The following is a 56,237-nucleotide window of genomic DNA, read 5'->3' on the forward strand; positions in this document are numbered from 1 at the left end:
CCGTCGCGATCGCCGCCGCCCTCGCGGTGACGCTCGCGGTCGGCGTCGGCGGCGGTGACGACACGGCGGGTGGCCCCGGGAACGGAGCCGTCGCCGAGGTCTCCGCCGAGAACGACACCACCAAGGCGGCGACCGTCCTCGACCGCCCGTTCACCAAGCCCGACCTCGTCCTCACGGACACCAAGGGCCAGAAGTTCGACCTCCGCGCGCAGACCAAGGGCAAGCCGACGCTGATCTACTTCGGCTACACCCACTGCCCCGACGTCTGCCCGATGACGATGAGCAACATCGCCGTCGCGAAGAAGGAGCTCCCCAAGGCCGACCAGGACAAGCTCCAGGTCGTCTTCGTCACCACCGACCCCGAGCGGGACACCCCGGCCGAGCTGGCCAAGTGGCTGCCCGCGGCCGGAGACCCGTCCTTCACCGGCCTCACCGGCGACTTCTCCGCGATCCAGGCCGGCGCCCGCCAGATGGGCATCGGCATCGACCCGCCGAAGAAGGAGAACGGCAAGGTCGTCTCCATGCACGGGGCACAGGTGATCGCCTTCTCGCCCACGACCGACCAGGGCTACGTCCTGTACGGCGAGGACACGACCGTCGAGGACTACGCCAAGGATCTGCCGAAGCTCATCAAGGGGGAGAACCCGTGAACCGCCGCACCACCGTCCTTTCCGCCACCGTCGCCCTGACGGCCGCCCTGGCGCTGTCCGGATGCTCGTCCGACAGCTCCTCCGGCGGGGCTTCCGGGGCCGACGGGAAGCCCGAACTGACGGTCAGCGGCGCGTTCATGCCGCAGCCGGTGATGGACATGGCCGGCGGCTTCCTGACGATCAAGAACGCCGGCGGCACCGCGGACAAGCTCACCTCCGTCACGAGCCCGATCTCGGACGACGTCCAGATCCACGAGACGAAGAACCAGAAGATGCAGCAGGTGACGTCCTTCGACATCCCCGCGAACGGTGAACTCGACCTCGAACGTGGCGGCAACCACATCATGTTCATGGGGTTGAAGACCAAGCCGAAGCAGGGCGACAAGGTCAGCATCGAGCTGCACTTCGAGAAGGCCGACCCCATCAAGGTCGACCTTCCCGTCGAGGCCGCCACCCACAACCCGAAGCAGCACTGAGCTACTTGAGGGACTGACACACACATGCCCACCACCACCGCCCCGCGCCTCGGAACCGCCCTGGCCCGGCTGCTGCTCGTCGCGGCCGCGCTCCTCGGCGTGCTGCTCGCCGGCGCCGCCCCCGCGTCCGCGCACGCCGCGCTGACCAGCAGCGACCCCCAGGACGGGGCGGTGGTCGCCACCGCCCCCAAGGACGTCAACCTCACCTTCTCCGAGCAGGTCGCCATGAGCGGCGACTCGATCCGAGTCCTCGACCCCGCCGGGAACCGGGTCGACACCGGCGAGATCCGCGACCTGTGCAGCGCCAACATCATCCGGTACGGGGTCGGCCTCCGCTCCGGGCTGCCCGAGGGCACCTACACCGTGGCCTGGCAGGCCGTCTCCGCCGACAGCCACCCCGTCGCCGGCGCTTTCACCTTCTCCGTCGGCGCCCCCTCCGAGACCTCCGTCGCCCTCCCCGACCAGTCCGTCGGCGGCGGGCTCGTCGGCACGCTCTACGGCATCGCCCGCTACCTCTCGTACGCCGCCTTCGCCGTCCTCGTCGGCGGCAGCGCGTTCGTGCTCGCCTGCTGGCCGCGCGGCGCGAGCGCCCGGCCCGTCCAGCGGCTCGTCGTCCGGGGCTGGCTCACGCTCACCGCGGCCACCCTGGTGATGCTGCTGCTGCGCAACCCGTACACCGGCTCCGGTGAACTCGCCGACGCCTTCGACCTGGGCGGGCTGAAGTCCGTCCTGGAGACGAAGACCGGCGCGGCGCTCATCTCCCGACTGATGCTGCTCGGTGCGGCCGCCCTCTTCGTGGCCGTGCTCTTCGGCGCGTACACCAAGCGGACGGACCCGAAGGAGAAGAAGGACCTCACCTTCGGGCTCGCGATCGGCGGCACCGTGGTCGCCGCCGGCATCGCGGGCACCTGGGCCCTCGCCGAGCACGCCTCCACCGGCATCCAGCCGGGGATCGCCATGCCCGTCGACCTGCTGCACCTGCTGGCGGTGGCCGCGTGGCTGGGCGGCCTCACGACCCTGCTCGTCGCGCTGTACCGGGCACCCGGCATCGAGCGGTCCGCGGTCGAACGGTTCTCGAAGATCGCCTTCGGCTCCGTGGTCGTCCTCGCGGCGACCGGGCTCTACCAGTCCTGGCGCCAGGTCGGCAGCTGGTCCGCCCTCACGGGCACGGCCTACGGCCGGCTCCTGCTGGTCAAGATCGGCCTCGTGGCCGTCCTGCTCGGCATCGCCTGGATATCCCGCCGCTGGACCCAGCGGATCGGCGCCCCGACGGAGACGGCCGAGCCGACGGAGACCGCGGAGACGGCGGAGACGGCCACGGCAGGTGCGACGGGTACGACGGAGGAACCGGACGAAGACCAAGCCGACGCCCCCTCCGCCTCCGACGCCCCCTCCGCCACCGGCCCCCTCCCCGCCTCCGACTCCGACTCCGACTCCGACGAACCCTCCGACTCCAGCGCCCCCGACGTCGATCCCGTCCGGGCCGCCCAGCTCGCCCGGCAGCGGGCCGCCGTCGCCATCGCGCGCACGAAGCGGACCCGCGACGCCGACCCGGAGCGGACCGGACTGCGCCGCTCCGTCATGACCGAAGCCGTCGTCGCGGTGGTCCTGCTCGCCGTGACGACCGTCCTGACCTCGACCGAGCCCGGCCGTACGGAGGAAGAGGCCGGACGGTCGCAGTCCGCCGCCGGATCCACCGCCGTGCCCGAGCGGCCGGTGGACATCCGCCTGCCCTTCGACACCGGGGGCGTCAACGGCAAGGGGACGGTACGTCTCAGCCTCGACCCGGGCCGGACCGGCGCCAACGCGTTGCACGTGTTCGTCGACGGCCCGGACGCCCGTCCGCTGGACGTTCCGGAGCTCAAGGTCGCCTTCACTCTGAAGGCGAAGGACATCGGCCCGCTGCCGGTCGTCCCCGACCGCATCCAGGCCGGTCACTGGAGCGCCAGCGGGGTGCAGATCCCGATGGCCGGCGAGTGGCAGATCCAAGTCACGGTGCGTACCTCCGACATCGACCAGACGACTATCGACAAGAACGTGAAGATCGGCTGACCTTCGTGAGCAACGACGACAACCTTGAGATCTCCCGGCGGCGGCTCCTCGGCACGGTCGGCGCGGCCGGCGCGGCCGGTCTCGCCCTCGGTGCCGCCGGCGGCGCCGGGGCGTACGCGGCCGCCACCGGCTCCGGCTCCGGCTCCTCGGCCACCGGTGCGGCCGCGCTGACGACGGTCGGCGCGACGGAGGCGATGTTTCACGGGAAACATCAGGCGGGGATCACCCACCCGCTTCAGTCGCGCGGCCATCTCATCGCCTTCGACCTCGCGCCGAGCGCGGGCCGCAAGGAAGCCGCCGCCCTGCTGCGCCGCTGGTCGACGACGGCCGAGGCCCTGATGGCGGGCAAGCCCTCGGCCGACGACACCGGCGTCGCCCTCGACGCGGGCCCCTCCTCTCTCACGGTCACCTTCGGTTTCGGCTACTCCTTCTTCGGCCGTACGGGACTCACCGCCCGCCGCCCCTCGCAGCTCGACCCCCTGCCCGCCTTCTCCGCCGACGCCCTCGACCCGAAGCGGTCGGAGGGCGATCTCTGGGTCCAGATCGGCTCCGACGACGCCCTCGTCGCCTTCCATGCCCTGCGCGCCCTGCAGAAGGACGCCGGCGCGGCCGCCAAGGTCCGCTGGCAGATGAACGGCTTCAACCGCTCGGCGGGCGCCACCGCCAAGCCGATGACCGCCCGCAACCTGATGGGCCAGGTCGACGGCACCGGCAACCCCAAGCCGTCCGAGCCCGACTTCGAGCGGCGCATCTTCGTCCCCCAGGGGGCCTCGGGGGCGCAGGACTGGATGGCCGGAGGCTCGTACGCCGTGGTGCGCCGGATCCGCATGCTGCTCGACGACTGGGAGCAGCTCCCGCTCGACCAGCAGGAGAAGGTCATCGGTCGGCGCAAGTCCGACGGCGCGCCCCTGACCGGCGGGACCGAGACCACCGAGCTCGACCTGAACAGGACGGGCTCCGACGGCACGCTCGTCATCCCGGACAACGCCCACTCCCGGATCTCCGCCCCCGAACAGAACGGCGGGGCCGCCATGCTGCGCCGCCCCTTCTCCTTCCACGACGGCATCGGTCCGGACGGCACGCCCGACGCCGGGCTGCTCTTCATCTGCTGGCAGGCCGATCCGCTCAGGGGCTTCGTGCCCGTGCAGCGCAAGCTCGACCGGGGTGACGCGCTCTCCCCCTTCGTCCGGCACGAGGCGAGCGGCCTGTTCGCCGTGCCGGGTGGGGCGGCGGAGGGCGAATACGTGGGCCAGAGGCTTCTGGAGTCCTGAGAGCCCGGCGCCTATTAGGGTGACCGTATGTCAGCCACCCGGTATACGTATCTCGGCCCCGAAGGCACGTTCACGGAGGCCGCGCTGCGTACGCTGCCCGAGGCCGCGACCCGGGAGCTCATCCCCATGGTCTCCGTCCCGGCCGCCCTGGATGCCGTGCGCAACGGGGAGGCGGCCGCCGCGCTCGTACCGATCGAGAACTCGGTGGAAGGCGGGGTCACCGCGACCCTGGACGAGCTGGCGTCGGGCGAACCGCTGATGATCTACCGCGAGGTGCTCCTGCCGATCGCCTTCGCGCTGCTCGTCCGGCCGGGCACGACTCTCGGCGAGGTCAAGACGGTCACCGGTCATCCGGTGGCGCAGCCGCAGGTGCGTAACTGGCTGCGGGCCCACCTGCCCGACGCGCTGTGGGAGTCGGCGGCCTCGAACGCGGACGGCGCGCGGCTGGTCCAGGAGGGCCGGTTCGACGCGGCCTTCGCGGGCGAGTTCGCGGCGACGACCTACGGTCTTGAGGCCCTGGTCACCGAGATCCACGACGCGGAGAACGCCGAGACCCGGTTCGTCCTGGTGGGCCGGCCGGCCCGGCCCGCGGCGCCGACCGGGGCGGACAAGACGTCGGTGGTGCTGTGGCTGGGTGATGACCATCCGGGTGCCCTCCTTGAGCTGCTCCAGGAATTCGCGGTGCGCGGGGTGAACCTGATGCTGATCCAGTCGCGGCCGACGGGGGCCGGCATCGGCAACTACTGCTTCGCCGTGGACGCCGAGGGCCATATCTCGGACCGGCGCGTGGGTGAGGCGCTGATGGGGTTGAAGCGGATCTGCCCGAAGGTGCGGTTCCTCGGGTCGTACCCGCGGGCGGGTGTCGTGGTGAAGGACGTGGCCCCGCTGCGGCGCGGGACGTCCGACGCGGAATTCATGGCGGCCTCCGATTGGCTGGCGAGGGCCCAGGACGGTCGGGCCTGACCCGATCGTGCCCCGCCGCCCCCTCCGCCGGGGGCCGTCGTCCACAGGCACGAACTATTAGTCCTACCTGCATATTTTCGACTCCCGCCCAGAGTTATCCACAGGCCCCCCATCCGCCCTGGGGACAAGTCGATACGGCGCTCCACCCAGGTCGACAAATCGCCTCAGTCGGCTCCACGGGACACCCGTTCACCCACAGGGCGCAGATCAGCCCGCGTCAGCCTCGCTCCATTGATCAACTCTTTAGGGCGAGGAATTCCCACTCGGACGAGTGTGCGCCGCAGGTTTGATCATGATTACGCCCAGGAATTCGTTCACGATCCACAGAAGTTCCGCACAGCCTGTGGAAAACTTTTCGAAGCTCGCCCCCTCTGTGGAGAAGTCTCGTGAACTCCACGGAAGTCCCTTGATCCACGGGGCGGTTCGGTCAAGGACCGCACACCGATCCGCCCCATTTCGGGGGCCCCTGCACCGTTTATTGACGAATAGGGCGAGCATTTCCCGATACCGGCAATTCGGGCAAAGCGACACGCACGGCTATATCGGGTGGGGTGGCGCGAGCCCGCACCGGTAGCCTGGTGGGGTGATTGACCTTCGCCTGCTCCGTGAGGACCCCGACCGTGTTCGCGCCTCCCAGCGCGCCCGTGGAGAGGACGTCGAACTCGTCGACGCCCTGCTCTCCGCCGATGAGCGGCGCAGGTCGTCCGGCGTCCGCTTCGACGAGCTCCGTTCCGAGCAGAAGGCGCTCGGCAAGCTGATCCCCAAGGCCTCCGCCGAGGAGCGCGCCGAGCTCCTGCAGCGCGCCGAGCAGCTCAAGACCGACGTCAAGGCCGCCGAGGCCGAGCAGAACGAGGCCGACGAGACCGCGCGCGCCCTCCTCCTCCGGCTCGGCAACCTCGTCCACACGGACGTGCCGGTCGGCGGCGAGGAGGACTTCGTCGTCCTGGAGACGCACGGCACCATCCGCGACTTCGCGGCCGAGGGCTTCGAGCCCAAGGACCACCTGGAGCTGGGCGAGGCGCTCGGCGCCATCGACGTCGAGCGCGGCGCGAAGGTCTCCGGCTCGCGCTTCTACTACCTCACGGGCGTCGGCGCCCTGCTGGAGCTGGCCCTCGTCAACGCGGCGATCGCGCAGGCGACCGAGGCCGGCTTCATCCCCATGCTGACCCCGGCGCTGGTCCGCCCGCGCGCCATGGAGGGCACCGGTTTCCTCGGCCAGGCCGCGGAGAACGTGTACCACCTGGAGAAGGACGACTACTACCTCGTCGGCACGTCCGAGGTCCCCCTCGCCGCGTACCACATGGACGAGATCATCGACGCCGACAAGCTCCCGCTGCGCTACGCCGGCTTCTCGCCGTGCTTCCGCCGCGAGGCCGGCACGTACGGCAAGGACACCCGGGGCATCTTCCGGGTCCACCAGTTCGACAAGGTCGAGATGTTCTCGTACGTCGCTCCCGAGGACGCCGAGAACGAGCACAAGCGGCTCCTGGACTGGGAGAAGCAGTGGCTGACCAGCCTCGAACTGCCCTTCCAGGTCATCGACGTCGCCACCGGCGACCTCGGCTCCTCCGCCTCGCGCAAGTTCGACTGCGAGGCGTGGATCCCGACGCAGGGCAAGTACCGCGAGCTGACCTCCGCGTCGAACTGCGACGGCTTCCAGGCCCGCCGTCTCTCCGTCCGCATGCGCGACGAGCGGAACGGCAAGAAGGTCGTCCAGCCCCTCTCGACGCTGAATGGCACCCTGTGCGCCGTACCGCGCACGATCGTGGCGATCCTGGAGAACCACCAGCTCGCGGACGGCTCGGTGCGGGTGCCGGAGGTACTCCGGCCGTACCTGGGCGGCCGCGAGGTCCTGGAGCCGATCGCCAAGTGAGCCCCTTCCCGTACAAGCTCGTCGCGACGGACCTCGACGGCACGCTGCTGCGCGCCGACGAGTCGGTCTCGGACCGTACGCGTGACGCCCTCGCCGCCGTCGTGACGGCGGGGGCCGCGCACATCGTGGTCACCGGCCGGTCCGTCCCCTGGACCCGGCACATCCTCGACGACCTCGGTTACGACGGGCTCGCGGTGTGCGGTCAGGGCGCGCAGGTCTACCACGCGGGCGAGCACCGGCTGCTGACCTCGGTGACGCTCGACCGGCAGCTGGCAGGCCTCGCGCTGTCGAAGATCGAGGCCGAGGTGGGTCCGCTGGCGCTCGCCGCGAGCCGCGACGGCCTGGACGGCGAGGTGCTGATCAGCCCCGGCTACCGGGTGCAGGAGGGGCCGCTGCCGTACGTCCCGTTCGAGGATCCGGCGGAGCTGTGGGCGGCGCCGCTGAACAAGGTCTACATCCAGCACCCCACCCTCTCCGACGACGAGCTGGCGGGTGCCGCCCGGCAGACGATCGGCAGCCTGGTCGACGTCGTCATGGCCGGCCCGGGGATCGTGGAGATCCTCCCGCTCGGCCTGAGCAAGGCCACCGGCCTGTCGCTCGCCGCGCGCCGGCTGGGTGTGAAGGCGGCCGACACCATCGCCTTCGGCGACATGCCGAACGACATCCCCATGTTCGGCTGGGCGGCGCGGGGCGTGGCGATGGAGAACGCGCACGCCGACCTGAAGGCGGTCGCGGACGAGGTCACGACCTCGAACGAGGCCGACGGCATCGCCGTGGTGCTGGAACGCCTGCTGGCGGCGTAGGACGTACCTGTCACGGGAGTTGCCGTACGGAGGCTCCCGTGACGGAGCTGCCGTAAGGGAGCCGCGGTGACGTCAGGCCCTACGGGAGCTGCGTGCGCGACTGTCGCACGGGAGTGTCGCCCGCGAGCTGCCGTACGGGAGTCGCAGTGCGGCGGAGGATGCGCGGATCGAACGCGCGCGGGGGTGACCCCGACCATGGCTCAGCAAGCCAGTGCCTTACCGCTCGGCCAATCCTCCGGGTGGGCGACCCGCGCGGAGAACCCGCGCGCTCGAAGCGGCCGCCCCGGCGGCGCTAGGGGGCGCCGCCCTGCAGGGAGCTCGACGGACTCGAACTCCGGCTCGAACTGGTGTCGGTCATCATCGCGCTCCTCCCCGGCCTCGCGGCGGGCGTCTCCCGCGCAACCAGTGTGCGCGTGGCGGGGGTTGCCCGGCCACCGATTTACCGGGCGGCCCGACGCCCCGCGTCAGCGGCCAGAACGCCAGCCCGATGGCCAGTGAGATCGCGTGCCCCAGGTCCGTGTACGTGTGGTTCGTGCACAGCGGTACGGCGAAGAAGGCCACCGTCCCCGCCAGATAGAGCCACCGCCACGGCCACCGGATCCGGTACGTCAGGATCCCGACGGAGGCCGCGAGCCCGTAGCTGACCCCGATGTCGACGACATGGGCCATGCTGCGCGACACGTCGTGGTCCTGGATCGCCTCCAGGACGACCTTCTGGCTGATGAGCGTCGCCGCGATGTGCGCCGTGGCGACCGTGACGAGCCATCGCAGCGTGCCGAGCCACCGCTCGACCTGCGCGTGGAAGAGCTCGAACAGCACCGCGTACAGGGCGAAGTCCGCCGGGTCCTCGATCCAGAACGCGCTGCCCAGCAGCGCGCGGACCGGGTGGTGCGAGAGCTGGTAGAGGTTGCTGCTGTTGCGGTGGAGCAGGTAGTGGTCGAGGCCGTCGGAGGACAGCGCGATGACCACGCTGGTGAACGCGATGACGAGCAGCCACACATGCGTACCGGGTGACGAACGCACCCACGACCTGATCGGTCGGGACGGTTCGCCACCCGGCGCGGCGGCAAGGAGGGGTTCGCTCGGCACGTTCCCGTGCCTATCACCCCGAGCTGGGAGAAACCTCAGAAATTGATCATGTGTCCGGCAAGACCGTGGATGGCTTCCTTGACGGCCTCGCCCAGGGTCGGGTGCGCGTGGACGTTCCGCGCCACCTCGTGCACCGTCAGATCCCACTGCTGCGCCAGCGTCAGCTCGGGCAGCAGCTCGGTGACGTCGGGGCCGATCAGGTGCGCGCCGATGATCTCGCCGTACTGCGCGTCGGCGATGATCTTCACGAAGCCGGTCGCGTCGCCGAGGCCGTGCGCCTTGCCGTTGGCGGTGAACGGGAACTTGGCGACCTTGACGTCGTACCCCTTCTCCCGCGCCTGCGCCTCGGTCCAGCCGAAGCTGGCGATCTGCGGCTGGCAGTAGGTGGCGCGCGGGATCATCGGGTAGTCGAGCTCCATGGTCTCGGCGTCCCCGATGGTCTCGGCGGCGACGACACCCATGGCCTCGGCGGTGTGCGCGAGCATCAGCTTCGCGGTCACGTCACCGATGGCGTAGATGTGTGGCACGTTGGTGCGGCAACGGCCGTCGACCTCGATGGCGCCGCGCTCGGTGAGCGCCACACCGGCGCTCTCCAGGCCGAAGCCGGAGACGTTCGGGGCGAAGCCGATGGCCTGCAGGACCTTGTCGGCCTCCAGGACCTTCTGCGCGCCGTCCTTGCCGGTGACCGTGACGCGGACCTGCTGTCCGGACTCGTCGATCGCCTCCACGCGCGTGGAGGTGAGGACGTCGATGCCGAGCTTGCGGTACTGCTTGGCCAGCTCCTTGGAGACGTCCGCGTCCTCCAGCGGCGCGATCCGGTCGAGGAACTCGACGATGGTGACCTTCACGCCGTAGTTGTGGAGCACGTACGCGAACTCGATGCCGATCGCGCCGGCGCCCGCGATGATGATCGACTGCGGGATGTCCTCGGCGAGGATCTGCTCCTCGTACGTCACCACGCGCTCGCTGCGGGCGGTGCCCGGCAGCAGACGGGGGGTGGCGCCGGTGGCGATGATGCAGTTGTCGAACGTGATCGTCTGCGACGACCCGTCGGCCTTGTTCACCTGCAGGGTGTTCGCGTCGACGAAGGTGCCCCGGCCGTCGAACTCCGTGATCCCGTTCTTCTTCATGAGGAAGTGGACGCCCTTGACCCGGCCGTCCGCGACCGTGCGGCTGCGGCGGAACGCCTCGCCGTAGTCGAAGGAGACGGTGCCGTCGACCTTGATGCCGAAGGTCTTGGCCTCGTGGTTGAAGATGTGGGCGAGTTCGGCGTTGCGCAGCAGCGCCTTGGTGGGGATGCAGCCGACGTTCAGGCAGACACCGCCCCAGTACCTCTCTTCGACGACCGCGACCCGCTTGCCCAGCTGGGCGGCGCGGATGGCGGCGACGTAGCCGCCGGGGCCTGCTCCGAGTACGACGACGTCGAAGCGGTCTGACATGACTGACTCCCGAGGGTGGTGAGGGTGTTCGTGTCCCGTACGTGGCCACAGTAGTCCGGTGCCCGTCGGGCGGTCGCGATCTCCAGTTGTAGGATGACTGGGCAACCGGGCGATTGGCTGGACGGAGTGGTGATGGCGCTGAAGGCGGCGGGGCGGACCTCGCTGGTGGACTCGGTCGTCGAGCAGCTGCGGGAGCAGCTCGCGGCGGGCGAGTGGGCGGTCGGCGACCGGATTCCGACCGAGCACGAGCTCGCCGAGCAGCTGGACGTCGGCCGGAACACGGTCCGCGAGGCCATCCGGGTCCTGGTCCACGCGGGGCTCCTGGAGTCGCGTCAGGGCAACGGCACCTTCGTCCGGTCGACCGCCGACCCCGCGGCGGTGCTGCGCGGCATGCGCCACGCGGGCGCGCGGGACGTCCTGGAGCTGCGGGTGGCCCTGGAGGCGGAGGCCGCCCGGCTCGCGGCGGTACGCCGGGACACCCACGACCTGCTGCGGCTGCGGGCCGCGCTCGCGACCCTGCGCGAGGAGGGCGACCGGGACGCGGACGCGGACCTCGCCTTCCACCTGGCAGTCGTCTCCGCCACGCACAACGCGGCCTTCACCGAGGTGTACCGCTTCTTCTCCACCCAGGTGCACGAAGTGCTCGTGGACGCGCTCGGCGACCGCGAGATGCCGCCGGTCGACATCGACGCGCACGAGGCGCTGGTCGCGGCGATCGAGTCGGGCGACGCGGAGGCGGCGGAGGCGGGGGCGCGGGAGCTGCTGCGGGTGCCGATGGAGACGGAGGAGACGCTGACGGGGGAGTCGCGGTGACGTCGGGTACGGAGTCCGGCGGCCACGCGCGCGTGGACACCCTGGCCGGCCACGCGCGGGTGGAGGATCCGCTTGCGCACGCGCGCGTGGAGGATCGGGCAGCGCACGCGCGCGTGGAGGATGGGGCCGCGCACGGGCGTGTGGAGGATCGGGCCGCGCACGCGCGCGTGGAGGATCGGGCCGCGCACGGGCGTGTGGAGGATGGGGCCGCGCACGGGCGTGTGGAGGACCCGCTAGCCCACGCGCGCGTGGAGGATCGGGCAGCCCACGTCCGAACAGGGGATCGGGCAGCCCACGTCCGAACAGGGGACCCGGCAGGCCACGCGCGAACAGAGGAGCGGGCCGTCGCTCCCGGGGCGGCTGTCGGCGGGCCGACGGGGCGGCGGGCCTGGTTCGCCCACCCGTTCCTCCTCATGACCGCGATCGTGCTCGCCTCGCTCAACATGCGCGCGGCCCTGGCGAGCGTGGCACCGCTGGTGGGGGAGATCGCGGCGGAGTTCGGCCTGTCGTCGACGGCCAGTTCCCTGGTGACGTCCGTGCCCGTGCTCTTCCTGGGGGCGGGCGCGATCCTCGCGCCGTGGCTGGGACGGCGTTTCGGCGTCGAAACGATCCTGCTGGCAGCGCTGGTCCTGCTCGGCGCCGGAATCCTGGTACGGGTCCTGCCGTCGGTGTACGCGCTGTACGGCGGCGGTGTCCTGGTCGGTACCGCGATCGCCCTGCTCAACGTGTTGATGCCGGGCCTGATCAAGCGCGACTTCCCCGACCGGGCCGCGTCGATGACCTCGCTCTACACCGGCGCGATGATCGCGGGCGCCACGCTCGTCGCGGCGGCGTCGGTGCCGCTGGAACAGGCCTTCGGCGGGAGCTGGGAGGCGTCACTCGCCTTCTGGTCGCTGCTGGCGGCGCTCGCGGCGACGGCCTGGCTGCCGCAGGTGCTGCTCGCCGGTGGCCGTACGGGCCGTGGCGCCGCCCCGCACGAGGTCCGCGCCGCCGCCGTACAGCCGGTGCCCGCGACGCGGAGCGTCTGGCGGTCCGCGCTCGCCTGGCAGGTGACCCTCTTCATGGGCCTGCAGTCCCTCTGGACGTACGTCCTGATCGCCTGGATGCCGACGATCTTCACGGACCACGGCATGAGCCGCTCGACAGCGGGCGTGATCTTCGCCTTCAACAACCTGACCCAGGTGGCGGGCGCGTTCGCGGTGCCGCTGCTCGCGGGCCGTATGCGGAGCCAGCGTCCGCTGGTCGTCCTCGTCACGACGCTGGTCGCGGCGGGTTACGCGGGCCTGCTGACCGCGCCCGTGCAGGGGGCCTGGCTGTGGTCCGCGCTCCTCGGTGTCGGTCAGGGCGGCGCGGTCGGTCTGGCGCTCACCCTGATCGTGCTCCGGGCGGGCGACGCGGTCACCGCGTCCCGGCTCTCGGGGATGGCCCAGACCGTCGGCTATCTGCTGGCGGCCGCCGGACCGCTGACCGCCGGGGCGGTCCACCAGGCGACCGGCTCGTGGACCGTGCCGATCGTCCTGGTGCTGTGCGTCTGCGCGGCGGCCCTGGGGGTGGGCCTCCTCGCGGCCCGGGACCGCAAGGTCTGACGCGCTCCCGGGGCCTCTGACGGGGCCCTGAGCTCCTGGGACCGGTCTCCCCGGGCCGGGGCTCCCGGGACCGCGAGGGTCCCGGGGCCGCAAGGGTCCCGGGGCCGCGTTCCTACTCCTCGCCCGCCAGCTTCAGCGTCCGCAGCTTCTGGCCCGCGTACCAGGTCGCCGCGACCGTCACGCCGGCCAGCAGCGCCACCGCCGTCGGCAGGCCGACGTCCGAGGTGACGAGGCCCTCGCCGCTCACCTTCTGCGCGACCGCGAGCGCCCACTGCTGAACGCTGAGCGTCTTCGCACCGTCGATCAGGGAGCCGAACAGGCTCTCCCAGACCAGGGCGTACACGAGGCCGATGACCACCGCGTGCCGGCTGACGGTGCCGAGCAGCAGGAAGAGGGCGCTGTACGCGATGGAGGCGACCAGCGCCGCGACCGTGTACGCGACGGCCACCTGCTGGCCGTTGCCGTTGAGGATCATGCCGGCGAGGAACGTCGGGACCGCGGAGAAGACCATGGTCACGGCGATCGCCACGATCAGCTTGGTGAAGATGATCGCGGGCCGCTTCACCGGCTTGGACAGCAGATAGACGATCGAGCCGTCGTCGATCTCCGGGCCGATCGCGCCCGTTCCGGCGATGACGCCGATCAGCGGCACCATCGTGGCGAGCGCGAAGCCGCCGAGGACGTCGGCCGCGATCTGGTCGTCGGCGCCGTTGAACATCCGTACGGCGGCGGCGATCACGAGCAGGAGCGCGGGCAGCGCGAAGAGGATCAGTGCCCGCCTGCGGCCGAGGAGGGCCCGGTAGGTGAGCCGGGCGACTGTGGGGTTGTACATCGGTCAGGCTCCTTTCAGGCCGCTACGAGATACGAGAAGACCGATTCGAGGGACTCGTCCGAGGGCGAGACCGTCAGCAGCCGGATCCCCTGCTCCCGGGCGACCCGGGGCAGCAGTTCCGTGAACCGCCCGAAGTCCACCGCCTGGATGCGCAGGGCGCCTTCGGCGAGGTCGACCTCGATGCCGGCCGTGGACGGGTCGGCGATGAGGGCCGCCGCGAGCGCCCGGTCGTCACTGGACCGGACGAGATAGCGGTGCGGCCGGTCCGTCATCAACCGGCGGATCTTGCGGAAGTCGCCGGAGGCGGCGTGCCGGCCGGCGACGATCACCTCGATGTGCGAGGCCAGCTGCTCGACCTCCTCCAGGATGTGCGAGGAGAAGAGCACCGTGCGGCCCGCCGCGCCCATGCGGCGCAACAGGTCCATCAACTGCATGCGCTGGCGCGGGTCCATGCCGTTGAACGGCTCGTCGAGCAGCAGCACGGACGGCTCGTGGACGAGGGCCGAGGCCATCTTCACGCGCTGCCGCATGCCCTTGCTGTACGTGGCGATCTTCCGGTCCTGCGCGTACTCCATCTCGACCGTGGCGAGCGCGTGCTGGGCCTCCTTGGCGCCCAGGCCGTGCAACTCGGCGTTGGCGAGGACGAAATCGCGGCCGGTGAGGAAGTCGTACATCGCTTCCCGCTCCGGTACGACGCCGATCTGCGTGTACACGGACTCGTTCTTCCAGATCGGCTGTCCGTCGAGGGTGACGGTGCCGGTGGAAGGGGCGAGGAAGCCGCCCATCATGTTGATGAGGGTGGACTTCCCGGCTCCGTTGGGGCCGAGGAGGCCGGTGACGCCGGGGCCGATCGTCATCGTGACGTCGTTGACGGCGACCACGTTGCCGAACCACCGAGAGGCGTGGTCGATGTTCAGGGTTGTCACAGCCCGACCTTTCGGTAGCGGCGCATCAGCACTCCGTACGAGCCTGCGATGAGTGCGAGGACGGCCAGCAGATAGACGGCTCCGGCACCGGCGCCCGGTCCGACGCCTTCCCCTCCGGGGAAGGAGGTGGTGGCGCCGAGGAAGGCGGTCTGCACGCCGTCGATCAGGGTGATCGGGGAGAACAGGCCCAGCCACTGGATGACGTCGGCGTTGTCCGTGCTGTAGGCGATGCCCTGGAGGGTGGAGACCGCGCCGTAGGAGATGACCAGGGTGGCGATGACGGCGGCGACACCGAAGCCGCGGCGCGGCGTGAGCGCGGCCATCACCAGACCGATGCCGCCGAACAGCACCGACAGGAGAGCGACGGAGACGAGCCCCTGGCCGAACTCCTGCGTCTGGTCGGCGAAGCTCATCTTGGCGAGCAGCGAGCCGATCCAGAGGATGAACAGCGGGACGGCGGTCAGGATGAACAGGGCCGAGGCCATCGCGCCGTACTTCGCCAGGACGTAGTCGACGCGCTCGATGGGCCGCGAGAAGTACAGCGGGATCGTCTTGAAGCGCAGGTCGCGGGAGACCGACTGGGGCGCCTGGGAGGCGAGGAAGAGCCCGATGACGGCCTGCATGATGATCGCGTACCGGGTGTAGTCGACCGGCAGGTCCTTGCTCTTCATCGTGACCGCCACCGCGACGATGATCAGCGCCGGGACGCACATCACGGTGAACAGGATCATCGGCAGCACCTTGGACTTGGCGCTGCGGCCGAGGCCGAAGGAGCCGCGCAGGGACTGCGAGAAGAGCGACCGGCGCGCGTAGGCGCGGCCGAAGCGGGGGCCGTCGTAGTTGCGGTACCCGATGTTGTGGATCTGCGTGGTCTCGGGGGCCGGGGTGCTCATCGCGCCGACACCTCCTCCTGCTGCTTCTGCGCGCCGGGCCGGAAGACCTCGGCGATGTGGTGGCGGCGCTGTTCCATCCGGACGAGGCCGAGGCCGAGGTCGGCGACGGTGTCACGGACCAGGTCGTACGTCTCGTCGCCGGCGGCCTCCACGAGGAGGATGTGGCCGGCGCCGGGCAGGCCCTCCTCGTCGCTCGCGTGGAGCGTCACCCCCGCGGAGGCGAGGGCCGTGCGGAGCGCCGCCGTGCCGTCGGGGTGGGTGTCGGAGTCGGTGACCTCGACCGCGAGGGTCGTGGTGATCTGCGTGAAGTCACTGGTGGAGCTGGAACGCAGCAGGGTGCCGCCGTCGATGACGACGACGTGGTCGCAGGTCCGCTCCAGCTCGCCGAGGAGGTGGGAGGTGACGAGGACGGAGATGCCGAAGTCGGTCCAGACCCGGCGGATCAGGCCGAGCATCTCGTCGCGGCCCACCGGGTCGAGGCCGTTGGTCGGCTCGTCCAGGAGGACCAGCTGCGGGTCGTGGACCAGCGCCTGGGCGAGCTTCACCCGCTGCTTCATGCCCGTGGAGTAGCCGCCGATGGGGCGGTACCGCTCCTCGTAGAGGCCGACGTGGCGCAGCGTGTCCGCGGTCCGTTCACGGGCGGCGTCGGCGGGCAGGCCGGACATCCGCGCCATGTGGACGACGAACTCGGTGGCCGAGACGTCCGGCGGGAGGCAGTCGTGCTCGGGCATGTAGCCGACGCGCTCGCGGATCTGGGCGCCGGACGTGGAGACGTCGAGACCCAGGACCTCGGCGCGGCCCTCCGTGGCGGGAGACAGACCGAGCAGGATCTTGATCATCGTGGACTTGCCGGCTCCGTTGGCACCCACCAGTCCGGTCACACCGGGCCCGATGTCCAGGGAGAGCCGGTCAAGAGCGGTCACCCGGGGGAACCGCTTGCTGAGGCTTTCGGTAGCGATCACAGTCACGGGTTCGACGGTAGTGGTGTGCGCCACAGGAGTCGTCAGACCAACGGCTCGATCCGTATCCGACTCCAGGAGTACAAGCCCGTAGGGGAGTCGAGACCAAAGTCGTCCGGCGGCGCCGCCCGCCGGGTTTTCCACAGGGCGCGTGCACACCCCTTGACGCAGCCGCCAGGCATTGTCACATTCATCAGTGTCACGTTACGGGCACGTAGCGCACACGGATGTTCACGGGACGGACGGGTGGCATGACCTCAGCAGTGGCAAGCGAACTGACCGCGGAACTGCGCGGGTTCAGAGAAGTGCAGCGCCTGTCGTACGCGTGCGCGGAAGCCGTCGCGGCGCAGCTGCGACCGGGAGTGACCGAGCGCGAGGCCGCGAAGATGCAGCGCGACTGGCTGTACGAGCGGGGGGTGCGGGACTGGTTCCACCGGCCCTTCGCCTGGTTCGGCGACCGCACGGCCTTCGTCGACTTCAAGATCCCGCTGCAGTTCTTCCCCACGAACCGGCGCCTCGAAGCGGGCATGCCCTTCATCCTGGACATGGCGCCGGTGTACAGGGGCTGCACCGCGGACATCGGCTACTCCGGCTGCCTCGGCCTCAATCCGGTGCACGACAGGCTGCTCGCCGATCTGCGGGCGCACCGGGAGCTGATCCTGACCGAGGTCCGCGAGCGCCGCACGCTGCGCGAGATCTACGAGGACGTGGACCGGCTCATGGTCCGCCAGGGGTACGCCAACCGGCACCGCGCCTATCCCTTCGGCGTGATCGCCCACAAGGTGGACCGGGTCAAGGAGCGCCGCTGGTCACCCACGCTCTTCGGTTTCGGCACGCAGTCGCTCAAGGGCCTGGCGAGCGACGCGATCCACGGCCACCGCGACGGCTGGTCGCCGCTCTGGTCGCCGTACACGTTCTCCGACCACCCGCCCCAGCCGGGGCTGTGGGCGGTCGAACCGCACCTCGGCTTCCGGGGTACGGGCGCGAAGTTCGAGGAGATCCTCGTGGTCACCGACTCGAAGGACCCGGAGCAGAGCGCTTTCTGGCTGGACGACGACCTGCCGCACGTGCGGCGCTGGAACGAAGAGGGGGCGGTGGCATGAGTACGGCACTGACGGGGGCGCGGGAGCGCTGGATCCATACGGGCGGGATCGAGCTGTGCGTCGCCGAGCTGGGCGACGCCGACCGGCCGACGGTCCTGCTCGTGCACGGCTACCCCGACTCCAAGGAGGTCTGGTCGGAGGTCGCCCACCGACTCGCCGAGCGGTTCCACGTCGTGCTGTACGACGTCCGGGGCCACGGCCGGTCCACGGCACCGACCCCGCTGCGGGGCGGGTTCACGCTGGAGAAGCTGACGGACGACTTCCTGGCCGTCGCCGACGCGGTGAGCCCGGACCGCCCGGTGCACCTGGTCGGGCACGACTGGGGCTCGGTGCAGTCGTGGGAGTTCGTGACCGTCCCTCGCACCGAAGGGCGCATCGCCTCCTTCACGTCGATGTCCGGTCCCTCCCTCGACCACTTCGGCCACTGGATCAAGCAGCGCATGACCCGGCCCACCCCGCGCCGGGTCGGCCAGCTCCTCGGCCAGGGCGCCAAGTCCTGGTACGTGTACATGCTGCACACCCCCGTCCTGCCCGAGCTCGCCTGGCGCGGCCCGCTCGGCAAGCGCTGGCCGAAGCTCCTGGAGCGGGTCGAGAAGATCCCGGCCGGCGACTATCCGACGTCCTCGCTGCCGAACGACGCCGCGCACGGGGCCTGGCTCTACCGGGACAACGTCCGCTCGCGGCTGGGCCGGCCCCGCGCCGACGCGTACGCCCACGCGCCCGTGCAGCTGATCACGCCCACCGGCGACGCCTTCCTGTCCGAGCGGCTCTACGACGACCTCGCCACCTGGGTCCCTGAGCTGACCCGGCGCTCGCTGCCGGCCAAGCACTGGGTCCCGCGCACCCGGCCCGACCAACTGGCCGCCTGGATCACCGAGTTCGTCCGGGCCAACGAGGACCCGGCGACCAAGGCCCCGGTCACGGCCGCCAAGAGCACGGCCGACCCCGTCTACACCGAGCGGTTCGGCGGCCAGCTGGTCCTGGTCACCGGCGCGGCGAGCGGGATCGGCCGGGCCACCGCCTTCGCCTTCGCCGAGGCGGGCGCGCGGGTCGTCGCCGTCGACCGGGACGGCGAGGGCGCGGCGCGCACGGCCGAGATGGCCCGGCTGATCGGCGCCCCGGAGGCGTGGGGCGAGACTGTCGATGTCAGCGACGAGCAGGCCATGGAGAAGCTCGCGGCGAAGGTCGCGAGCGAGCACGGCATCGTCGACGTCCTCGTCAACAACGCGGGCATCGGCCTCTCGGGCTCGTTCTTCGCGACGACGAGCGAGGACTGGAAGAAGGTCCTCGACGTCAATCTCTGGGGCGTCATCCACGGCTGCCGGATCTTCGGCGGGCAGATGGCCGAGCGCGGCCAGGGCGGCCACATCGTCAACACCGCGTCCGCCGCGGCCTTCCAGCCCTCCCGCGCCCTGCCCGCGTACAGCACGTCCAAGGCGGCCGTGCTGATGCTGAGCGAGTGCCTGCGCGCCGAGCTGGCGGGCCAGGGCATCGGTGTCTCGGCGATCTGCCCCGGCATCGTGAACACCAACATCACGGCGACGGCCCGGTTCGCCGGAGTCGGTGAGGAGGAGCAGAGCCGCCGCCAGAAGAAGGCCTCCCGTCTGTACGGCCTGCGCAACTACCCGCCGGAGAAGGTCGCGGACGCGATCCTGCGCGCCGTGGTGCGCAACGAGGCGGTCGTCCCCGTCACTCCCGAGGCGCGTGGCGCCCACGTCCTCTCCCGCTTCGCGCCCGGGGCCCTGCGGGCGATAGCCCGGCTGGAGCCGCCGGCGTGAGAGTCGTACGGGCGGCGTAGGGGACCGTACGATCCCTGGCGGACGGGGCGGGCCCGCGCGGGACCGCGGCCGGGCAGCAGGAGCGAGCGGGTGGGAGTGGCTTTGTCGGGTCAGACGGCACAGGGGGCGCCTTCGGCGCAGGGCTCCCCCGTGGAGTACCGGATCGAGGACCTCGCCCACCACAGCGGCGCCACGGTCCGGACCATCCGCGCCTACCAGGACCGCGGCCTGCTCCCCCGCCCCGAGCGCCGGGGCAGGTCCAATGTGTACGGGGACACGCATCTGGCCCGGCTGCGGCAGATCGCCGACCTGCTCGACCGCGGCTACACCCTGGCCTCGATCAAGGAGCTGCTGGAGGCGTGGGACGCGGGGCGGGGCCTGGGCGGCGTCCTGGGTCTGGTCGCCGAGGTCGACGGGCCGTGGACGGACGAGGAGGCGGACCGGATCTCCCGTGCCGATCTGGACGCCACCTTCGGCGGCAAGCCGGACGAGGACGCGATCCGGGAGGCGATCGAGCTCGGTGTCCTGGAGCGGATCCCGGGCCGGGAAGACGAGTTCCTGGTGCCCAGCCCCCAAGAGCTCGCTGTGGCGGCCGAGTTGTACGAGGCGGGTGTGCCGCTGACCGCGATCTCCGGGCATCTGAGGGAACTTCGCGTCCAGGTCGAGCACATCGCCTCGCGTTTCCTGGAGTTCACGACCGAGCACGTCTTCGCGCGGTATCTGGAGCACCGGCCGCCGACGGACGCCGTCGCGTCGGAGGCGGCGGCGATGGTACGACGGCTGCGGCCGCTCGCCCAGCAGACCGTGGACGCGGAACTCGCCCGTGCGATGCGCACGTTCGCCACTCGTCACCTCCAGCACCACCTGTCACCCGAGCCGCCGCCGGTGCGGGACGACGAGCCCCGTCCGGTCGCCCTCCCGGCCGGAACGATTCGGGCGGTTCAAGGGCTGGTTGGCGCGGAGAACGTGGCCGCGTTCGTCGCTGCCGCAGCCGAACGCGAGGTGCAGACACGAACATTGGACGCGCTTGCCTCAAATCACTCTGAAACCAGCTAAATGCGCCAAGTCCCCAGGTAACGCCCACCCGTTGTCCACAGAATTGCCAATTCCCCTGTGGATAACTCAAGTTCGCTGTGGATCAAACATCCGAACCAAAATCAATGGTCGCCGGATTCGCCCTCCGTCATGCTGACGCCATGAACGGACCCATGGACGAGAGACGCACCGTGAAGGTGTCCAAGTACCTCTCGAAACACCTGCGGCACCAACCCGAGCGGATCGGCCTGGCTCTCGATCCGAACGGCTGGACCGAGATCGACGTCCTGCTGCGCGCGGCCGCCGACCACGGCTTCCCCATCACCCGCGCCGAGCTGGATCATGTCGTCGCCGCCAACGACAAGAAGCGCTTCGCGATCGAAGGCACCCGGATCCGCGCCAGTCAGGGCCACACCGTGGAGGTCGACCTCGCCCTGCCGCCGGCGGAGCCGCCCGCGTACCTCTACCACGGTACGGTCGCCGCCCGGCTGGACGCCATCCGGGCCGAAGGGCTGCGCCCCATGGCCCGCCACCACGTCCACCTCTCCCCCGACCGGGAGACCGCGACCCGCGTCGGCGCCCGCCGGGGCCGACCCATCGTCCTCGGCGTGGACGCCGGCGCGATGCACCGGGCCGGCCACGTCTTCCACGTCAGCGCCAACGGCGTCTGGCTGACCGAAACCGTCCCCCCGGAGTTCCTCCGCCTTCCCGGCTGACCCGCCCGGAACCGGCCCCCTTCGGGCATGATCGATCCCATGGCACACCCGCATCTGCCCACCACCGAATCGGCCGTCAGCGCGCTCCGCGAGGTCGCCCGCGAGTTCCACCTGGAGATGACCGTCACCGACGACATCGGTGCCGACCAGACCTCCCGCCGGATCTCCTCCGGTGCCTTCGCCGTCCTCGACGCGGACGGCTCGCTCCCGCACGAGGCCTTCGTCGAGCTCGGCGGCAGCCCCGCGGTCACCGTCCAGGTCTTCCCGGAGGACGACGCGAAGATCGTCGTCGACGGAGTGGAGTTCGAGGACGTCCCCCGCGACGCCGTACCCGCTTTCGTCCGCTCCGTCCACGGCGGGCTCGCGTACGTGAAGGGCAAGTACTTCCCGCCCGGCTGGTGGCTCGTCGTCCCGCTGCCCGGCGACGAGACGTACAAGGAGCTGGTCCTGCGCGGCACGCTCAGCCCCTGGATGAGCCGCCAGGTCCGCTGACGGGAGAGTCCCGGGACGGAGCCTCAGCCGCTCTGCGCGGGACCCGCCCCCCGCCGTAGTCTCGTGGTCATGACCCTGCGCCTGAGCACCGTGATCCTTCCCGTCCATCGCTGGCACGACGGTGGCCGCGAGCGCTGGCAGCGTGCCGAGGAGCTCGGCTTCCACGCCGGCTACACCTACGACCACCTGTCCTGGCGGACCTTCCGTGACGGCCCCTGGTTCGGCGCGCTTCCCACCCTCACCGCCGCCGCGACGGCCACCGAGCGGCTCCGGCTCGGCACCCTCGTCACCTCTCCCAACTTCCGCCACCCGGTGACGCTCGCCAAGGAACTCATCTCCCTCGACGACGTGTCGAACGGCCGGGTCACGCTGGGCATCGGGGCGGGCGGCAACGGCTTCGACGCCACCGTGCTCGGCCAGGAGGCCTGGACGCCGAAGGAGCGCGCCGACCGCTTCGGCGAGTTCCTGCCCCTGCTCGACCGGCTGCTCACCGAGGACGCCGTCACCGTGCGCGGCACGCACTACTCCGCCGACGAGGCCCGCAACATCCCCGGCTGCGTCCAGCGTCCGCGCCTGCCCTTCGCCGTCGCCGCGACCGGGCCGCGCGGTCTGAAGCTCGCCGCCCGGTACGGCCAGGCCTGGGTGACGACCGGTGACCCGAAGCTGTACGAGGCCGGCACGCCGGAGCAGTCCGTGACGGCGATCCGCGGCCAGGTCGAGAAGCTCGGCAAGGCATGCGCGGAAATCGGCCGGGACGTGGCAGAACTGGACAAGATTCTGCTCACCGGCTTCACCCCGGACCGGGGCCGGCCGCTGGAGTCCCTGGACGCCTTCGTCGACTTCGCCGGGCGGCACCAGGCGCTCGGCTTCCAGGAGATCGTGGTCCACTGGCCGATCGCCGGCTCGGACTTCGCCGCCGACCAGCGCGTCTTCGAGCAGATCGCCACCGAGGCCGCCGCCCAGCTCGCCTGACCCGGCCCGCCCGGCGGGAACCAGGACCCGCGCGCGACGGGGAACTGAGCGGGCCGACGCCGGATCTCAGGGGCCGACGCGAATCTGAGGGGGCAAGGGCGGCCCTCTCAGATGTGCGCCCCTTCGCACGCCCGTGCACCGAGTGCGGAACAATGGCTCCGTGACCGCAACCCACTCCGCGCGCCCCGCCGCCCTGGCCCCCCGACTGATCGCCACCGACCTCGACGGCACCCTGCTGCGCGACGACAAGTCCGTGTCGGAGCGCACGGTCGCCGCACTCGCCGCCGCCGAGCGGGCCGGCATCGAGGTCTTCTTCGTCACCGGGCGCCCGGCCCGCTGGATGGACGTCGTCAGCGATCACGTCCACGGTCACGGCCTCGCGATCTGCGCCAACGGCGCGGCGGTCGTGGACCTGCACTCCGGGGGCGCGTTCCTGGAGGTACGCCCGCTGGCGCGGGAGGTGGCCCTCGACGTCGTGGCGACGCTGCGCACCGTCGCGCCGGGCGTCTCCTTCGCGGTCGAGCTGACCACCGGCATCCACTACGAGCCGCTCTACCCGCCGTTCTTCCTCGACCCGGGCGCCACCGTGGCCACCGCCGAGAAGCTGCTCTACGAGGAGGAGCCGGGCGCCGCCCCGCCGGTGATCAAGCTGCTCGCCCAGCACCCGGAGCTGGACCCCGACGTCTTCCTCGCCACCGCCAGGGCCGCCGCGGGCGGCCTGGCCTCGTTGACACGCTCCAGCCCGACCGCCCTCCTGGAGATCAGCGGCCTCGGCGTCTCCAAGGCCTCCACCCTGGAGCTCTGCTGCGCCGAGCGCGGCATCTCCGCCGCGGAGGTCGTCGCATTCGGGGACATGCCCAACGACATCGAGATGCTCAGCTGGGCGGGCCGCTCGTACGCGATGGGCAACGCCCACCCGGACGTGATCGCCGCCGCCTCAGGCCGTACGGTCGCCAACAACGAGGACGGCGTGGCCGCCGTCATCGAGCGCATCCTCGCGGGCACGCTCGACGACTGACGGCACGGCACCCGCCGACCCACCTCCCTACAGGGGCGCCTGCCACACCACCGACGTACCGCCGCCGTCCTCGCCGATGCCCGGGCCGCACCAACTCGACCCGCCCAGCGACTCCGCGCGCCGGGCCAGGTTGCGCAACCCGCTGCGGCGGCCGCCCTCCGGGAGGCCGATGCCGTCGTCCGCGACCGAGAGGCGGACGCAGGGGGCGCCGTCCGGGAGTTTCGCGCCCGCGTCGACCACGACCTCGATCCGGGTGGCCTGCGCGTGCCGGAAGGCGTTGGACAGGGCCTCGCGCAGAGCCGCGATGAGGTTCTTGCCGGTGAGTTCGCCGACCGTCGAGTCGATCGCCCCGAGGAAGCGGTGCGCGGGCTTGAAGCCGAGGGGCACGGCGGCCATGTTGATCTCCCGCAGCACGCGGGTCCGCAGCCCGGACGGGGCCTCGGCGGGCCCCTGCTGGAGGGCGAAGATCGCGGTACGGATCTCCTGGATGGTCACGTCGAGCTCGTCGACCGCCTTGCCGACGCCCTCGCGGACGGCGGGCACGATCGACTTCCGCTGGGCGCTCTCCAGCATCATGCCGGTGGCGAAGAGCCGCTGGATGACCAGGTCATGCAGGTCCCGGGCGATCCGGTCGCGGTCCTCGTAGACGGCGAGGCGTTCCCGGTCACGCTGTGCCTCGGCCATCATCAGCGCGAGCGCCGCCTGCGAGGCGAACTGCGTCCCGAGCGTCCGTTCGGCCTCCGTGAACGGCCGGGCGCCCCGCGCGCGTGGCGTGGCGAGCGCGCCGAGCACCCGTCCGCCGCTGTGCAGGGGCAGCAGCATGCTGGGTCCGTACTGGGCGGCGAGGCGGCTGATCATGCGCGGGTCGCTGGAGGCGTCGTCCACGAACACCGCGTCGCCGTCCAGGAGGCGGTCCACCACGGCGCTCTCGGGCGGGATCACCACGCCCAGCGATTTCGTGGGCCGGTCGGAGGAGACGGCGACGATCTCCAGGCCGCCGTCCGCGGCCGGAAGGAGGACGATCCCGGCAGCCGCGTCCGCCAGCCTGCGGGCCTGTTCGGCGACCACCGTCAGGGCGTCGTCCGCGTCGCCGCCGGAGAGCAGGGCGGTGGTGACGGCCACGGAGCCGTCGATCCAGCGCTCGCGCTGCCGGGCCGCCTCGTAGAGTCGGGCGTTGCCGATGGCGATGCCCGCCTCGGTGGCGAGGACCCGGACCATGTGGACGTCGTAGTCGTTGAATTCTCCGCCGTCGGTCTTCTCCGCGAGGTAGAGGTTGCCGAAGACCTCGCCCTGGACCCGGATCGGTACCCCGAGGAAGGTCCCCATCGGAGGGTGCCCGGGCGGGAACCCGGCCGAGCGGGGGTCGGCGGACAGATCGGAGAGCCGGATCGTCTGCGGGTCGCGGATCAGCGCCCCGAGCAGCCCCGCGTGTCCGTCGGGGCGCCGACCGATCCGGCGGGCGACCTCCTCGTCGACACCGAAGGTGACGAAGTCGGAGAGGCCCTTGCCCTCCTCGTCGACGACGCCGATCGCCGCGTAGCGGCAGTCGGCGAGTTCGGCCGCCGTCTCGCAGATGCGGTCGAGCGTGGTGTGCAGTTCGAGCCCGGTGCCGACCGAGCGCATGGCTTCCAGGAGCTGCGGCACTCGCGCGGTCAGCTCCGTGGACAGGCCTTGGAGGCTGCGGGTGGCCTGGGTGGCGGCTTCCAGGGGGTCCGGGAGATCGGGCACGGCGGCGGTCATGGCTTGAGCCTAGTTAGTCCGATTTGACGAGAAAAGTCGGGCGCCCTGGCGGACCGCTCGGCGCCTCCTCCCGCCACCCGTCCCGGGGCCCGCTCCGCAGGGCTCCCCGGACCTCATGGCGCGAGCAGCAGATCCGTCTCCCGCTCCTGCTCCAGCATCCGCCGGAGCGGTCCGTCGGCCTCCGCGAGGTCCGCGTACGCACCGCGCTGGACCGTCCGCCCCTCGTCCAGGACCAGCACCTCGTCGACGGCGTCGAGGCCGTGCAGCCGGTGGGTGATGAGGACCGTGGTGCGGCCCTCGGTGGCCCGCAACAGGTCGTCGGTGAGCGCGTCGGCCGTGGCCAGGTCGAGGTGCTCGGCCGGCTCGTCCAGGACGAGGACGGGGAAGTCGGCGAGGAGCGCGCGGGCGAGCGCCAGGCGCTGGCGCTGCCCGCCGGAGAGCCGCGAGCCGTGTTCGCCGACGAGGGTGTCCAGGCCGTCCGGCAGGCCGTCCACCCACTCCAGGAGCCGCGCCCGGCCCAGGGCCGCCCGCAGGTCGTCGTCGCTCGCGCCGGTGCGGGCCAGGCGGAGGTTCTCGCGGACGGAGCTGTCGAAGATGTGGGCGTCCTGGGCGCAGAGCCCCACCAGGCGGCGGACGTCGTCCCCGTCGAGTGCGGTCGCCTCGATCCCACCGATCCGGTACGCACCGGAGTCGGCGTCCAGGAAGCGCAGCAGCACCTGGGCGAGTGTGGTCTTGCCCGATCCGGAGGCGCCGACGACGGCCACCCGTCGGCCGGCCTCCAGGGTCAGCTCGAAGCCGCTGAGCGCCTCGGCCCGCTGACCCGCGTGGCGCGCGGAGAGGCCGGTGACCTCCAGCGGGAAGGGACTCGCCGGCGGCGCGGCGGGCCGCTCGGGCTCGTGTACGGGGGCGGGGGCGTCCAGGACCTCGTACACCCGCTCCGCGCTGCGCTTGACCCGCTGGCGGTACTGCACGGCGAGCGGGAGCCCGGTGACGGCCTCGAAGGCGGCGAGGGGAGTGAGCACGACGACGGCGAGCGTCACGCCGTCGAGGCGGCCGTCCCGTACCGCCTGGACGCCGACTACGGCGGCCGCGGCGACGGTGATCCCGCAGGCGAGCGCGGAGAGGCCGGCGCCGATCGCGGTCGCGGCGGCCTGCCGGGAGGCGATGGAGGTGAGCGTACGGTCGGCCGCGCGGGCCCGGCCGATACGGTCCTCCAGCGCTCCGGCGACCGTCAGTTCGGCGCAGCCGCGCAGCAGGTCGACGACCGTGCCGGTGAGGGCGCCGCGAGCGGGGGCGAGCCGACGCTCGGCATGGCGGGCGATCGCCCCGCTCAGCAGCGGTACGGCCACACCCGCGGAGAGCAGGCCCACGGCGAGGACGGCGCCGGCCTCGGGCAGCAGCCAGGCGGTGAACCCGACGGATCCAACGCCCACGACGAGGGCCGCACCCGCGGGAAGCAGCCAGCGGAGCCAGTAGTCCTGGAGCGCGTCGACGTCCTGGACGAGCCGGGAGAGCAGGTCGCCGCGTCGGCTGCCGCGCAGCCCGGCGGGGGCGATGCGCTCCAGGCGCCGGTAGACGGCGACCCGCAGCTCGGCGAGCATCCGCAGCACGGCGTCGTGGGAGACGATCCGCTCGGCGTACCGGAAGACGGCCCGGCCGATGCCGAACGCACGCGTCGCCGTGACGGCGACCATCAGATAGAGCACCGGCGGTTGTTCGGAGGCCCGGGAGATGAGCCACCCGGAGACCGCCATGAGCCCCACGGCCGATCCCAGCGCCAGGCTGCCGAGCAGCAGGGCGAGCCCCATCCGCCCGCGCAGCTCCCCGGCCGTGGCGCGCACGCGCCCGAAGGCCGACCGCGCGACGCGCGCGTCCGGCCCGTCGCCGGTCCGACCGTCGCCGCGCCGCCCGGCGGCGGGCGTCTCGGCATCGGCATCGGCATCGGCCGGGCTGACGGAATCCGGAGAGGTGACGGGCGTCTCGGGGCCGCTCTGGGCCGGGACCGACGGCCAAGGCTCCGGCGCAGTGGAACCCGACTGCCGCGGCTCGCCCGGAGCACTCGCCCACCCGAGCTCGACCACCCGGTCCGCGACCGCGAGGAGCGCCGGGCGATGGACGACCAGCAACACCGTACGGCCGGCCGTGAGACGGCGTACCGCCTCGACCACGGCCGCCTCCGTCTCGCCGTCCAGCGCCGCCGTCGGCTCGTCCAGGAGCAGGAGCGGCCGGTCGGCCAAGAACGCGCGGGCCAGGGCGAGGCGCTGGCGCTGGCCCGCCGAGAGCCCGGCACCGTCCTCCCCGAGCTGCGTCTCCACACCCTCCGGCAGGGACGCGAGGAACCCGTCCGCACCGGCGTCGCGCAGGGCCTTCCGTACCGACGCGTCGGAGGCGTCCGGGCGGGCCAGCCGGACGTTCTCGGCGATGGTGCCCGCGAACAGGTACGGCCGCTGCGGCACCCAGGCGATCCGCGACCGCCACTCCTCCACGTCGAGCGAGCCGAGCTCCGCGCCCCCCACGCGGACCGAGCCGCCCTCCTCCGGTGCGGCGAACCCCAGCACCACATCGAGCAGGGTCGACTTGCCGACGCCGCTCGGCCCCACCAGGGCGACCGTCTCACCGGGCTCCACCACCAGCGAGGCCGCGTCCAACGAGGCCTCCGAGCGCCCCGCGTGACGCACGGTCACGTTCTCCAGCTCGATCCTGGTCGAGGTCGGCACCGCGTCCGTACCGTGCTCGGTCGCGGCGGTCTCCAGGACCTCGAAGATCTCCTCGGCGGCGGCCAGCCCCTCTGCCGCAGCGTGATACTGCGCCCCCACCTGCCGGATCGGCAGATAGGCCTCGGGCGCCAGGATCAGGATCACCAGCCCCGTGTACAGGTCGAGCTCGCCGTGGACCAGCCGCATACCGATCGTGACCGCGACCAGGGCCACGGACAGCGTCGCCAGCAGCTCCAGGGCGAAGGAGGAGAGGAAGGCGATACGGAGCGTCTTCATCGTCGCGCGCCGGTACTCCGAGGTGATCGCGCGGATCGACTCGGCCTGCGCCTTCGCCCGCCCGAACACCTTGAGGGTCGGCAGCCCGGCCACCACATCGAGGAAGTGGCCGGACAGCCGGGACAGCAGCTTCCACTGACGATCCATCCGGGCCTGGGTGTACCAGCCGATGAGGATCATGAAGAGCGGGATGAGCGGGAGGGTCACGACGATGATCGCCGCGGAGATCCAGTCCTCGGTGACGATCCTCGCCAGGACCGCCACCGGTACCACCACCGCCAGTCCCAGCTGGGGGAGATAGCGCGAGAAGTAGTCGTCGAGCGCGTCGACACCACGCGTCGCGAGGGCAGCGAGCGAGCCGGCCTTCTGGCCGCTGAGCCATCCCGGCCCGAGCGCGGCGGCCCGGGCCAGCAGCCGCCCCCGCAGTTCGGACTTGACCGCCGCGCTCGCCCGATGGGCGGCCAGCTCGGTCAGCCAGGAGACCAGCCCCCGCCCCGCCGCCACTCCGGCGAGCAGCAGCAGGGGCGTGGTCAGGTCGGAAACCGACAGGCCCTTCTGGAAGGACCCCACCACCACCTCGGCGATGAGCATCGCCTGGGCGACGACCAGCGCCGCCCCGGTCAGGCCGAGCGCCACGACCGCTCCGAGGAAGAAACGGGTGGCCTTGGCGTAGCGGAGCAGACGCGGATCGATCGGTTTCACGTGAAACATCCCCCACTCAGTGAGCGGCGTCGGCCGCGATGTGCTGGGTGCCGATCCGCTTGCGGAACACCCAGTAGGTCCAGCCCTGGTAGAGCAGCACCAGCGGGGTGGCGATGGCCGCGCACCACGTCATGATCTTCAGGGTGTACGGGGTCGACGACGCGTTCGTCACGGTAAGGCTCCACTCCGGATTGAGCGAAGACGGCATGACGTTCGGGAAGAGAGTGAAGAAGAGCATCGCCACCGCCGCGGCGATCGTGATGCCGGACAGCGCGAACGACCAGCCTTCCCGCCCGACCTTGATCGCCCCGATGGCGCCGACCAGCGTCACCACCGCGACGAGCATGGCGCCCAGGCTCCAGCTGTCGCCCTTGTCCACCTGGGTCCAGAGGAGGAAGCCCAGCGCGAGGACTGCCGTGACCAGACCCAGCTTCAGCGCGAGCGCCCTGGCCCGGGCCCGGATGTCCCCCACCGTCTTGAGCGCGGCGAAGACCGTGCCGTGGAAGGTGAAGAGGGCGAGGGTGACCAGACCGCCGAGGATCGCGTACGGGTTGAGCAGGTCCCCGAAGGTGCCGACGTACTCCATGTCCCGGTCGATCTTGACGCCGCGCACGAGGTTGCCGAAGGCGACGCCCCACAGCACGGCGGGGATCAGGGAGGTCCAGAAGATGGCCTCCTCCCAGTTGCGCTGCCAGTCCTCGTCGGGCCGCTTGGCCCGGTATTCGAAGGCGACACCGCGGATGATCAGACAGACCAGGATGATCAGCAGCGGCAGGTAGAAGCCGGAGAAGAGCGTGGCGTACCACTCGGGGAAGGCCGCGAAGGTCGCCCCGCCGGCGGTCAGCAGCCACACCTCGTTGCCGTCCCAGACGGGCCCGATCGTGTTGATCAGGACCCGCTTCTCGGTACGGCCGCGGGCGAGCAGCTTGGTGAGGACGCCGACGCCGAAGTCGAATCCCTCCAGGAAGAAGTAGCCGATCCAGAGGACGGCGATGAGTACGAACCAGACGTTGTGGAGTTCCATGCCTCGATCTCCTGAGCCTCAGTACGAGAAGGCCATGGGCCGGTCGGGGTCGCGGTCGTCCCCGCCGATCTTGGTGGGCGGGTTGAGGTCGGCCTCGGTGAGCTCGGGCGGTCCGGCCTTGACGTACTTCACGAGCAGCTTGACCTCGATGACGGCGAGCACGGCGTAGAGCAGCGTGAAGACGATCATCGAGGCGAGGACCTCGCCCTGTGAGGTGCCCGGGGAGACCGCGTCCCTGGTGCGGAGCACGCCGTAGACGACCCAGGGCTGGCGGCCCATCTCGGTGAAGATCCAGCCCCAGGAGTTGGCGATGAGCGGGAAGGCCATGGTCCACAGGGCGACGATCCAGTACCACTGGGTGAACTTGGGGCTGAGCGCCTTGCGCTTGAACAGCACCAGATTCGGCACCTCGTCCTCACCGGTCCGCATCCCCGGCGCCAGCATGAACTTCTTGCGGGTCAGCCAGAGGCCCACCATGCCGATGGCCAGCGAGGCCATGCCGAAGCCGATCATCCAGCGGAAGCCCCAGTACGCGACGGGGATGTTCGGCCGGTAGTCACCGGGGCCGAACTTCTCCTGCTCGGCCTTGTTGATGTCGTTGATGCCCGGGACGTACGAGCTGAAGTCGTCGTTCGCCAGGAAGGACAGCAGTCCCGGGATCTCTATGGCCACCTTGTTGTGACCCTTGTCGACATCGCCGTACGCGAAGATCGAGAACGGCGCAGGGGCCTCACCGTCCCAGAGCGCCTCGGCGGCGGCCATCTTCATGGGCTGCTGCTTGAACATGACCTTGCCGAGCAGGTCACCGCTGATGGCGGTGCCGAGTCCGGCGATGATCAGCGTGATCAGGCCGAGCCGCAGCGAGGTCCGCATGACCGGGACGTGCTTCTTGCGGGCCAGGTGGAAGGCGGAGATACCCACCATGAAGGCGCCGCCGACCAGGAACGCGGCCGTCATGGTGTGGAAGAACTGGGTGAGCGCGGTGTTCTGCGTCAGGACCAGCCAGAAGTCGGTGAGCTCGGCTCGCCCGCGCTCCGCGTTGATCCGGTAGCCGACCGGGTGCTGCATCCAGGAATTGGCCGCCAGGATGAAGTACGCGGAGAGGATCGTGCCGATCGACACCATCCACATGCAGGCCAGGTGGATCCTCTTCGGCAGCTTGTCCCATCCGAAGATCCACAGTCCGATGAACGTGGACTCGAAGAAGAACGCGATCAGCGCCTCGAAGGCCAGCGGCGCACCGAAGATGTCGCCGACGAAGCGGGAGTAGTCGGACCAGTTCATGCCGAACTGGAACTCCTGCACGATGCCGGTGACGACACCCATAGCGATGTTGATCAGGAAGAGCTTGCCCCAGAACTTCGTCGCCCTGAGGTACTTCTCCTTCTCCGTCCGCACCCAGGCTGTCTGGAGGCCGGCGGTGAGCGCGGCGAGGGAGATGGTCAGGGGAACGAAGAGAAAGTGGTAGACGGTGGTGATGCCGAACTGCCATCGCGCCAGAGTCTCGGGCGCTAGAGCTAGGTCCACGTCATCTTCTCCTTACATCGCCGTGGGGACGTCGGCAGTGTGCCCCTTATGTCCCACCCATTACGGGAGGAACGAGACACGCTTGTGAACGCGTTCACATTCACAAGCATTATGGCTCATACGAAATCCGTACGTAAGACCGGGGTACCCCTACTCGAAGGTCACCTCTTCCCCCGACCTTCAACATATTGTTGAATCGGGGCCATGACCCTTCGGATCCGTATCTCCTGGCCCGCCGGACACACCACGGCGACCCTCGACGAAACCCCCACGAGCAAGGCGCTCGCGGGGGCTCTCCCGATCATCTCCACCGCCCGCACCTGGGGCGAGGAGGTCTACTTCGACACTCCGGTCTCCACCGCCGTCGAGGACGACGCACGGCAGGTGGTGGAGCCGGGCACAGTCGCCTTCTGGACCGAGGGCGACGCCCTGGCGCTCCCCTACGGCCCCACCCCGATATCCCGGGGCGACGAATGCCGGCTGGCGAGCCCCTGCAACCTGCTGGGCTCGCTGGACGGCGACCCACGCGTCCTGGCCACCGTCAGGGACGGCGACCCGATCCGCGTCGAGCTCGCCGACGCCTGACCACGCTCGGCCGCTCAGCCGTCCTTACGGAAGCCCTCCGTCGTCTTCAGGAACAGGTCGTTCGCCTCGCTCTCACCGATCGTGACGCGCACGCCCTCACCCGCGAACGGCCGCACCACCACGCCGTGCCGCTCGCACTCCGCCGCGAACTCCACCGTCCGCTCGCCGAGCCGCAGCCAGACGAAATTCGCCTGGGTGTCCGGAACGGTCCACCCCTGGGCCACGAGCCCCGCGTGGACCCGCTCGCGCTCGGCCACCAACGAGCCGACCCGTCCGAGCAGTTCGTCCTCGGCCCGCAGCGAGGCCACCGCCGCGTCCTGCGCCAGCTGACTCACCCCGAACGGCACCGCCGTCTTGCGCAGCGCGGCCGCCACCGGCTCGTGGGCGATCGCGAAGCCGACCCGGAGCCCCGCCAGACCGTACGCCTTGGAGAACGTACGCAGCACGGCGACGTTCGGACGGTCGCGGTACAGCTCGATGCCGTCCGGGATGTCCGCGTCGCGGACGAACTCGCGGTACGCCTCGTCGAGCACCACCAGGACGTCGGAGGGCACCCGGTCCAGGAACCGCTCCAGCTCGGCCCTGCGGACCGCGGTGCCCGTGGGGTTGTTCGGATTGCACACGAAGATCAGCCGGGTCCGGTCCGTGATCGCCTCGGCCATCGCGTCGAGGTCGTGCACCTCGCCGTCGGTCAGCGGCACCTCCACCGGGGTGGCCCCGCTGATCTGCGTGATGATCGGATACGCCTCGAAGGACCGCCAGGCGTACATCACCTCGTCGCCCGGCCCCGCGGTGGCCTGGATCAGCGACTGGGCCACGCCCACCGAGCCCGTACCGGTGGCCAGGTGCCCGAGCGGCACCCCGAAGCGGTCCGAGAGCTCGTTCATCAGGCCGGTGCACGCCATGTCCGGATACCGGTTGAACGTGGAGGCCGCGGTCAGCGCGCTCTCCATCACACCCGGAAGAGGCGGATACGGGTTCTCGTTCGAGGAGAGCTTGAAGGCGACCGGACCGCCCGAAGCGGCCGGCTTGCCCGGCTTGTAGGTGGGGATCCCGTCCAGCACGGCGCGCAGCTTCGGTCCGCCCGCGCCCGCCCCACCCGTACCGCCTGCTCCGGCGGTGTCGCTCACTGCGCTCACTGTGGCCTCCTCGACCGTCCGTACCACCAATGCTCCTCACCTTATGAGGATTCGCCTCCGCTGCGAATGGGCTGTGGACAACCGATGGCGGACGCTGTGGACAACCAGGGGAGCGCGCGCTTGGGTGGCGCGCGCCGGTGGCGGGCGCCGTGGCGCGCGTCGCCCGTAGAGGTGAGTTGAGACCTCTTCGAGACATGGCCCCCTCAGCAGGTCCACACGGGTCGACAACCACAGATCACGCAACAGGACCCATAACTCTCTTATCTTCCAAGGCGATTGACCCTTGTTGATCATGCAGAAACGTGCCTGTCAACGAGTGAATATGCGAGCGTCCCAACCACCCGCCCTCGCCCTACTATCGGCTCGCCATGACAGCAGCAGGGAAGCACCAGGTGAGCCGGGCACAGACCCGGGGAAGCCGGCAGGGGCGGGCGGGCATCCGGGATGTGGCCGCCGCCGCCGGGGTCTCCATCACGACTGTCTCCGACGCGCTCAACGGCAAGGGCCGGCTCCCGGACGCCACCCGCCGCCACGTCCGCGAGGTCGCAGACCGGCTGGGCTATCGCCCATCCGCAGCGGCCCGCACGCTCCGTACCGGCAAGTCGGGCCTCATCGGCCTGACCGTGACGACCTACGGGGATGAACCTTTCACCTTCACCGAATTCGCGTACTTCGCGGAGATGGCCAGAGCCGCCACATCGGCAGCGCTCGCCCGTGGCTATGCCTTGGTCATCCTCCCCGCCACCTCCCGCCATGACGTCTGGTCGAACGTCGCCCTCGACGGCACCGTCGTCATCGACCCCTCCGACCACGACCCGGTCGTCACCGAGCTCGTCCGCCAAGGCCTGCCCGTCGTCTCCGACGGACGCCCCGCCGGCACGCTCCCGGTGACCGCCTGGGTCGACAACGACCACGAAGCCGCCGTCCTCGACCTCCTCGACCACCTCGCCGACGCCGGTGCCCGCCGGATCGGCCTCCTCACCGGCACCACGACCGACACGTACACCCGCCTGTCCACCACCGCGTACCTCAACTGGTGCGAGCGGGTCGGACAGGACCCCGTCTACGAGGCCTATCCGGCGCACGATCCGTGCGCGGGCGCCGTCGCGGCCGACCGGCTGCTCGCCCGCCCCGACCGACCCGACGCCGTCTACGGACTCTTCGACCCCAACGGAACCGATCTGCTGGCGGCAGCCCGCCGCTACGGACTGCGCGTGCCGGAGGATCTGCTGCTGGTCTGCTGCAGCGAGTCGACCGTCTACGCCAACACGGAACCACCCATCACGACCCTCTCGCTCAAACCGCGCCGGATCGGCACGGCCGTCGTCCAGCTCCTCATCGACGCCATCGAAGGGGTCGACACCGACGGACCGGTCGAGCAGGTGATACCGACCGAACTCATCGTCCGGACGTCCTCGCAGAGGCGTTCGCCACGAACGACGGTCAGCCCGCCCCGGTCACCCACGAAGGACTGAGGGTCGGCTTCGGGGCCGTGCCGGGCACAAACTCCGGCCCGGCCCTGCTCCGACCCTGGACCGGACCTTCTCAATTCGGGCGAAACAACCGGTGAACCCGGAGTGGACCCGGATTCACCACCCCTGGTGCGTCACACAGGCGGACCCTCATTCCTATGATGGGCGCACGACACCGCGGACCGCCCCGACCAGGCCGGTCCGCGATGTGCAGGGCATCGCGACGGTGGTGGAGGGGTCGATGACTCAGGGGGCCGGGCAGGAACCCGTGGTGCGCACGGCGACATTGCGTGACTTCCGCGTACCGCCGTACGCCCGGGTGCCCGTACAGGGCCAGTCCCCGGAGCCTCCGGAAGGGCATGCCGTCGTACCCGACGAGCCCTTCCGGCCCGTCGCCGATCCCACCCTCCATCTCGGCCTCGGCCTCGGCCCCGCGGCCCTGGCCGACATCGCGCCCCCGGTCTCGCTCTCCGCGACCGTCGCGGACCACGTCGGGCAGGTGAACCAGGTGAACCAGGTGGGCCACGCCGGTCACCCTGGGAACGCCGGTCAAGCCGGTCACCCCGGTCAAGCCGGTCACCCCGGTCACACCGGTCACACCGGTCACCCCGGGAACGCGTTCCCGGACGACGAGATCCCCGAGGGCTACACCCCCACCGAACGCGACCTCCCGGTGATCAACCGCGGGGACACGGTCCAGGTCCAGGTGGACCCGGCCTCCGCCCCCGCCCCCGCGCCCGCCTCGGTCGGCGAGGGCCCCGGCCCGCTCTACGTGGTGGGTGACGTCCACGGCTACCTCGACGAACTCGTCGCCGCCCTGCGCGAGCAAGGGCTCATCGACGACGACGGCGCCTGGGCCGCGGGCAACGCCCGCCTCTGGTTCCTCGGCGACTTCACCGACCGCGGCCCGGACGGCATCGGCGTCATCGACCTCGTCATGCGCCTGTCCGCGGAGGCCGCCGCCGCCGGCGGGTACTGCAAGGCCCTGATGGGCAACCACGAGCTGCTGCTCATCGGCGCCAAGCGCTTCGCGGACACTCCGGTCAACTCCGGCGCCGGCACCGCCACCTTCCAGGCGGCCTGGCTGCTCAACGGTGGCCAGAAGCACGACATGGACCGCCTCCAGGACGTCCATCTGCAGTGGATGTCCCGGCTCGACGCCGTGGTGGAGGAGGACGGGCATCTGCTGATGCACTCCGACACCACCGCCTACCTCGATTACGGCAGCACCATCGAGGACGTGAACGAGACCGTCCACGAGATCCTCACCCGCAACGACGCGGACGAGGTCTGGGACCTGTTCCGCAAGTTCACCAAGCGCTTCGCCTTCCGCGACGACGCCGGTCCACAGGCCGTCCAGGAGCTGCTCACCACCTACGGCGGCCGTCGCGTCGTGCACGGTCACAGCCCCATCCCGTACCTCCTGGGCCAGGTCGGCACCGAGGACGGCGAGGGCGGCTCGGACCCGGTGGTCGACGGCCCGCACGTCTACGCGGACGGGCTGGCGATCGCCATGGACGGCGGTGTGACCATGGCCGGAAAGCTGCTGGTCGTCCAACTTCCCCTGAACGGCTGACGCATAACGCTGCGCATCCGGGGAAGTCGATTTCAGGAAACCCCCTGTCACCCTGCGCCATAACCGCAATACCATCGGGACATCCGTAGCAGGCTCTCCTCCGTTTCCGCCCAACTGGCCGTATCCCACGGTCAGAACGGCCCTACGGAGCATCGGGGGATGCACATGAACGTGGCTCCGCACCTGCTGACCGAGGATCGATCCGAGTACGAGCGCATCCTCGACGACGCACTGCGCAACGCGTACGCCCATCCCGATCTCGCCGAGATCGGCAAACGGCTCACGGCCGGCCAACTGCGCACGATGGCGCTGAACGCGACAGCGCTGATCACCGCCGCGGCCGCCGTCGAGTACGACCACTTCGTGAAAATACGCGAAGAGGTCCGGTCACCGAGTGGTACGAGCGTGATGGACGCCGTCCTGACGGCGGACGGAGACGGGGCGAGCGGCGGCCCGGGCGCGGGCCTCGTCGCGATCGTCACGGTCCTCGCGCCGGTCCTCGCCGGCCCGGCCGCACTGATATTCCTGCTGGTCGGGGCCGTACTGAAGGTGTTGGCGCCCACGCTCACCTTCGCCGACACCCTGCTGACGGCCGGCTGGTTCTTCGCGGCCGTCGCCGCCGCGGGCCTCTTCTGCGCCGCCGTCGGGCTGCTGCTGACGGCGCTGCGCAACCGCTCCACGGAAGTGGCCGCGAGCGATCCACCCCACAGGGAAGCGGACGACGAGCTGTTCCGCGCCCGCGAGGCCTGGCGCCGCGCCCTGCTGGAACGAGGCATCCTGCCGTTCCTGCGCGACGCCCTGGCCGCGGCAGGACCGGCGGTACCGCCGGCTGTGCCGCCGCCGCGCACGGACCGCATACCGAAGATCGGCTACAGCGGGCCGAACTTCTCCAGCCCGAACGAAGGCTCCGCCGGGACGCGCCCGAGGTATGCGAGCCCCGACTTCAGCAGCCCGGACTTCACCGGCCCGGAATTCGGCGCGTCGGAACGCCGACCGGACTGAGCCGGGAGACCGGTACGGCGCACGGCTCGCACGGACGGACGGCTCGCACGACTCGCACGGACGGACGGCTCGCACGGCTCATACGGACGGACGGCCGCCCCCGGCCGCCCGGCCCCCGGCCCCGGGCCCCCGGGCCCCCGGCCCCCGGCCTCCGGCCTCCGATCAGAGGATCCCGGCTCGCCCCGCTGCCGTGATCCAGGACGGGAACTCGGACAGAAGCCGGTCGTACAGCTCGGCGTCGGGCACCCTGCCGATGTCGTCCACCGCGAAGAACCCCACGTTGTCGACCCGCCGCCCGGCCATGGTGTCGAGGCGTTCCAACACGCCGTAGTGGGAGCGCCCGAGCCCGACGAACTGCCAGAAGATCGGTTCCTCCACCGCCTCGCGCAGCTCGCGTTCGATCTGCGCGTTGCGGTACACGCCCCCGTCGGAGAAGAACAGCACGAGCGTGGGTGCGGCCGCCGGGTTCTCCCGGACGAAGGACCGGATCTGGGCGATCGCCTTCTGCTCCTCGTTCTGGATGCCGATGTCCCGCATGTCGACCTGGCCGGGCGCAAGACCGCTGCGGGGCTTCCGGCTCCGTCGGAAGAGGGCGAGCTCGCCGACCCGTACATGAAGCCGCAGCCAGTCCGGGAGCTCACCAAGGCGCAGGTCCGGCAGCCGCGCGGCGTTCGAGGCGAAGGTCCAGGCCTGCATCTCACCGTCGTCGTCCAACTGCGCGGCAACGGCCGCCATCCGCTCCACGACGTCCGCCACGATGCCCTTGGAGTAGAGGGCGGACATCGAGCCGGAGGCGTCGAGGACGAGGACGACACGGGCGGTGACCCCGGCCGCACCGTGCTTGCGCAGGCTCACCGCCACCAGCTCCTTGCGCAGCGACAGCCGCTTGCGCATGTCGACGGGCAGCCGCTCGACGTCCTTCTCGAAGCGCGGCCCGTCGGCCACGACCGGCGGCGCCTGCCGTACAGCGGCGGGGACAGGAGCGGGAGCAGGAGCAGGGGCGACCGCAGGTGTCGTCGGCGCCGTCGGCTCCTCGTCGACGCTGATCCCGAAGTCGGTGGCGAGACCGGCCAGACCGGAGGCGTACCCCTGCCCGACCGCCCGGAACTTCCACTGCCCCGCCCGCCGGTACAGCTCGCCCCCGATGAAGGCGGTCTCCGACGTCGCCGTCATCTCGAAGCGGGCGACCTCCGCCCCCGTACCGCCGTCGAGCAGCCGTAGTGTCAGCCCGGACATCTGGCCGAACGTCCCGCCGTCCGCCGACGCGCACAGCACCACCCGGTCGACGGCGGGCTCGACCCCGCGCAGATCGACCTCGACGGTGTCGGTGGTCGCACCTGCCTCCTGCCGCTTCCCGAGGTGGCGTACGGACCCGGAGGAGTGGGTCGGTTGGTTGTAGAAGACGAAGTCGCCGTCGTCGCGCACCCGTCCGGCCTGGGTGAGCAGCAGCGCCGAGCCGTCGGCGTCCGGCGCCCCCGCCCCGGCGGCCCAGGAGAGCACGACTCGGACCACGGCCGAGGCGACCGGAACGTTGGCGCCCTTGCTCAGGGAACTCGCAGTCATGCCGCCAGTCTGCCCAGTCCGACGCTCCACGGGAACGACTTCGACAACGGGCCCGCGATCCCCCCGGGTCGCGGGCCTCCCTCGTCGTCGCCGGGCCCCACTCGTCGCCGGGCCCCACTCGTCGCCGGGCCCCACTCGTCGCCGGGCCCCACTCGTCGCCGGGCCCCACTCGTCGCCGGGCCCCACTCGTCGCCTCCGACCGCACTCGCCGTCACGGGCCCCACTCAGCGCCCAAGCCCCACTCGGCGACCGGGCCGAGCCCCGCTCAGCGTGCTCGCCGAGCCCCGCTCGCCGTCGCAGGCCCCGCTCGTGGTCCGAGCCGCGGTCTACTCCGCCATCGGCAGGTACACCCGGTTACCGGAGGCCGCGAACTCCTTGGACTTCTCCGCCATGCCTGCCGCGATCTCGTCCGACTTCAGGTCGCCGCCGTGCTCGCGGCGGATGTCCTGCGAGATCTTCATCGAGCAGAACTTCGGACCGCACATCGAGCAGAAGTGCGCGGTCTTCGCGGGCTCGGCCGGCAGCGTCTCGTCGTGGAACTCACGGGCGGTGTCCGGGTCGAGCGCCAGGTTGAACTGGTCCTCCCAGCGGAACTCGAACCGCGCGTCCGACAGCGCGTCGTCCCACTCCTGCGCCCCCGGGTGCCCCTTCGCCAGGTCCGCCGCGTGCGCCGCGATCTTGTACGTGATGACACCGGTCTTCACGTCGTCGCGGTTGGGCAGGCCCAGGTGCTCCTTGGGCGTGACGTAGCAGAGCATGGCCGTGCCCCACCAGGCGATCATCGCGGCGCCGATGCCCGAGGTGATGTGGTCGTAGGCGGGCGCGACGTCCGTGGTCAGCGGACCGAGGGTGTAGAACGGCGCCTCCTCGCAGATCTCCTGCTGGAGGTCGATGTTCTCCTTGATCTTGTGCATCGGGACGTGGCCCGGGCCCTCGATCATCGTCTGCACGTTATGGCGCTTGGCGATCGTGTTCAGCTCGCCGAGCGTGCGCAGCTCCGCGAACTGGGCCTCGTCGTTGGCGTCGGCGATCGAACCGGGGCGCAGGCCGTCGCCCAGCGAGTACGTGACGTCGTACGTCGCCAGGATCTCGCAGAGCTCCTCGAAGTTCGTGTAGAGGAAGTTCTCCTTGTGGTGCGCGAGGCACCAGGCGGCCATGATCGAGCCGCCGCGCGAGACGATGCCGGTCTTGCGACGGGCGGTCAGCGGGACGTACGGCAGCAGCACGCCGGCGTGCACCGTCATGTAGTCGACGCCCTGCTCGGCCTGCTCGATGACCGTGTCCTTGTAGATCTCCCAGGTCAGCTCCTCGGCCTTGCCGTCGACCTTCTCCAGGGCCTGGTAGAGCGGCACGGTGCCGATCGGCACGGGAGAGTTGCGCAGCACCCACTCGCGCGTGGTGTGGATGTTGCGGCCGGTGGACAGGTCCATGACCGTGTCGGCGCCCCACTTGGTCGCCCACGTCATCTTCTCCACCTCCTCCTCGATGGAGGAGGTGACGGCGGAGTTGCCGATGTTGGCGTTGACCTTCACCAGGAACCGCTTGCCGATGATCATCGGCTCGATCTCCGGGTGGTTCACGTTGGCCGGAAGGACGGCCCGACCTGCCGCGATCTCCTCCCGTACGACCTCGGGCGAGACGTTCTCGCGGATCGCGACGTACTCCATCTCCGGGGTGATCTCGCCCCGGCGGGCGTACGCGAGCTGGGTGACGGCCTGGCCACCGCGGCCCCGGCGGGGCTGGCGCGGACGGCCGGGGAAGACCGCGTCGAGGTTCTTCAGGCCCCCGCGCGGCGAGGTGTGCTTGATGCCGTCGTCCTCGGGGCGGACCGGGCGGCCCGCGTACTCCTCGGTGTCGCCCCGCCCGATGATCCAGTTCTCGCGCAGCGGCGGCAGGCCCCGCCGTACGTCGGTGTCGATGGTGGGGTCGGTGTACGGACCGGACGTGTCGTACAGCGTCACGTCCTTGCCGTTGGTGAGGTGCACCTGCCGGACGGGCACGCGGAGGTCGGGGCGCGAACCCGCGACGTACCCCTTGTGCCAACCCGGCTTGCGCTCGTCCTGGCCGGCGTTCTCGCTGGTGGCAGGCGTGCGTGCATCCTGAATGGTCATGAGACCGATCTCCCTACGCCGGCATTACCCGGTAACAGGTTCGGCGGTCGGCGCAGCCTCTTCCCGTACGTACATCCAGTACGCGCGTACGGTGATCAGCGCCCTCTCAGCCCGGTGCTCCGAGCTCCCGCGTGTGCAAAGGTGCCACCACGCTAGCGTCAATCCGGCCGTGCTGAACAGTGGGCCCCCGCCGTTCTTGCGATGATCGGTCGGTGACTTCCTCGCAGCAGACCCCAGAACCCGACGGTCATGACGGCCACGGCGCGCATGGCGACGCGGGCCATGGGCATGGCCACAGCCACAGCCATGGGCCGGCCGCGCCCGTCTCCCGGCACCTGCGCAGAGTCATCGCCGCTGTCCTGATCCCGTTCGCCACGGCGGTGGTGGTCGGGCTCGTCGTCCTGTGGCCGGGCGGCGCCCCCGAGCACGAGCGCACCGGCGTCGGCTTCGACCGGCAGACGTACCAGGGCAAGGTCGTCTCGGTGGAGCACGTCGACTGCGCGGACGTGAACGCCGCTCAGGTCCCGCCGACCGGTGACACCTCCACGCCCGAGGGGCGCGAGGCGGTCAACGCCCAGCAAGGGGAGTGCGAGAAGGCGACGATCGAGGTCACGAGCGGTCCGGACAAGGGGCGTACGTTCGTCGAGATCGTGCAGCCGGACGCCCCGCGTCAACTGGACGACGGGCAGGGCGTGGTGGTGGCGTACGCGCCGGACGCCCCGCGCGACCTGCAGTACTCGGTGACGGATGTGAACCGCAAGGTTCCGCTGGCGGTGCTCGCCTTGATCTTCGCCGTGGCGGTCGTGCTGGTCGGCCGGATGCGCGGGGTGATGGCGCTGGTCGCGCTCGCGGTGAGCTTCATGATCCTGACCTTCTTCATCCTGCCGGCGATTCTGCAGGGATCGAATCCGCTGGTGGTCGCGGTGGTCGGGTCCAGTGCGATCATGCTGATCGCGCTCTACATGTGCCACGGGCTCTCCGCCAGAACCTCGGTCGCGGTCCTCGGGACGCTCATCTCGCTGATGCTGATCGGGCTGCTGGGCTCGCTCTTCATCGGCTGGGCCTCGCTGAGCGGCAACACGGACGACAACACCGGTCTGATCCACGGCCTCTACCCCGAGATCGACATGTCCGGGCTGCTGCTGGCGGGCATCATCATCGGTTCGCTCGGTGTCCTCGACGACGTGACCGTGACCCAGACCTCGGCGGTGTGGGAGCTGCACCAGGCCGACCCGCGAATGGGGCCGCGTGGGCTCTACCGGGCGGGCATCAGGATCGGCCGCGACCACATCGCGTCCGTGGTGAACACGCTGGTCCTCGCCTACGCCGGTGCGGCCCTGCCGCTGCTGCTGCTCTTCTCGATCGCGCAGAGCAGTGTGGGGACGGTGGCCAACAGCGAACTGGTGGCGGAGGAGATCGTCCGCACGCTGGTGGGGTCGATCGGTCTGGTCGCCTCGGTGCCGGTCACGACCGTGCTCGCCGCGCTCGTCGTCTCGGCGGACCGGCCGGGCGCGCCGGGCGGGCAGGGTGCGCGGGGCGGGCAGGGTGCGCCGGGTGCGCGGGGCTCGTTGGAGAAGCGTTCATCCAGGGGTGGGCGCCGCCGCCGGGCCAAGTGACCGGGCGCCGGGCACATGACCGGGCGGCGCCGACCTGCGCCGAAGAGCCGGTCCCAGTGACCGGGTGGCGCTGCCCCGGCGTCGGAGAACCGGTCCGAGGGACCGGACCCGTGCCGACCTGCGTCGGAGAACCGGTCCGAGGGACCGGGCCTGGGGCCCCCGCAGCCCCGGGACCGGTCCTTCAGCCGGCGTTCTCCTCCGCGAGGATGCGGCCGAGAGCCGCCTCCAGGTTGTCCTCGAAGTCACCCAGGGTCCGCTCCTGACCGAGCGGAACAAGCTTGTCCGTCCGGTCGAGGAAGGCGACCAGCGGCGGAGCGCTGGCCCGGAACAGGGCGCGGTCGCTGCCGACCTGGAGCCGGATGGCGACGTCCGAAAGGTCCTCGGGGTCGGTCGGCGCGATGTGCACATCGCCGTCCCCGCTCGGTCGGTTGATCCCGTCGAGCAGCAGCTCCCGGCCGAACGCCCAGGTCACGGGCGCGTCTCCGGGAAGGTGGAACGTCATCCGCACCGCGTAGGGATCCCGGGACTCGTAACGCAGTTCCACCGGGATCCTGAACGAGAGCTCCTCGGAGACGAGGAAGCTCATCAGGACCTCGGCCTGAACCGACTCTCGCATCATGTACCCCGCAGTCGATGGTGCAGTTGTGTGAACACGGCTGCTGAAAGCTGCAATCAAAACGGCCAGGAATGATCCCCCTGGCCCTCTTGACGCAATCGTGCTGGAAGGCCTAGCAGATCACAAGGAGTGATTTTTCAGATACTGATAGAGAAAGCGAAGGAACTGAGCAGCCTTCCGATCTCGTTGCGTAGCCGATCGACCGCGGGCAGCAACCGTTCTTCCTGGTGAAGGGGGAGGGAAATCGCCATCGCGGCCGCTGTGGACCCCGCCGTGATGGGGATCGCGGCACAAACTGTGCCGAGCGCATATTCCTGACGTTCCACCAGGGGTTCCATTCGCCCCATACCGCCCAAACGATCCAAAAGGGCACTCCGGTTACTCACCGTGTACGGAGTGATGGTTTCCACGGGATGGCGGTCGAGGTGGTCTTGACGGCTTCTCAGATCCAGTTGACTGAGCAGACACTGCCCGATCGCGTGCGCGTGACCCGTCTCGCGGAAGTCGGCCCACTCGTCCACAGCGGGGGCGGCGGGGGTGTCGGCGACGGCGACGAGTTCGATCTCGCCCTCGCGGTAGATCGCGAAGTAGACGGGCACCCCGATCTCGTCCCGCCAGTGCGCGAGTGAGTCCTCGATCTTGGTGCGACGATTCTGCAGAACTCCGCCGCCGGCCAGACGTCCGGCCGCGTCGCCGAAGACGAACACGCCCTTCTCCCGGCGCAGATAGCCCTCGTGTGTCAGGGTGCGGAGCAGGTGGTACGCGGTGGGCAGCGGGAGTCCGGCCTCACGCGCCAGCTGCTTGGCGGGGGCTCCGTCCTCGTGGGAGCCCACGGCCTCCAAGAGTCTCAGCGCCCGCTGCACCGAGCCGATCAACGTGGGAACAGCGGACTGCGTAGCCGTGGCCAAAGGTCACCCCCAGGCATGACGACGGGTGCCGTACACCCGCCCGCGGGGGCCGCCCCCGCGCGCCCGCCGCGGCCTGGGAACCGGTGGGGCCCGGTGGCGGGCCCGCCCGGGACCGGCGGACATCCGCGGATCAGCGCGGAAGGCCGGGCCAGCTTTCCCGGGGGCGGCAGAGATTTTCCACCCTAAGGGCAGCTCCCAGGCCTGACCTTGGATTCCTGCGCCGCGTCCCTCGGCCGGGCTAACGCCCGGCACGCCGGCCCCTACCGGCGGGTAGAGCGTGCTACCAGTCCTCGCGCGAGGTCGACGAGGACATGTACTTCCGCACCACGTAGACCAGTCCGCCGACCAGCGCGACGAAGATCAGCACCTTGAAGAGCAGACCGATCACGAACGTCGCGACGCTGGTGATCAGGCCACCGAAGACGAACAGGGCGATGACGGGTATGGCGACCCACTTCACCCACCAGGGCATCCCCGCGAGGATCTCTCGTACCGCCATCCTGCTGACCTCATCTCCCGAAGCGTCCGTCCTCCCGCGCACTCTGCGCCGGACACCTTCGATGCTAGGCGCGGCGCCTGGGCCGTGGGGGCCCCGAAGCCCTTGCTCTCCCCTGATCCGCCCCCTAGGGGAATTCAGCCCTCCGGCGGCGAGAAGACCACCATGACCCGCAGGTCCTCGGTGATGTGGTGGAACTTGTGGGCCACCCCGGCCGGCACGTAGACGACACTGCCCCGCGCCACCTGCGTCGTCTCCATCCCCACCGTGATCGCGGCCCGCCCGCTGACGACGAAGTACACCTCGTCCTGACCGTGCGGCTGTTGGGGGTCGAGCGAGCCGGCGTCGAGCGCGTACAGACCGACGGACATGTTCCGCTCCCGCAGGAACTGGAGGTACGCACCGTCGTTGGCGGCGCGCTCCGCTTCCAGTTCTTCCAGCCGGAATGCCTTCATGGTGCTTTCGCCCCTGCCCTTGGCCCGATCGTGTCTGCCACGATCAGACACATGATGAATTTCGTAGTCAAGACGCTCGCGAACGCGGGCGCCCTGGGTGTGGCCATCTGGCTGGTCCCCGACATCACGCTCACCGGTGACAGCACCGCCAACAAGGCCTGGACGCTGATCCTCGTCGCCCTGGTTTTCGGGCTGGTGAACTTCTTGGTGAAGCCGATCGTCAAGCTGATCTCGCTTCCGCTGTTCATCCTCACCCTTGGCCTGATCACGCTGGTGATCAACGCCCTGATGCTGCTGCTCACCTCCTGGCTCGCCGATCAGTTCGACCTGAGCTTCCACGTGGAGGGCTTCTGGACCGCCGTTCTCGGCGGACTGATCATCGCCGTCGTCTCCTGGGCGCTCAACGTCCTGCTCCCCGAAGGGGACTGAGTGCGCCCGCACACCGTTGTGGAGTGTCTGAGCATGGTTGAGGCGGCGAGCGCGGGACTGCCGGCCGCCGTACGCGAGAGTGTGGAGGAACGGGCGGTATGAGCACGGACACGTTCGACGGCGCCGAGGAGATCGGCGCCGTCGGCGACGGGACACGGGCGGTACGGGCGGGGCTTCCCGAGCCGGTGAAGTACGAACCGACACTGCCGGGGCCGGTCTTCGCCGCCCACTTCCACCTGCCGGGCGACCCCACCGGCCCCTATACGTACGGGCGGGACGAGAACCCCACCTGGACCCATCTGGAACGAGCCATCGGCGAGCTGGAGGCACCGGGGGAGACGGGCGTCGAGACGCTCGTCTTCGCCTCCGGCATGGCCGCCATCTCCGCCGTGCTGTTCTCGCAGTTGAAGGCCGGTGACGCGGTCGTCATGCCGGCGGACGGCTACCAGGCGCTGCCGCTGCTCCACGAGCAGCTCAGGGCGTACGGGATCGAGGTTCGCACCGCCCCCACCGGCGGCGACGCCCAGCTCTCCGTGCTCGAGGGTGCGCGGCTGCTCTGGATCGAGACGCCCTCCAATCCCGGGCTCGACGTCTGCGACATCCGCCGCCTGGTGCGGGCGGCGCACGACGGCGGCGCGCTGGTCGCCGTGGACAACACCCTGGCCACCCCGCTCGGCCAGCGGCCCCTGGAGCTCGGCGCCGACTTCTCCGTCGCCAGCGACACCAAGGGCATGACCGGGCACGGCGACATCCTCCTGGGCCATGTCAGCTGCCGCGATCCGCGGCGCGCGGCCGAGGTGCGGCGCTGGCGCAAGGTCGTCGGCGCGATCCCCGGCCCCATGGAGGCCTGGCTCGCCCACCGCTCCCTCGCCACGCTGCAACTCCGCATCGACCGTCAGTGCGGCTCCGCGCTGACTCTCGCGGAGGCCCTCGGCAAGCGGAGCGAGGTGACCGGTCTGCGGTACCCCGGGCTGCCGGACGACCCCTCGCACCCGGTGGCGGCGGCGCAGATGCGGCGCTTCGGCCCTGTGGTCTCCTTCGTGCTCCCCGACCAGGACTGGGCCGAGCGGTTCCTCGACGGGCTGCGGATCGTGGACGACGCGACCAGCTTCGGCGGGGTGCGCTCGACCGCGGAGCGGCGCGGGCGGTGGGGCGGCGACGCCGTGCCGGAAGGGTTCATCCGCTTCTCCGTCGGTGCGGAGGACCCCGAGGACCTGATCGCGGATGTGCTGCGCGCTCTCGACGCGGCGGAGGCTGCCGCGGCCCACTGAGCGGCTTCGTAGGGATCGGGGCGCTCCGAGCCTCCCCCCTCATGGCTCGGAACGCCCCTCGGTTCCACGCGCGGAGACCGCCTGAACAAGGCTAGTTGACTCTGCGTCAGTGTCCAATCACGGTAACGACAGAGGCCTATCGACTTATTTATAGTTGGACGGGTCCTGAGGCGCCGTCAGCCGACCGCCTGAGTCGAACGGCCGCACCGGCCGGGAGGGGGCGGACATGGACCTCGCCCTGCTGCGCACCTTCGTCACGGTGCACCGGGCCGGCTCGTTCACCCGCGCGGCAGCCCTGCTCGGACTCTCCCAGCCCGCGGTCACCAGCCAGATCCGGACCCTGGAACGACAGCTGGGGCGCCCTCTGTTCCTCAGACAGGCCCGTGGGGTCACCCCCACCACCATCGGTGACGAGCTCGCCCACCGCGCCGCCCCGCATCTCGACGCCCTCGTGGAGATCGCCGAAACGGGTCTGGACGAGGAGAACGGGGTACGCACCCTCCATCTCGCCGGGCCTCCCGAGTTCACCTCGGCGCGCGCCCTGCCCGCCCTCACGCCGCTGATCTCCCAGGGGCTCGCCGTGCGGGCCGCCTTCCCCGCCACGACGGAGGAGATCCTCGACGGGCTCGCCGCGGGCCACCACGATCTGGCCATCGCCACCACCCGCCCGCGCGGCGGGCTCTTCGGCTCCACGCCCCTCTGCGACGAGGAGCACGTGCTGGTCGCCGCGCCGCGCTGGGCCGCCCGGCTGGCCCCCGACGTGCTGCTGCGCAAGGACGCCGTGGTTCTGGAACAGCTGCCGGTGGTGGAGGTCCACGAGTCGCTGCCCTTCGTCTCCCGCTACTGGGCGGCCGTCTTCGAGACGAAGCCGGCCGCGGCCGCCACCGTCGTGGCACCCGACCTGCGGGCCGTCCTGGAATCCGCCGCCGCCGGAGCGGGCCTCGCGGTCCTGCCCCGTTATCTGTGCGAGGACGCCCTGGAGCAAGGCCGCCTGGTGGCTCTGCTCGATCCGCCGGTGCCCCCGCTACGGACCTACTTCCTGGTCGTCCGCACCGGAACGCTGGCGCTGCCGCACCTCGCGAGGGCCCACGAGTGGCTCCTGCGAGCCTCCGGGGCCTGGTGAGTTTCAGGACAGCCGTGGCGGGCCATTTTCTTCCCATGACCGAACGTCCTGTGGTCAAGCGCACCGCACGCGCCATCCTGCTCGATGGAAACGACCTCATCCTCATCAAGCGCACGAAGCCGGGGGTCGATCCCTACTGGGTGACGCCCGGTGGCGGCGTCGAGCCCTCCGACACGACCGTCGTAGAGGCCCTGCACCGCGAGGTGGACGAGGAGCTCGGCGCCAAGATCACCGATGTGGTCCCCTGCTTCGTCGACACCGTCGAGCACATCGTCGACGGCGGTGTGTCGGGGGTAAAGGTCCAGCACTTCTTCGTCTGCCGGCTCGAATCGATAGACCTCTCGCTTCGGCACGGCCCGGAGATCGAGGAACCGGTGGGTGAGTACGAGGTCGTCCGGGTGCCGTTCACCCGGATCGGCATCGCCGCCGTCCACCTCGTACCGCTCTCCCTGCGTCACTACCTGGACGGCAACATCGAGGGGGTCCGCGCGATGCACGCCCCCGACCTCGGCTGAAGCCTCTCGCGAGTAAGGCCCACGACATCCGCTGGGGGGTGTCTTGTGGATCGAGCCCGCCACGATCCACACGACACCCCCTAGGACGCGAGGTCCGCCAGGAAGTCGTGGCGGATCCGCTCCGCCGGGATCCCGATCCCCCGCAGGGTGTCCACCCCGCGCCGGATCATGCCGGGCGGCCCGGACAGATAGGCCTCGTACTCGTTCCACGGGCCGTACCGACGCACGGCGTCCGGCAGCTGCCCCTGGTCCTCGGTGACCGGCCGCACCGACAGCCAGGGGTACGTCTGCTGGAGCCGCATCATCGTGTCGATGTCGTACAGGTCGTGGTCGCTGCGCGCCCCGTAGAACACCTCCACACGGCGCCGGTCTCCGTGCTCGGCGACGTCCTCGACCAGCGCCCTGATGGGGGCTATGCCGGTGCCACCGCCCAGACAGAGCAGCCCGTTGTCCGTCGAGTGGTCGACGGTCATCGACCCGGCGGGCGGCCCGAGGCGCAGGACGTCACCGGGTCGGGCGTGGTGCACCAGGGCGTTCGAGACCCAGCCGGCCGGGACCGCCTTCACGTGGAGGGAGAGCAGCCCGTCCGGCCGTGGCGCCGAGGCGAAGGAGTAGTGCCGCCAGATGCGCGGCCACCAGGGGGTCTCCAGCGTCGTGTACTGCCCGGCGAGGAAGGGGTACGGCTGGTCGGGGCGGAGGGTGATCACCGCGATGTCCGACGTGCGCAGATCGTGCGAGACCACCTCTGCGTGCCACCAGGGGGGCGCGTGAAGCTCGCTCTCGGCCGCCGCGTCGATCATGATCTGCGAGATCGTGGTGTACGTCCGCACCCATGCGGCCTGCGTCTCCTCGTCCCAGGTCAGGACGGCGTACCGAACCAGCGCGCCGATCAGCGCCTCACCCACCGCCGGATAGTGGGTCGCGTGCGTGCCGTACTTGCGGTGCCCGCGGCCCAGGTTCTGCAGGTACTCGGTGAGGACGGGGGCGTTGTCCATGTGCTCGGCCGCCGTCAGCAGCGCCTTGAGGAGACGGTCACGCTGGGCGTCCATGGCCGCGGGGAACATCGCGCGCAGCTCGGGATGGCGGACGAAGAGCAACGCGTAGAAGTACGAGGTCACCTTGTCGGCGACGGGTGCGATCTCGGCCAGGGTGCGGCGGATGAGGATCGCGTCGGTGGAGGGGCCCGGGGCTATCCGGGGCGGTGCCTCGCCGTCGTCGTGCACGGCCTCTTCCATCGTGTGCCTCGCCTCACGCCTGCGGCTCTTGTCGCCGCAGCTTGGCAGTTTCGACCCCCGGTTCGGACAGAAAGTGGAATTCTCGGGCATTCACCCCGTGACTGAGGCTAGGCTGCGCTCTTTCGGACCAGGTCGTACGCCTCTCGCAGGTCGCCCCCGGTGTAGGCATGGCGCGAGAGCCCGGCCAGGTGATGGTCGGCGTTGACCGCCACGTTGAGCGGAACGGCGGCGAAGAGCTGCGCGTCGGACATCGAGTCGCCGTACGCCACACAGTCCTCCCACCCCACTCCGAACTCCCCGCAGAGCTGGCGTGCGATGCGCACCTTCGCCGCAGCATCAAGAATGCTCGGCCGGTGGATGGGCTGGGTGAACGGCACCGACGGCCAGCCGGAGCCGTGGGCCGCATCAGCGCCCCAGTCGAGGAGTCGCTCGACGAAGAAGTCCGGCGACAGGGAGATGACGGCGCACCGCCCGCCCTCTTCGTGGATGTCCGCCCAGACCTCGCGAATGCCCGCCAGCCAGGGAGCACCCTCGAAGGCAGCCGTGACCTGCTCCGGCGTGAGCGCGGACCAGAGTGCGTGGGCCTGGACCGCGAACTCATCGGGCGTCATCCCGTCCAGCAGGAAGCCCCTCTCCAAGGCGGCGATCTCCTCGGAGAGCCCGAGCTGCCGCGAGATCTCCACCGCGGCCGCCGACCCACGGATGAGCGTCCCGTCGAGATCAAAGAGATGGAGCCTGCCCCGGCCCAGGGAACTCGTCATGTACGCCGAGGTTAGTACGTGCGGTTACTCCCGCCGTCAGACGCGGGACGAGGGGGCGGGACGGCACGGTGTTTCACGTGAAACATCTCCAGCGGCCCGCCCGGCGGGCCCTCCTCGTCGTCCATGTCGCCGTCTCCGTGTCATGGCTCGGGCTCAGCGTGGGCCTGCTGGCGCTCGGCATCACGGCCTACACCACGGGCGACCTCTCGCTCACCGAAGCCGCCTACCGAGCGATGAAGGTGTTCGCGGACTGGCTGCTCGCCCCGGTAGCCGTGGTGACCCTGGCGAGCGGGCTGGTGCTCTCCCTGGGCACTCCCTGGGGGCTGGCCCGACACCGCTGGGTCTGGACCAAGTTCTGGATCACTTTGGCCACCGCGGCAGCGACCGTGTTCGCTCTGCGCCCGGAGATCGAGCACGCGGCGGCGGCCGGGACACCGGACCCCAGCCTGGTGGTGGCCCCGACCGTCTCCATGGTGGCCTATCTCTTCATGACCGCCATCTCGGTGCTGAAGCCCTGGGGGCTGACGCGCCGGGGGCGGCGTCTACGGCTCTCGGCCAGTTCCCGCAAACCGCTGGACGGATGATCACCGTGTCCGACAGCCTGAGCGCCATGCCTACGTCGCTCACCCCGCTCGACCAGCTCCCCATCCGGATCCTCACCCCCGAGGACCTCATCGCCTGCGCCGACCTCTCGGAGAACCGGGGCTGGCTGCGCGAGGAGCACAAGTGGAACCTCCTGCTGACTGCGGGGACGGGCTACGGCATCGACGACCCGGACGGCAAGGGGCTCGTGGCGGCGAGCGTGGTCACCTCGTACGGACCCGAGCTCGCCGCGATCGGCATGGTGCTGGTCGCCGACCGGTACGCCCGCCGCGGAGTGGGCCGCCGACTGATGCGCCACGTGCTGTCGGAGATGGGGGACACCCCGCTCACGCTGCACGCGACCCCGAACGGGAAGCCGCTCTACGAGCAGCTGGGTTTCGTGCAGTCGGGCCGCGCCGAAATGCTCCGCGGCCAGTTCACCGGGGCAGTGGCGGCGCCGGACGTTGCGACGCGCGCCGCCACCGCCGACGACCTTCAGACGATCCTCGCCCTGGACACCGAGATCTTCGGCCTGGACCGCACCCCTATGCTCACCCGGTTGCCGGCCTTCGCGGACCAGCTCCGCGTCGCCGAGGCGGACGGCGAGGTCATCGGCTTCGCGGCGGCATGGCCGAACATGGACACGCATGTCATCGGCCCGCTGATCGCGCGTGACACGGCCACCGCCCAGGCCCTCGTCGCCTCCCTGGCCGCCGCCACGGACCGCCCGCTCCGCACGGACATCGACGTACGGCACGAGACCCTGATCGGCTGGCTCAAGGCGAACGGACTCGGCCCGATCGCGTTCAACGCGGTCATGGTGCGCTCGGTGCCCGACCTCCCCGGCGACTGGAGCCGCCGGTTCGCTCCTCTCACCGTCGCGGCGGGATGAAGCCCGAGTAATTGCACACGCGGGTTTTTTCATTCTTCGTCTACCCTGGGAGCAGCCGCTCCGGACCGAGGAGAGACACATGACCGCGACCGACCCCGCCCTCACCGCCCTCTCCCAGGGTTGGTGCGCCCTTTCGCTGCTCCACGGCAGGATCGAATCCCACATCGAGCGCGCGCTGGAGTCCCGGCACGGACTGAGCGTGCGCGAGTACTCCCTGCTCGATGTGCTCAGCCGCCAGCACAGCGGTCCCGGCGGGCACCTTCAGATGAAGCAGGTCGCGGACGCCGTCGTGCTCAGCCAGAGCGCCACCACGCGCCTGGTGACCCGGCTCGAGGACCGCGGTCTCCTCACCCGCTACCTCTGCGCCACCGACCGTCGGGGCATCTACACCGATGTCACCGAGGCCGGCATGCAGCTGCTCGCGGAGGCCCGTCCCACCAACGACGGGGCCCTGCGCGAGGCGCTCGACGAAGCGGCGAAGAACCCCGAGCTGGCTCCCCTGGTCCGCGTCGTCGAAGGCCTTCACGTTCCCGCCTGACCGGTACCGGTGGCGAAGGCCATCCCGCTCCCGTCGGACCGGTGCCGGACCGCCACCCGTTCACCCGGCCCCGACGCGAGGCGTACTCTGCGCCTCATGAGCGATCTTGAGATACGGCGCGCCACAGCCGCGGATCTGCCGGACATCGTCGCGATGCTCGCCGACGATCTGCTGGGCGCCCAGCGAGAGTCCCCCGACGACCTCACGCCGTACGCCACCGCCTTCCAGCGGCTGGCCCAGGACCCTCAGCAGCATCTGATGGTGGCCGTGCGTGGTGACACGGTGGTCGGCACGCTTCAGCTCACCGTCATCCCCGGGCTCTCCCGCCGGGGCTCCACACGGTCGCTCATCGAAGGCGTGCGCATCCCCGCGCAGGAGCGGGGCAGCGGCCTGGGAACGCGGCTCATCGAGTGGGCCATCGAGGAGTCCCGCCGTCAGCACTGCCAACTCGTCCAGCTGACCTCCGACGCCACACGCACCGACGCCCACCGCTTCTACGAACGCCTTGGGTTCGAGGCGTCCCACCTGGGCTTCAAGATGAACCTCTGACCGTTTCACGTGAAACATCCGGCTCAGAGGCCGCGCCACCCGGCTTCGTCCACTCCACCCGGCACAGCATCGCCCTGCTCGTACGGCTCCCGGGTGAAGACGAAGGAGCCGAGGTCGAGATGGCTCACCGAGCCGTCCGGGCGCCGCACGGCCCGGAGGTTCTCTCCCAGGTAGTAGCCGTTGAGCCCGACCCAGCCGCCGTCGGGCAGGGCTCGGAACGTCGCCCGTCGCCCAGGGCCGCGCAGCGGTTCGAGGGTCACACCCCGGTCCGGGCCGAGGCGCAGCCCGAACACGTAGGTCCCCCAGTACCAGGGGCCGGTCAGCTCCAGCAGCTCCTGGTCCACCTCGGCCTCGGGAAGCGGCCGCCAGGGCTCGGGGAAGCGGGGCTCGGCCTCCGCGACGATCTGCACGAGCTCGCCGGCCAGTGCCGCCATCTGTGGCCCGGACGTGGCGTTGGCGAGCGTGACCGCGGCGACCCCGTCCTCGACGCTCACCCAGAGGCAGGCCACGAAGCCCGGCAGCGACCCGGTGTGACCGATCAGCATCCGGTCGTCCCAGCGCAGCAGCTGAACCCCCAGCCCGTACCCGCCTTCCCGGTCACCGGCGCCGGGCGCCACGGCAGGCGTACGCATCTCCTCGACCGAGGCAGCGCAGAGGACCCGGTCGTCGCCCTGGGCGAGAAATCCGGCGAACCGGCAGAGGTCCTCGGCGGTCGACCACAGCTGCCCGGCCGGCGCCATCAGCCCGAGGTCCTCGGAGGGCTCGGGAAGCATCACATCGGCCCACGGGTGGACAGCCCAGCCACCGGCGTGCGGCGCGACCGGCTGCGCGCTCGTCCGCGCCAGGCCCAGCGGCTCCAGGATCTCGCTGCGCAGCGCCTCCTCCCAGGAGACCCCACGCATCGCCTCTACGAGCGAACCGAGCAACGTGTACCCGGGGTTGGAGTAGTGGAAGCGCCGCCCGACCGCGTGACGGAGCGGCTCCTCACCGAGCACGTCGGCCAACTCGGGCCGTACGGTCCCGGGTGTGCGCTCCCACCACGGAGCCGGGGCCTCGGCCGCAAGCCCGGCGCTGTGGCCGAGGAGTTGGGCGATGGTCACCTCACCGACACCCGTTCCCGAAAGGTGCTTCTCCAGCGGGTCGTTGAGGTCCAGCAGTCCCTCGTCACGGAGGCGCATCACCAGGACGGCGGTGAACACCTTGGTGAGGGAACCGATCCGGTACTGGGTGTCGCCGTCCGGGTCATGCCCGTCCACACAGCTACGGGATCCGCTCCACACCATCTTCCCGTCGCGGACCACGGCCCCGACGAGCGAGGGCGAGCGCCCCTCGGACTGGGCGACGGCGACACGGTGCAGCAGGGCCCGTTCGGTACTGGGAAGCAGCGCTTCGAAGGGTGAGGAGGTCATGGACCGATCCAACGCCGCCTGCGGGCGGGAGTCGACCACATTTCCCGTCGGATGTTCGCGTGGCGATACGCGTGTTCGGTGTGAAGGCAACGCCGTCGGCCAGCGCCGCAAGGCCCGAACGACTGCCGAAGCGTCCCAGCACCCCATCCCAAGCAGCGGCGTTCCCGCAGGTCAGACCCGCCTCAGCATCCCAGCGTCCCTGATGCTCCGCCGCCGCTTGCCGGCACCTTCCTGGAACGGCTTCTCTGTTGCCGAGCCGGACGGAACGCCGACCGGCCGCACCACTTCGTCAGTTACCGCACGGGGGAATCCCATGAAGCTCACGCACACCGCCAAGACCTTCCTCACCGGCCTCACGCTCGTCAGCGCCCTCGCTCTGACCGCCTGCAGCGGTGACACCACCGGCCCGAGCGCGACGCCCACCGGCTCGGCCTCCAGCGCCACGGGAGGCGGCACCAGCAGCCCGGACAAGACCTCCAGCGGCGGCGGCGGCGGCAGCACGCCGGGCAGCACCACCGCGGGCAACAGCGTCGGCGCCAACGGAAGCGGCCAGGGCAAAAGCGGGGGCACGTCGGGAGGCGAAGGTACCGCAGCCGGCAACGGCGGGAACTCGGGAAAGTCGATCGGTATCTGCCGCACCGACGAGCTGGAGATCAGCGCCGTCGACAACACGATCGACGCCTCGGAGGGCATCGTCACCGTCCAGCTCAAGAACGGTGGCGGCCGTGACTGCATCATCCACGGCTTCGCCGGGGTGGACCTGAAGACAGCCGCGGGCGACACCCTGTCCGTCACCCGCAACAGCGAGAAGCCGGTGCGCGCCGTCATCAAGGACGGCGAGTCCGCCGCCTTCAACATCACGTTCCCGGTCAACAACTCCGGCGGCTCCGGCGTGCGCGTGGCCAAGATCCTCGTCACCCCGCCGAACGAGACCAAGACCGTCACCCTGGACTGGCCCGCCGGCACCCTGCCGGTCGAGAACCCGGACTCCCCCGGCCTCCCGCTCCAGATCAACCCGGCCGGCAAGGTCGGCTAGGCCCTCGCACGCCCCCTGTGGCCGGGAACACTCCGGCGACAGGGGTGTAGGGTCTCGCTTTCGTTGTCATATGGCGACGCTGTGACCTGCGGGTCTTGGCGGTGTCTCACGCGGGTTGGCACAGGTTCTGTCTCACGGACATGTCATTTCCTCGAAGCCATCCTGGCTCGCCGGCTCACAGCCGGGTTCTCTCCAATGTCACCCAAAGAGCAGTTCGACGTTCGAGTCGACGCAGATGTTCAACACGATCACGAGCTGTCGGGCGTCCTCGATGTGCCGCGAGACAGTGGGGCCGCCTTCCACGGTCTCCCACTCCGTGATGATCTCGGCCAGCCGGGGCAGGACCCTGGCGCAGTCGGCGGCGGATAGATCACCGGAATCGTCAGGATGGTCCAGCAGGGACTCAAGCGTCGATGAGATCTCGCTCCATTGCCGGTCCCCGCCGAAACCCCACATGTCCGGCAGCGTGAACCCCTCAGCCTGCGCCAAGCGCTGGCGGAAGGCGCTGAAACCCGAGTAGGACCAGCTGATGTCCGGGCTGGTGAGGTCACCGTCCCCAGGGAACAGGCACAATCCCACGAAGCCTCCTCGATCGAGACTTCATGATCGAGCTGGCAGGGCGGGTGCGGCAAG

51 protein-coding genes, 1 tRNA gene and 1 riboswitch (1 of these 53 only partly in view) are annotated in these 56,237 nt (G+C 70.6%); of the genes, 30 read left to right on the forward strand and 22 right to left on the reverse strand.

Features of this window, described 5'->3' with window-relative positions:
- The 7 genes from ACIPPS_RS19655 to ACIPPS_RS19685 all read left to right on the forward strand — a co-directional run.
- A protein-coding gene (locus ACIPPS_RS19655) for an SCO family protein (protein ID WP_401433499.1) crosses the window boundary here: on the forward strand, window positions 1-650 show its 3' portion. Its footprint begins 79 nt before the window's first position; 650 of the gene's 729 nt are visible here — the last part of the coding sequence; the start codon falls outside the window, past its left edge; its stop codon occupies window positions 648-650.
- Entirely contained in the window at window positions 647-1,126 is a 480-nt protein-coding gene (locus ACIPPS_RS19660) for a copper chaperone PCu(A)C (RefSeq protein WP_401433502.1), read from the forward strand. The genes ACIPPS_RS19655 and ACIPPS_RS19660 overlap by 4 nt, the downstream gene beginning before the upstream one ends.
- Before the next feature lie 24 nt (window positions 1,127-1,150).
- Window positions 1,151-3,178, forward strand: a complete 2,028-nt coding sequence (locus tag ACIPPS_RS19665; protein ID WP_401433504.1) for a copper resistance CopC/CopD family protein — start codon at window positions 1,151-1,153, stop codon at window positions 3,176-3,178.
- Between the two features lie 5 nt (window positions 3,179-3,183).
- On the forward strand, window positions 3,184-4,449 hold the full coding sequence (efeB, locus tag ACIPPS_RS19670) for an iron uptake transporter deferrochelatase/peroxidase subunit (RefSeq protein ID WP_401433506.1): 1,266 nt from the start codon (window positions 3,184-3,186) through the stop codon (window positions 4,447-4,449).
- Window positions 4,450-4,476: 27 nt separating this feature from the next.
- Window positions 4,477-5,412 carry a prephenate dehydratase gene (gene pheA, locus ACIPPS_RS19675; RefSeq protein ID WP_401433508.1) on the forward strand — a complete coding sequence of 312 codons (936 nt, stop codon included), beginning with the start codon at window positions 4,477-4,479 and terminating at the stop codon, window positions 5,410-5,412.
- A gap of 583 nt (window positions 5,413-5,995) precedes the next feature.
- Window positions 5,996-7,285, forward strand: coding sequence for a serine--tRNA ligase (gene serS, locus ACIPPS_RS19680; RefSeq protein WP_401433510.1), 1,290 nt, complete (start codon window positions 5,996-5,998; stop codon window positions 7,283-7,285).
- Complete coding sequence (locus ACIPPS_RS19685; RefSeq protein ID WP_401433513.1) at window positions 7,282-8,088, forward strand: HAD family hydrolase; 807 nt, start codon at window positions 7,282-7,284, stop codon at window positions 8,086-8,088. The genes serS and ACIPPS_RS19685 overlap by 4 nt, the downstream gene beginning before the upstream one ends.
- Before the next feature lie 152 nt (window positions 8,089-8,240).
- On the opposite strand, the gene ACIPPS_RS19690 is transcribed toward ACIPPS_RS19685, so the two are convergent.
- The 3 genes from ACIPPS_RS19690 to lpdA all read right to left on the reverse strand — a co-directional run bounded on the left by ACIPPS_RS19690 (window position 8,241) and on the right by lpdA (window position 10,616).
- Window positions 8,241-8,325, reverse strand: a tRNA-Ser gene (locus ACIPPS_RS19690).
- Window positions 8,326-8,445: 120 nt separating this feature from the next.
- Window positions 8,446-9,111, reverse strand: a complete 666-nt coding sequence (locus ACIPPS_RS19695) for a rhomboid-like protein (protein WP_401433515.1) — start codon at window positions 9,109-9,111, stop codon at window positions 8,446-8,448.
- A gap of 101 nt (window positions 9,112-9,212) precedes the next feature.
- The gene (gene lpdA, locus ACIPPS_RS19700; RefSeq protein WP_401433518.1) at window positions 9,213-10,616 is read right to left on the reverse strand and encodes a dihydrolipoyl dehydrogenase; all 1,404 of its coding nucleotides are present in this window, start codon (window positions 10,614-10,616) and stop codon (window positions 9,213-9,215) included.
- A gap of 132 nt (window positions 10,617-10,748) precedes the next feature.
- Here lpdA and ACIPPS_RS19705 point away from each other — a divergent pair, with 132 nt between their 5' ends.
- Window positions 10,749-11,429 (forward strand): FadR/GntR family transcriptional regulator, encoded by a 681-nt coding sequence (locus ACIPPS_RS19705; protein WP_401434606.1) that lies wholly within the window; start codon window positions 10,749-10,751, stop codon window positions 11,427-11,429.
- Between the two features lie 248 nt (window positions 11,430-11,677).
- On the forward strand, window positions 11,678-13,015 hold the full coding sequence (locus tag ACIPPS_RS19710) for a CynX/NimT family MFS transporter (protein ID WP_401433520.1): 1,338 nt from the start codon (window positions 11,678-11,680) through the stop codon (window positions 13,013-13,015).
- Window positions 13,016-13,127: 112 nt separating this feature from the next.
- On the opposite strand, the gene ACIPPS_RS19715 is transcribed toward ACIPPS_RS19710, so the two are convergent.
- The 4 genes from ACIPPS_RS19715 to ACIPPS_RS19730 are packed head-to-tail and all read right to left on the reverse strand — an operon-like array spanning window position 13,128 to window position 16,628.
- Entirely contained in the window at window positions 13,128-13,847 is a 720-nt protein-coding gene (locus ACIPPS_RS19715) for an ABC transporter permease (protein WP_401433523.1), read from the reverse strand.
- Window positions 13,848-13,861: 14 nt separating this feature from the next.
- On the reverse strand, window positions 13,862-14,773 hold the full coding sequence (locus tag ACIPPS_RS19720) for an ABC transporter ATP-binding protein (protein WP_401433526.1): 912 nt from the start codon (window positions 14,771-14,773) through the stop codon (window positions 13,862-13,864).
- Window positions 14,770-15,666 carry an ABC transporter permease gene (locus ACIPPS_RS19725; RefSeq protein WP_401433529.1) on the reverse strand — a complete coding sequence of 299 codons (897 nt, stop codon included), beginning with the start codon at window positions 15,664-15,666 and terminating at the stop codon, window positions 14,770-14,772. The genes ACIPPS_RS19720 and ACIPPS_RS19725 overlap by 4 nt, the downstream gene beginning before the upstream one ends.
- Complete coding sequence (locus tag ACIPPS_RS19730; protein ID WP_401434609.1) at window positions 15,663-16,628, reverse strand: ABC transporter ATP-binding protein; 966 nt, start codon at window positions 16,626-16,628, stop codon at window positions 15,663-15,665. The genes ACIPPS_RS19725 and ACIPPS_RS19730 overlap by 4 nt, the downstream gene beginning before the upstream one ends.
- 248 nt (window positions 16,629-16,876) lie before the next feature.
- On the opposite strand from ACIPPS_RS19730, the gene ACIPPS_RS19735 reads away from it, so the two are divergent.
- The 7 genes from ACIPPS_RS19735 (at window position 16,877) to ACIPPS_RS19765 (ending at window position 23,739) form a co-directional block, all read left to right on the forward strand.
- Entirely contained in the window at window positions 16,877-17,728 is an 852-nt protein-coding gene (locus ACIPPS_RS19735) for a M24 family metallopeptidase (RefSeq protein ID WP_401433532.1), read from the forward strand.
- Complete coding sequence (locus ACIPPS_RS19740) at window positions 17,725-19,506, forward strand: SDR family oxidoreductase (protein WP_401433535.1); 1,782 nt, start codon at window positions 17,725-17,727, stop codon at window positions 19,504-19,506. The genes ACIPPS_RS19735 and ACIPPS_RS19740 overlap by 4 nt, the downstream gene beginning before the upstream one ends.
- A gap of 150 nt (window positions 19,507-19,656) precedes the next feature.
- The gene (locus ACIPPS_RS19745; protein ID WP_401433538.1) at window positions 19,657-20,562 is read left to right on the forward strand and encodes a MerR family transcriptional regulator; all 906 of its coding nucleotides are present in this window, start codon (window positions 19,657-19,659) and stop codon (window positions 20,560-20,562) included.
- Between the two features lie 152 nt (window positions 20,563-20,714).
- On the forward strand, window positions 20,715-21,257 hold the full coding sequence (locus ACIPPS_RS19750; protein WP_401433540.1) for an RNA 2'-phosphotransferase: 543 nt from the start codon (window positions 20,715-20,717) through the stop codon (window positions 21,255-21,257).
- Between the two features lie 39 nt (window positions 21,258-21,296).
- A complete protein-coding gene (locus tag ACIPPS_RS19755; protein ID WP_401433542.1) occupies window positions 21,297-21,749 on the forward strand; it encodes a hypothetical protein in 453 nt (150 codons plus the stop codon).
- 69 nt (window positions 21,750-21,818) lie between these two features.
- A complete protein-coding gene (locus ACIPPS_RS19760; protein ID WP_401433545.1) occupies window positions 21,819-22,721 on the forward strand; it encodes an LLM class flavin-dependent oxidoreductase in 903 nt (300 codons plus the stop codon).
- A 160-nt stretch (window positions 22,722-22,881) separates the two neighbouring features.
- On the forward strand, window positions 22,882-23,739 hold the full coding sequence (locus ACIPPS_RS19765) for a Cof-type HAD-IIB family hydrolase (protein ID WP_401433547.1): 858 nt from the start codon (window positions 22,882-22,884) through the stop codon (window positions 23,737-23,739).
- Between the two features lie 27 nt (window positions 23,740-23,766).
- Here the strand turns inward: ACIPPS_RS19765 and ACIPPS_RS19770 are convergent, their stop codons facing one another.
- The 4 genes from ACIPPS_RS19770 to ACIPPS_RS19785 form a co-directional block, all read right to left on the reverse strand.
- Window positions 23,767-25,479 (reverse strand): GAF domain-containing sensor histidine kinase, encoded by a 1,713-nt coding sequence (locus ACIPPS_RS19770; RefSeq protein ID WP_401433550.1) that lies wholly within the window; start codon window positions 25,477-25,479, stop codon window positions 23,767-23,769.
- 113 nt (window positions 25,480-25,592) lie between these two features.
- Window positions 25,593-29,174, reverse strand: a complete 3,582-nt coding sequence (gene cydD, locus ACIPPS_RS19775; protein WP_401433553.1) for a thiol reductant ABC exporter subunit CydD — start codon at window positions 29,172-29,174, stop codon at window positions 25,593-25,595.
- A gap of 16 nt (window positions 29,175-29,190) precedes the next feature.
- Window positions 29,191-30,198: a cytochrome d ubiquinol oxidase subunit II gene (cydB, locus tag ACIPPS_RS19780; RefSeq protein WP_401433556.1), complete on the reverse strand. Its 1,008-nt coding sequence runs from the start codon at window positions 30,196-30,198 to the stop codon at window positions 29,191-29,193.
- Between the two features lie 18 nt (window positions 30,199-30,216).
- Window positions 30,217-31,725, reverse strand: coding sequence for a cytochrome ubiquinol oxidase subunit I (locus ACIPPS_RS19785; RefSeq protein ID WP_401433558.1), 1,509 nt, complete (start codon window positions 31,723-31,725; stop codon window positions 30,217-30,219).
- Between the two features lie 204 nt (window positions 31,726-31,929).
- Between ACIPPS_RS19785 and ACIPPS_RS19790 the strand changes: the two genes are divergently transcribed.
- On the forward strand, window positions 31,930-32,310 hold the full coding sequence (locus ACIPPS_RS19790; RefSeq protein WP_401433561.1) for a cyclophilin-like fold protein: 381 nt from the start codon (window positions 31,930-31,932) through the stop codon (window positions 32,308-32,310).
- 14 nt (window positions 32,311-32,324) lie between these two features.
- Here the strand turns inward: ACIPPS_RS19790 and hisC are convergent, their stop codons facing one another.
- Window positions 32,325-33,440, reverse strand: a complete 1,116-nt coding sequence (hisC, locus tag ACIPPS_RS19795; RefSeq protein ID WP_401434612.1) for a histidinol-phosphate transaminase — start codon at window positions 33,438-33,440, stop codon at window positions 32,325-32,327.
- Window positions 33,441-33,817: 377 nt separating this feature from the next.
- Between hisC and ACIPPS_RS19800 the strand changes: the two genes are divergently transcribed.
- From ACIPPS_RS19800 to ACIPPS_RS19810, 3 genes are all read left to right on the forward strand, one after another.
- Window positions 33,818-34,924 (forward strand): LacI family DNA-binding transcriptional regulator, encoded by a 1,107-nt coding sequence (locus tag ACIPPS_RS19800; protein ID WP_401433564.1) that lies wholly within the window; start codon window positions 33,818-33,820, stop codon window positions 34,922-34,924.
- Window positions 34,925-35,147: 223 nt separating this feature from the next.
- A complete protein-coding gene (locus tag ACIPPS_RS19805) occupies window positions 35,148-36,497 on the forward strand; it encodes a metallophosphoesterase (RefSeq protein ID WP_401434614.1) in 1,350 nt (449 codons plus the stop codon).
- 159 nt (window positions 36,498-36,656) lie between these two features.
- Window positions 36,657-37,499, forward strand: coding sequence for a hypothetical protein (locus tag ACIPPS_RS19810; protein ID WP_401433567.1), 843 nt, complete (start codon window positions 36,657-36,659; stop codon window positions 37,497-37,499).
- Between the two features lie 162 nt (window positions 37,500-37,661).
- Here the strand turns inward: ACIPPS_RS19810 and ACIPPS_RS19815 are convergent, their stop codons facing one another.
- The gene (locus ACIPPS_RS19815) at window positions 37,662-39,062 is read right to left on the reverse strand and encodes a VWA domain-containing protein (RefSeq protein ID WP_401433570.1); all 1,401 of its coding nucleotides are present in this window, start codon (window positions 39,060-39,062) and stop codon (window positions 37,662-37,664) included.
- A 326-nt stretch (window positions 39,063-39,388) separates the two neighbouring features.
- A complete protein-coding gene (thiC, locus tag ACIPPS_RS19820; RefSeq protein ID WP_401433573.1) occupies window positions 39,389-41,173 on the reverse strand; it encodes a phosphomethylpyrimidine synthase ThiC in 1,785 nt (594 codons plus the stop codon).
- A riboswitch (TPP riboswitch) is annotated at window positions 41,167-41,314 on the reverse strand. (Overlaps the previous gene by 7 nt.)
- Window positions 41,315-41,385: 71 nt before the next feature.
- Between thiC and ACIPPS_RS19825 the strand changes: the two genes are divergently transcribed.
- Window positions 41,386-42,789: a YibE/F family protein gene (locus ACIPPS_RS19825; RefSeq protein ID WP_401433576.1), complete on the forward strand. Its 1,404-nt coding sequence runs from the start codon at window positions 41,386-41,388 to the stop codon at window positions 42,787-42,789.
- A gap of 181 nt (window positions 42,790-42,970) precedes the next feature.
- Here ACIPPS_RS19825 and ACIPPS_RS19830 read toward each other — a convergent pair whose 3' ends face one another.
- The 4 genes from ACIPPS_RS19830 to ACIPPS_RS19845 all read right to left on the reverse strand — a co-directional run bounded on the left by ACIPPS_RS19830 (window position 42,971) and on the right by ACIPPS_RS19845 (window position 45,264).
- Entirely contained in the window at window positions 42,971-43,405 is a 435-nt protein-coding gene (locus tag ACIPPS_RS19830; RefSeq protein WP_401434617.1) for an SsgA family sporulation/cell division regulator, read from the reverse strand.
- Window positions 43,406-43,542: 137 nt separating this feature from the next.
- Window positions 43,543-44,313, reverse strand: a complete 771-nt coding sequence (locus ACIPPS_RS19835) for an IclR family transcriptional regulator (RefSeq protein ID WP_401433579.1) — start codon at window positions 44,311-44,313, stop codon at window positions 43,543-43,545.
- Window positions 44,314-44,593: 280 nt separating this feature from the next.
- Window positions 44,594-44,812, reverse strand: a complete 219-nt coding sequence (locus ACIPPS_RS19840) for a DUF5326 family protein (protein ID WP_401433582.1) — start codon at window positions 44,810-44,812, stop codon at window positions 44,594-44,596.
- A gap of 134 nt (window positions 44,813-44,946) precedes the next feature.
- Window positions 44,947-45,264 (reverse strand): cupin domain-containing protein, encoded by a 318-nt coding sequence (locus ACIPPS_RS19845; RefSeq protein WP_401433585.1) that lies wholly within the window; start codon window positions 45,262-45,264, stop codon window positions 44,947-44,949.
- Between the two features lie 51 nt (window positions 45,265-45,315).
- Between ACIPPS_RS19845 and ACIPPS_RS19850 the strand changes: the two genes are divergently transcribed.
- The 4 genes from ACIPPS_RS19850 (at window position 45,316) to ACIPPS_RS19865 (ending at window position 48,602) form a co-directional block, all read left to right on the forward strand.
- Complete coding sequence (locus ACIPPS_RS19850; protein WP_401433588.1) at window positions 45,316-45,693, forward strand: phage holin family protein; 378 nt, start codon at window positions 45,316-45,318, stop codon at window positions 45,691-45,693.
- 98 nt (window positions 45,694-45,791) lie between these two features.
- Complete coding sequence (locus ACIPPS_RS19855; protein WP_401433590.1) at window positions 45,792-46,964, forward strand: cystathionine gamma-lyase; 1,173 nt, start codon at window positions 45,792-45,794, stop codon at window positions 46,962-46,964.
- Between the two features lie 226 nt (window positions 46,965-47,190).
- On the forward strand, window positions 47,191-48,087 hold the full coding sequence (locus tag ACIPPS_RS19860; protein WP_401433593.1) for a LysR family transcriptional regulator: 897 nt from the start codon (window positions 47,191-47,193) through the stop codon (window positions 48,085-48,087).
- Window positions 48,088-48,122: 35 nt separating this feature from the next.
- Window positions 48,123-48,602, forward strand: coding sequence for an NUDIX domain-containing protein (locus tag ACIPPS_RS19865; RefSeq protein WP_401433596.1), 480 nt, complete (start codon window positions 48,123-48,125; stop codon window positions 48,600-48,602).
- 80 nt (window positions 48,603-48,682) lie between these two features.
- Here the strand turns inward: ACIPPS_RS19865 and ACIPPS_RS19870 are convergent, their stop codons facing one another.
- Window positions 48,683-49,927 carry a globin domain-containing protein gene (locus tag ACIPPS_RS19870; protein ID WP_401433599.1) on the reverse strand — a complete coding sequence of 415 codons (1,245 nt, stop codon included), beginning with the start codon at window positions 49,925-49,927 and terminating at the stop codon, window positions 48,683-48,685.
- 17 nt (window positions 49,928-49,944) lie between these two features.
- Complete coding sequence (locus ACIPPS_RS19875; RefSeq protein WP_401433602.1) at window positions 49,945-50,598, reverse strand: HAD family hydrolase; 654 nt, start codon at window positions 50,596-50,598, stop codon at window positions 49,945-49,947.
- A gap of 77 nt (window positions 50,599-50,675) precedes the next feature.
- Between ACIPPS_RS19875 and ACIPPS_RS19880 the strand changes: the two genes are divergently transcribed.
- From ACIPPS_RS19880 to ACIPPS_RS19895, 4 genes are all read left to right on the forward strand, one after another.
- On the forward strand, window positions 50,676-51,182 hold the full coding sequence (locus ACIPPS_RS19880) for a DUF2269 domain-containing protein (protein WP_401433605.1): 507 nt from the start codon (window positions 50,676-50,678) through the stop codon (window positions 51,180-51,182).
- Window positions 51,183-51,208: 26 nt separating this feature from the next.
- Entirely contained in the window at window positions 51,209-52,072 is an 864-nt protein-coding gene (locus tag ACIPPS_RS19885) for a GNAT family N-acetyltransferase (protein ID WP_401433608.1), read from the forward strand.
- A gap of 79 nt (window positions 52,073-52,151) precedes the next feature.
- Window positions 52,152-52,610: a MarR family winged helix-turn-helix transcriptional regulator gene (locus tag ACIPPS_RS19890; protein ID WP_401433611.1), complete on the forward strand. Its 459-nt coding sequence runs from the start codon at window positions 52,152-52,154 to the stop codon at window positions 52,608-52,610.
- Between the two features lie 96 nt (window positions 52,611-52,706).
- Window positions 52,707-53,159, forward strand: coding sequence for a GNAT family N-acetyltransferase (locus ACIPPS_RS19895; RefSeq protein WP_401433614.1), 453 nt, complete (start codon window positions 52,707-52,709; stop codon window positions 53,157-53,159).
- Window positions 53,160-53,182: 23 nt separating this feature from the next.
- Here ACIPPS_RS19895 and ACIPPS_RS19900 read toward each other — a convergent pair whose 3' ends face one another.
- On the reverse strand, window positions 53,183-54,568 hold the full coding sequence (locus tag ACIPPS_RS19900) for a serine hydrolase domain-containing protein (protein WP_401433616.1): 1,386 nt from the start codon (window positions 54,566-54,568) through the stop codon (window positions 53,183-53,185).
- A 313-nt stretch (window positions 54,569-54,881) separates the two neighbouring features.
- Here ACIPPS_RS19900 and ACIPPS_RS19905 point away from each other — a divergent pair, with 313 nt between their 5' ends.
- The gene (locus ACIPPS_RS19905) at window positions 54,882-55,604 is read left to right on the forward strand and encodes a DUF4232 domain-containing protein (RefSeq protein WP_401433619.1); all 723 of its coding nucleotides are present in this window, start codon (window positions 54,882-54,884) and stop codon (window positions 55,602-55,604) included.
- Window positions 55,605-55,802: 198 nt separating this feature from the next.
- Here the strand turns inward: ACIPPS_RS19905 and ACIPPS_RS19910 are convergent, their stop codons facing one another.
- The gene (locus ACIPPS_RS19910) at window positions 55,803-56,183 is read right to left on the reverse strand and encodes a hypothetical protein (RefSeq protein ID WP_401433621.1); all 381 of its coding nucleotides are present in this window, start codon (window positions 56,181-56,183) and stop codon (window positions 55,803-55,805) included.
- Window positions 56,184-56,237: the final 54 nt, after the last annotated feature.

Origin of the sequence: Streptomyces sp. NPDC090127, assembly GCF_044746945.1 — a bacterium.
In the GTDB taxonomy this organism is placed as follows: Bacteria; Actinomycetota; Actinomycetes; order Streptomycetales; family Streptomycetaceae; genus Streptomyces.

Excerpts from the sequence above, each read along its gene's own strand:
- ACIPPS_RS19860 (WP_401433593.1), top strand. The coding sequence starts at position 47,191 with ATGGACCTCGCCCTGCTGCGCACCTTCGTCACGGTGCACCGGGCCGGC.
- ACIPPS_RS19855 (WP_401433590.1), top strand. The coding sequence starts at position 45,792 with ATGAGCACGGACACGTTCGACGGCGCCGAGGAGATCGGCGCCGTCGGC.
- cydB (WP_401433556.1), bottom strand. The coding sequence starts at position 30,198 with ATGGAACTCCACAACGTCTGGTTCGTACTCATCGCCGTCCTCTGGATC.
- ACIPPS_RS19810 (WP_401433567.1), top strand. The coding sequence starts at position 36,657 with ATGCACATGAACGTGGCTCCGCACCTGCTGACCGAGGATCGATCCGAG.
- ACIPPS_RS19750 (WP_401433540.1), top strand. The coding sequence starts at position 20,715 with ATGGACGAGAGACGCACCGTGAAGGTGTCCAAGTACCTCTCGAAACAC.
- ACIPPS_RS19845 (WP_401433585.1), bottom strand. The coding sequence starts at position 45,264 with ATGAAGGCATTCCGGCTGGAAGAACTGGAAGCGGAGCGCGCCGCCAAC.
- ACIPPS_RS19900 (WP_401433616.1), bottom strand. The coding sequence starts at position 54,568 with ATGACCTCCTCACCCTTCGAAGCGCTGCTTCCCAGTACCGAACGGGCC.
- ACIPPS_RS19895 (WP_401433614.1), top strand. The coding sequence starts at position 52,707 with ATGAGCGATCTTGAGATACGGCGCGCCACAGCCGCGGATCTGCCGGAC.
- thiC (WP_401433573.1), bottom strand. The coding sequence starts at position 41,173 with ATGACCATTCAGGATGCACGCACGCCTGCCACCAGCGAGAACGCCGGC.
- ACIPPS_RS19905 (WP_401433619.1), top strand. The coding sequence starts at position 54,882 with ATGAAGCTCACGCACACCGCCAAGACCTTCCTCACCGGCCTCACGCTC.
- lpdA (WP_401433518.1), bottom strand. The coding sequence starts at position 10,616 with ATGTCAGACCGCTTCGACGTCGTCGTACTCGGAGCAGGCCCCGGCGGC.
- ACIPPS_RS19815 (WP_401433570.1), bottom strand. The coding sequence starts at position 39,062 with ATGACTGCGAGTTCCCTGAGCAAGGGCGCCAACGTTCCGGTCGCCTCG.
- ACIPPS_RS19755 (WP_401433542.1), top strand. The coding sequence starts at position 21,297 with ATGGCACACCCGCATCTGCCCACCACCGAATCGGCCGTCAGCGCGCTC.
- ACIPPS_RS19800 (WP_401433564.1), top strand. The coding sequence starts at position 33,818 with ATGACAGCAGCAGGGAAGCACCAGGTGAGCCGGGCACAGACCCGGGGA.
- ACIPPS_RS19890 (WP_401433611.1), top strand. The coding sequence starts at position 52,152 with ATGACCGCGACCGACCCCGCCCTCACCGCCCTCTCCCAGGGTTGGTGC.
- ACIPPS_RS19790 (WP_401433561.1), top strand. The coding sequence starts at position 31,930 with ATGACCCTTCGGATCCGTATCTCCTGGCCCGCCGGACACACCACGGCG.
- ACIPPS_RS19725 (WP_401433529.1), bottom strand. The coding sequence starts at position 15,666 with ATGAGCACCCCGGCCCCCGAGACCACGCAGATCCACAACATCGGGTAC.
- ACIPPS_RS19705 (WP_401434606.1), top strand. The coding sequence starts at position 10,749 with ATGGCGCTGAAGGCGGCGGGGCGGACCTCGCTGGTGGACTCGGTCGTC.
- ACIPPS_RS19740 (WP_401433535.1), top strand. The coding sequence starts at position 17,725 with ATGAGTACGGCACTGACGGGGGCGCGGGAGCGCTGGATCCATACGGGC.
- ACIPPS_RS19760 (WP_401433545.1), top strand. The coding sequence starts at position 21,819 with ATGACCCTGCGCCTGAGCACCGTGATCCTTCCCGTCCATCGCTGGCAC.
- ACIPPS_RS19840 (WP_401433582.1), bottom strand. The coding sequence starts at position 44,812 with ATGGCGGTACGAGAGATCCTCGCGGGGATGCCCTGGTGGGTGAAGTGG.
- ACIPPS_RS19830 (WP_401434617.1), bottom strand. The coding sequence starts at position 43,405 with ATGCGAGAGTCGGTTCAGGCCGAGGTCCTGATGAGCTTCCTCGTCTCC.
- ACIPPS_RS19770 (WP_401433550.1), bottom strand. The coding sequence starts at position 25,479 with ATGACCGCCGCCGTGCCCGATCTCCCGGACCCCCTGGAAGCCGCCACC.
- ACIPPS_RS19850 (WP_401433588.1), top strand. The coding sequence starts at position 45,316 with ATGATGAATTTCGTAGTCAAGACGCTCGCGAACGCGGGCGCCCTGGGT.
- ACIPPS_RS19735 (WP_401433532.1), top strand. The coding sequence starts at position 16,877 with ATGACCTCAGCAGTGGCAAGCGAACTGACCGCGGAACTGCGCGGGTTC.
- ACIPPS_RS19885 (WP_401433608.1), top strand. The coding sequence starts at position 51,209 with ATGCCTACGTCGCTCACCCCGCTCGACCAGCTCCCCATCCGGATCCTC.
- ACIPPS_RS19875 (WP_401433602.1), bottom strand. The coding sequence starts at position 50,598 with ATGACGAGTTCCCTGGGCCGGGGCAGGCTCCATCTCTTTGATCTCGAC.
- ACIPPS_RS19870 (WP_401433599.1), bottom strand. The coding sequence starts at position 49,927 with ATGCCCGAGAATTCCACTTTCTGTCCGAACCGGGGGTCGAAACTGCCA.
- pheA (WP_401433508.1), top strand. The coding sequence starts at position 4,477 with ATGTCAGCCACCCGGTATACGTATCTCGGCCCCGAAGGCACGTTCACG.
- ACIPPS_RS19715 (WP_401433523.1), bottom strand. The coding sequence starts at position 13,847 with ATGTACAACCCCACAGTCGCCCGGCTCACCTACCGGGCCCTCCTCGGC.
- ACIPPS_RS19665 (WP_401433504.1), top strand. The coding sequence starts at position 1,151 with ATGCCCACCACCACCGCCCCGCGCCTCGGAACCGCCCTGGCCCGGCTG.
- ACIPPS_RS19865 (WP_401433596.1), top strand. The coding sequence starts at position 48,123 with ATGACCGAACGTCCTGTGGTCAAGCGCACCGCACGCGCCATCCTGCTC.